Below are 57671 nucleotides of genomic sequence, written 5' to 3' on the forward strand. Positions count from 1 at the left end.
TCTACGGTGGCGGCCAGCCCTCCGGCGAGGCGCACGCACGCATGAAAGAAGCCCTTGTCCAGCGCGGCATTTTCTCTTCCGCTTTAATGCGCCGTCCGGTTCTGCCTTTGACCGACGAGGAAAAAGCTTGGGTCAAAGAGGGCGTTGAAAAATGCGGCTGCGGTAAAGTCAGTCTCTGAGCAATATTCTTAACCCAATATTTATAGCTTTTGCCAATCCCCTCCCGATGTTTCATTGTCGGAGGGGATTTTTGTTGAATATGATCCGAAAAGATGTTACAATAAATACAAACGATTGCAGAAAGCAGGGATTGAAATGGCCACTTTAAAAGATGTCGCAAGGTTGGCCTGTGTCGATGTCAGCACAGCTTCAAGAGCACTGAACAATACTTCCTATGTCCATCCGGATACCAAGGCGAGGGTCTATGCAGCCGTAAAGAAGCTAAGCTATCATCCGAATCTGCTTGCAAAGGGATTGCGGCAGGGAAAACGGCACACGATTGGAGTGGTGGTTCCTACCATCAGTCTTTCGGTTTTTGCGGAATTAACTCAGGGGATCGAAATCGAAGCGCGTAAGCTCGGATATGAAACGGTTATCTGCAACACGATGGACGATCCTATCGCGGAAAAAGAGTGCCTGGACCGATTAAGGAACGGGTTTGAGGACGGCCTAATCATCGCCTCTACCGGAGAGAACAACCATCTGCTCCGCGACATCCGGGGAAGTGGGATTTCCATTGTTCAAGTGGTTCGGGATCAGAATAAACACATGAGCAGTGTCGTTACGGATTACCATGAAAGTGCGTATAAAGGCATCAAATATCTAGTCTCCAAGGGTTGCCGGCACATTGGCCTGATCAACGGTTCTAAGAAAATCATCCCGTATCTGGAGCGCTACAATGGATATCACGATGCGCTCGCAGAATTAGGATATGAAGAAAATGTAGCAAAGCCATCAGCACAGAAAAATTATTATCAGGACGGATATGACGGCACCAACCGCCTGCTTGATCAAAACCCGAATCTGGATGGAATTATGACTGCAACCGACGTACAGGGAATCGGCGTAATCCGCGCATTAAAGGAAAGGGGTGTTGCGTTCCCGGAGCAAGTAAAAATTATGAGCCTTACAGGGCACTGCATCGGCGGAATGCTGGAAACATCCATGACTTCTATAGAAATGCCTTCTTTTGAAATGGGGCAAAAGGCGACTCAGATTCTCGTCGATGAAATGAATGCCGACCCTGAATCAATACAATCAGTTCAACATATCGTTTATCATGCTTCCCTTGTTGAACGGGAGACAACATAACTTTACCGACAGCCGCCCCCCCTCGGCTTAATTCCGGAAATTCGCAAGATCAGGCGAAGGGCTTCCCCGCGATACTGCTTTTTGCAAAGAACCGTTTAAGAAGAAAGCATTGTGCGATTTTACACCGATCTTACATTTTTTGCCTGTCCTTTTAATATTCTTTTCGTAGAATAGATAAGAAAAATTATTTTCTTATTGGTAGAGAGGACGGGAAGCGAATGCAAAAATTATGGCGCAAACCGGTGTCACTGTTTTTGTCCATGGCACTGGTGCTCAGCGCGATCTCGGTTTCACCTGGGGTTTCGGCAAAAGCGGAAACAGAGACTCTGGCCTCGTGGAATATTTCCAGCAACCCCGCCGAGGCACCGTCAGAAGCAAAAATTTATGCGACGGACGGAGCTTTCAAGGATTCCGGTTTTTTATCGACAAACGTTGGCGGGAGCTGGGGCACCAGCACACAATATTTCCTTGCGGCAAGCGGATTTGACGGTGAGCCCGGTGCAAAATACTGGCAGATCAGTCTTCCGGACAAAGCGAAAAACTCCACCGGAATAGCAGTCTCAGCCAGCTTTCGGCGGTCCAAAACCGTTACCGCGAATTGGAAAGTTCAAAGTTCCAAAGACGGCGATTTCTTTGCCGATGTAGCGAACGGCGATTTCACCATCAACGCTACTTCGGGCGGCGTAAAAGCCATTACTTTCGGCAGCGGAGACACCGCATTGAGTTTGCCGGCCGGCACCGCCGCAATCCGTTTCACTCCCGCGGATAACGGCACGACCTCAAGCGGCGGAGTCTGCTATATCAACGACATTATCGTCACCGGCCAAACAGGAGGCGGCGACGGCGGTGACAGTACGGAAACCGTTGTGTTCACGCCGAGCAGCGCGCCGGACTCCAACGGCTTCGTGCCGGAGGGAACCACGGTAAAGCTTACCGCAACGACCGACGCTGCGATTTACTACGAGCTCAATCCCGGCAACAATAAACCGGGAGACGGAACAAAGTATCAGAACCCGATTACGATTCACGACACCACAACGATCCGCGCCTGGGTGGACGGAGGCCAAGAGCATCCGCAGACGCAGACGTTCCAAGTGGATCATGCATCCGTCCATACGATCGGGGACGCCAGAAAAGCCGGAAAAGGCCATACCGTTACCGTGACCGGCGTTGCGGCACACCCGTATAACAGCTCATCGTTGGGGCTGTACATACAGGATGCGGCCGGCGGCATTGAGCTGTTCGGCGACAGCGTCTTAAAGGATGCCGGAATCAAGCCCGGCGATACCGTGGAGGCCACTGGCAGCACGGATGTATACAATAACAATCTCGAGCTGAAAGTCACCAGTGTTAAAATTACGAAAACACCGGGCGACGTGCCGGCTGCAAAAGAAGTAACCATTGACAAAATCGGAGAATCCGTTGGCGGTATGCTGGTTAAAATTCCGGGCGCCATCGTTTCCGATCTGTCAGAGGACAAATACCATAACGCGAATCTCACTTTAACTCAGGATGAAAAAACGCTTTCCGCTAAAATGGACAGCCGGCGCGGCGACGGCTATTCCGCCGTTGCGGCCAAGGTTTCCAAGAGACAAGCGGCGGATTTCACCGGAATCCTGGAAGGCTATAACGGCGCCTACACCCTGCAGCTGCTCAGCGCGAACGGCATCACCAATGTTAAAGACTCCACGCCGGAAACTCCGCAGGCCGCCTCCGTAACCGCGGACCCCGGCAGCAGTGTAAACGCCAAGGTCGGCGATACGGTCAAGCTTTCCTGCGCGACCGCAGACGCGAAAATCTATTATACGCTGGATCCGTCTGCAACAGATGACAAATATCAGCTTTACGACACAAACACACCGATTACGCTGACAGCTTTGCCGGCCACCCTGACGGTGTACGCGGCAAAGGACGGTCTCAAGAACAGTGAAAAGTCCGTCTTTACTTACCGGGAAAAATTCACAGGAACCTATCATATCTACTTCGGCCAGTTGCATTCCCACACGACGCTTTCCGACGGTGTGGGCAGTATTACACAGGCCTATGACCATGCTTCTAAAGCCAAAAACCTGGATTTTGAGGCTGTCACGGATCATTCGAACTATTTTGAAACAGCATCCGAAGCCCAGGCGCACAAAAATACGATTCTGGACGGCTCCGGCAGCGAGAACTGGAAAGAAGGCCATGCCGCCGCAAAGGCGATTACGGATGAAAAAATTCCAAACTCGGATAGCGCCGACGACCCCGGCTCCACCTTTCTCGGCGTTTACGGGTATGAAATGACCTGGAGCGACGGCTCCGGCCACATCAACACCTTTGACACGCCGGGCTTTGAAGACAGGCAGAACCCAACCTACTGCAATAAAAAGCAGTCGGCATCCAACCCGGCCGGCCTGGACGCGTACTATAAAACCCTGACCAGCGTACCCGATTCGATTTCTCAATTTAACCATCCGGGGACCACATTCGGTGATTTCTACGATTTTGCCGACTTCAGTCCTTCGTACGACAAGCAGATCAATATGATCGAGGTCGGCAACGGCGAGGGGCCGATTCGCGGAGTCGGGTATTTCCCCTCCTATGAATACTACACCCGAGCGTTGGATAAAGGCTGGCATGTGGCTCCGACCAACAATCAGGATAACCACAAGGGCAACTGGGGCGACTCCAATACGGCCCGCAGCGTGATCCTGGCCCAAAGCCTAACGGAGGAAAACCTGTACGACGCGCTGCGCAACCGCCGTGTGTACGCGACGGAGGACAATGACCTGAGCATTTATTACACGGTTGACAGCGCGGTCATGGGCAGCGAAATTTCGGTGAAAAAGGGTGAAAACCTGTCCATTCACGCCGATCTTTCCGACCCAACCGACAAGAGCATCGGCACGGTCGAAGTCATCGTGAACGGCGGCCGTGTCGCAGCGACAAAAAAGATAAGCTCCAGCAAAGCCTCGGTTGATTTTTCCATTCCGAACAGCTACTCCTACTACTATCTGCGCGTAACCGAAGCGGATAAAGACATCGCCGTCACCGCCCCCGTTTGGACCGGAGAAGTCGATAAGGCCGGCATCGCCTCCGTTTCGGCGGACACAGACCTGCCGATCAAGGGCGAACCGGTCAACATTACAGCATCTCTCTTCAACAACGAGACCTCCCCCCTGACGATTGATTCTCTGGAGTACAAGGTTGGCGACGAGGTAATTCGAACCGTGAGCGGCAACGACTTAAGCGGAGGAGGAACCCTCGATTCGCTTGGGACAAAGAACGATTCGTTCCGCTATACGCCAAACTCGGCGGGAAGCACAACCATTCACGTCACCTTAAAGGGAACGCTTGGCGGAGCCCCTAAAACCTACACGAACGCGTTACAGATGCAGGTGGCGGACCCGGGTGCCGTGACAAAAGTCATCATTGACGGCACTCATTTCAACGACTATGTCACCGGATATTACAGCCAGAGCATGGGAAATGTGACAAAAATTGCAGCGGACGACGGAACCCAGATCAAAGTTGTCGCCGACCGGATTACCCCGGAGATGCTGAAAGGCACGCAGCTGCTGGTCATTTCCGCTCCGGCCAAAAGCAGCGGTACCAGCAAGGCCGGCGACGCCTACAAGCCGCAAACCTTCAGCGACGATTTCATCCGGATGGTGAAAGAGTATGTACAAAACGGCGGAACCGCCGTGGTCTGCGGCCTGTCCGATTATTCCGACGGCCCAAACGATCCGTATACTTCCGCTTCGCAGATGAACACTCTGCTGAAAGGCATCGGGGCGACAAGCACCATTTCCAACGATGAAGTGGTCGATCAGGATCAAAACGGCGGTCAGGTTTATCGCCTTTATTTCCAAAATTTCAACACGGATTCCCCCTACATGAAAGACGTTTCTCCCGACCAGAAATACAGCTTTTACAGCGGTTGTTCGGTAAACGCGGGCAAAGACGCCACACAGCTGGTTGATGGATTTGACACGACCTATTCCATCAATTCGCGGGCATCGGACAGCACCTACGAATCCGGAATCCCCGTTTCCTCTCCCACAGCCGTCTATGAGGAAAGCAACGCGGTGAAAAAGAAGGGAAGCGTCTGCGCGCTGGCGGAAGAACCGGTTGGAAACGGCAAGGTCTTGATTGCCGGCACCGTATTTCTTTCTGATTTTGAAGTAAAAGTGGATAAGGACAATTACGAGGACCTTGATTATGCGAATAAAACCATCTTCCGTAACGTTCTGGATTCCGTCAAAACCGACATTCCAACCACTTCCATCGCGGACGTAAGGGCAGCCGGCGAGACTGGGGCCGTCTATGCTGTGGAGGGGACCGTGACGGCCGGCAGCGAAGCGCCGAACGCCTTTACGGACACCGTCTACCTTCAGGATTCGACCGGCGGAATCGATATTTACCCCATTGCCAACGGCAGCGGAATCAAAGTGGGCCAGAAGCTGCGTGTCGTCGGCCATGTCGATTCGTATCAGGGCGACAAGGAATTAAAAATCGGCAGCGGCGTCGAGGGTTATGGAGTGATCGACACAGCGGAAAAGCCCGTCTCTCCCGTTTCCCTCAGCGTGGCGGACGCCGCCGATTATAGCACCCGCGGAGGCAGCCTGGTGAAAGTGACCGGAACAGTTTCCGATATAAAAGAGCTCGGCGGAGTGGTTCAAAGCTTCACCCTGAATTCCGGTTCCGGCAAAATCCGTATTCTGATCAACGGCTACATCTCGCCGGACGTCGACCTCAGCGGTCTGGTCAAAGAAAATGCCGCCGTCAGCGCGGTCGGCCTGGTCTATATGGACCCGGACGGCGTCTGCCTGCGCGTTCGCGACCGTAATGAAATCACGCCGGCCGGCAGTACGGACGGCGGAGGCACCGACCATCATCACCATTCCGACGACGATTCCTCCCCGAAAAAGGATACCGTCGTTTCCTCCGCGACAAATTCGACGGTTGCCACTTCCACGGTTGGCGGAAAAACCGTCGCGACGGTTACCGGCAGACCGGATTCCGCCCCCGTCGTCAGCGGGAACCGCGCGGATATCACCATCACCGTACCGTCTTCCATAACATCGGAAATCTCCGGTGCTACGCCGCAGCATCCGGCGCTTATCAGGATCGTGCCGTCTTCGGCGGATCTCGTTCCCCAGTTCGACGGCAGTGCCGTAAAAACGGTCGGGATCAGCATCCGCATTCCCTCCGAAATACTGACGGGTAAAAACGCCGGCCTGTCTCTCTGCCTTCCCAAGGAGGTTTTGAGCAAAGCGAAATCCGCCCTGAAAAACATCGTCCTGTCTGTGGAGGACGCCGGCGGAAAGGAACTGTATCGCTGGGAGTTCACAGGGTCCGCTCTGAGCGCTTCTCCGGTTTCTCCCGCCGCGAACCTTGACCTTGCCGTAAACCTTGGGCCTGCGGAATCCGGTTCGGCAGAGGCAAAGATTATATCCGACAACGCACCCGGCGGGATCGGCGTCGTTCTGAAATTCGGCGAAAACGGCCTTCTCCCCGCCCCGGCCAATGTTCATCTCTACGTCGGCGGCCAGCAGGGAATCCGGCCGAATTCCACCGTCAACCTGTATTACTTCAATCCTCAGGCGAATGTCCTGGAAGCGCTGCCGGACGGGGAATACACGGTGGATGCGAACGGTTCTGTCACAATCCGGATCGTTCACTGCTCCGAATATATTCTGATGCCCGGCGCGGCCGCGAATTCTTATCCGGTTCAGACCGACACGACCTATCCGGTGGGCCTGAAGCAGGGCGAAAGCTATACATTCGCAGTAACCGCTTCGAACGGCACGTCGCCCGCCTTGAATGTGGGCGACGGCTCCGTGTTCACCGCATCGGTCAGACGGAAAAATGGCGTCTGTTATGTCACGGTAAAGGCCGTCGGCAAACCCGGTGAAGCCACCGCCCTGTACAGTACGCTGAACGGGAAAAATCCTGTCGCGCTGTGCTACCTTTTCGTGAAGGGTTAATTTGTAATTTTAAAAACAGTCCGGTCAAAGAACGACAGGAAGCCGTCCGCTGGGGCACAGCCGGGCGGTTTCCATTTTTCCGCACGGAAGAGTGAGAGAAAATATGAAAAAAAGCATCCGGTCTTTCCTTATAATCCGGGAACCAAAGAAAACGTTATGCCTGCGCGCTGTCGTCATTCTGGTGTTCCTCATCGCCGCTGCGGGGCTGATCGCCGCATTCGGCGGGTTCCATCCCCTGACACTGTACGGGCAGGGCGGCGATTCGGATTACGTCTCCGCCAAAGTGCTTGAAATTTCAGAAGACAGCACTTCGCCCGACCCCGCCTCCGGAGGCCGGAGGGTCGGCGAGCAACAGCTGAAAATTCAGATTCTTCAGGGGCCGCACAAGGGCGAAGTAATGAAAACGCCCAATTATCTGAGCGCGCTCCACAATGTTTACGCACACCAGGGCTCCCGCATCGTTGTGCGAATCGATACCCAGAAAAACGGCAGCTATACGGCTTCCGTATACAACTACGACCGCTCCGCCGTACTTCTGGGAGTCACGGCTTTTTTCCTCCTGCTGCTCTGCGTCGCCGGAGGAAAAAGGGGAGTCCGGTCCATGTTTGGGCTTCTCTTTACCATGGGCTGCGTCTTCTTTCTTCTGATTCCCATGATTTTGAATGCCGTTTCCCCCGTGCTGGCCGCAGTTGTGATTGCTTTGCTGACTTCTCCGGTCTGCTTTCTTCTGCTTGCCGGATGGAATGGGAAAACGGTCTCCGCCATGCTTGGTACGGTGGCCGGCGTCACGTTTTCCGGCCTGTTTTCGGCAGCCGCCGGGGTGGCCGCCGGCATGAACGGTTTCAATATGCAGGAAGCGGAATCACTCCTGCTGCAAACAGGGAAATCCCACATTCAGATTGACGGGCTTCTGGTTGCCGGAATCATCGTATCCTCGCTGGGCGCCGTGATGGATATAGCAATTTCCATCGCTTCGGCGGTTAGCGAGCTGCACGCGGCAAATCCTAAAATGGGGCCGGGGAAACTGTTCCGCTCCGGACTGAGCATCGGCCGCGATGCAATGGGAACCATGGCGAACACGCTGATCCTCGCATTCACCGGTTCCTCCCTGAATCTGCTGGTGTTGATCGGGTCCTACGGCATTCCGTTTTCACAGCTGATCAGCACCGATTTGATCGGGGTGGAACTGCTTCAAAGCATTGCCGGATGTATTGGAATTATTCTGACGGTCCCGCTGGTTGCTCTCATTAGTTCCCGCGTAGAGCTGCTTGCAAATCCCGGTTCTGTTTGAGTAGAAAACGCCGGCCGCCATTCATATGCTCTTCTTACGCGGCGCCCCGATGAATTTCTTGGGGCAAGATATTCCGCCGCACAGCCCGCGCTCTGAAACGGGCGCCTTACGGTAAACCGCTGAAAAGGATGAATTTCCAACAGCAAAATACAGAAGCGATCGTCCCGGAAAGAACAATGCGCTTTAAAAGGGCTTTAAAAGCCCTTTTAAAGCGCATTTATTGTGTACTGATTTCTTTCGGCGCGGCCGATCGCGAATCACAATTGTGCATCTGTCACAAAGCATTCCCTTGACAATCCGTAAAATATAACCTATGATACCAATAGATTTGTCCACTCGGATACGAAAAGGAAGGAAAGCTTTTGAAGTATTTGTCCATACGGCAGCCGTATGAAATTATAGTCGGCGAAGGATCTTTCCCCTCTTTTCGCCCGGAAGAGGGAGAAGTTCTCTTAAAGATGCTCTACGGCGGGATTTGCGGAAGCGATTTAAGTACATACCGCGGCATCATGGCCTATGCCTCCTATCCCCGCATCCCCGGGCATGAGTTCTCTGCGGAAATCGTGGAGATCGGCCCAAACGAAAGGGGGCTAAAGCCGGGAATGGTGGTAACGGCGAATCCCTACTTTAACTGCGGCCATTGCTATTCCTGCCGAAGAGGATTGGTAAACTGCTGTGAAACCAACGAAACGATGGGCGTGCAGAGAGACGGTTCCTTCAGGGAATATTTCACCATGCCTGCCGACCGGCTGTTCGACGGCGAGGGAATCCCTCCTCGGCAGCTGGCTCTGATCGAACCGTTCAGCATTGGGTATCACGGTGTCAAAAGAGCGGATGTGAAATCCGGTGATAAAGTTCTTGTTGTCGGCGCCGGGACAATCGGAGTTTTGGCGGCCGTGTCCGCCCTTTTGATGGGTGGAGAAGTGTATTTAAGCGATATTGATCCGGCTAAACTTGAGTATGTGAACACCAATTTCGATTTTGCGGGAACCTTGCTGAACGACAGCAGCGAACATTTTCAGGAGCAGGTTCGCTCCATTACAAATCATAACGGGTTCGACGTTACTGTGGAAGCGGTGGGACAGCCTTCTACCTTTCAAAACTGTGTCGACGCCGCCGCATATGGCGGAAGGGTCGTACAGATTGGGGTAGGCAAAAAGAGTCTGGAATTCAATTTTACTGTGATTCAGAAAAAAGAACTGAATATTTTCGGGTCACGAAACGCGCGAAACGATGATTTCCGGCACCTGATTCGCGCGGTCGGCGACGGAAAATTGAATATTGAACGGGTCATAACGAACGTTTACGACTTTACCAGAGCTGCCGACGCGTTTTCTGATTTTGACAGGAACACCGGGAAAATGATGAAGGTTTTACTGAAATTTTGCGATGAAAGCAGCCATTGAAACTTTAACATCAGACCCCATGTGCGGCAAACCGCCGCCCGGATAAAATCCCGGGCGGCGGTTTTGCATGCGTATTCCCTTTGCGGCTGCTCTGTGTTCAGACCAGCATATCCAGAATGTGGTTCGAAGGGGCACTTTCCTGCATGCTCTGAATCAGTGAAATTCCCTCCGTCTGTTCCATGTCAAGGGTTTTCCTGAGTACGGTGGTCCCGACTGCCTGTTGGGTATTCGCCATGCTCATTGCCATACTGGCGTCTGCGATGCTACCGACATCCATAACCGATTCTCCTTTCTAAGGGGCAATTTAAAAATTACCGCCGTTCCAGCCCCAGTGCTGAACTTCCTCGTATTTTACATAGATGCGTTTGGCGCTGACGCCGAGTTCCCTGCCCAGAATTTTTGTAATTTCAGCCGTCAGAGCATCATAAGCCGAATCCGGCGCCTTGCCGAAAATCTTTACTTCGACGAAAGCGGCTGGTTCCTGACTGTTCCCCTGAAACGCAATGCGGCAGTTGTCTTCAAAGGTCAGCATCAGCCAGCTTTCCGATTTTCCGGGAATCAGCGCAATCACATTTCCCAGTTCTTTTTTCAAGGTCTCTTCTTTTTCAGGTGAAATGCCCACGTTTACTTTTGTCTGGATGCAAGGCATGTTTGGATTCACTTCCCATCTTTTTCCTTCATTGTATCACACCGAAAAGGATACGGCAAGTTTTCAACAAGCAATCTTCCCGCCGCGTATCTGAAATTCCGTTTATTTTCCGGCATACGGATCTGGACAGAATCGAGTTCATCCGTCAGCCCGGTCAGCCTGCGGTCACACATGGAAGCTAGGAGCTAACCCCCGCATCCGCTGCAACCGGAGCAAGGCGAAAATCCCGCGACGTACGGGACACGCAGAATCGTAAAAGCACATTCCGTAAGAGAATACCGATGCACCTTTTCGCAGGTCAGCCGAACACACCCGTCCTGAAACTCGACCTGAACCGGCAGGGTCACGGTTGTCTCATCATCAAGCGGATTTGTCTTTTTTAAAGGCAGAATCGTTTCGAGCCGTGCATCCGGCAGTTGAACGATGATCTCATCCGTTACCGTCGAAAGTCTCGCAACGGTTCCGCCGGGTTCCAGACAAAGGGAATTGCGGTCGGCGGTTACAACAACCGGATTACTGTCGAAAGCGTGCAGGACACCGATCGGTGTGGTAACAGGCGTTGGTTCCGCCGGCTCCATTGATTGCAGCCTGCCGTCTTCATACAGAGAAAATCCGCCGCGTATTTTTACCTTTCCTAAAGGCGTCTGCAAGGTGATCCTTTCACAGGGAAACAGCGTAATGCTCTGTATACTGCCGCCCGGATAAAAGTGAATACTGATCATTTTTGCGGAAAATTCTCCGAAGTCAAAAGAAAAGTGAAGAGGCGCCGCTAGCTTTTCTTCATCCGCCTCCGACCAAAACCCGGAAATCTTCCCGTTCAACGGAAAAACGCGGCAGACGGAACCGTCCTCATAAAATGTGACCAGCTCGGCTGGAAATTCTCCGATTGGGGAAATGATTCCGGTCTGCTTCTCCAAAACGACCCTCTTGATCGCTCCGTCAGGGTAAAACCCGACCGCCTTTCCGTATTTTCTTCTGACATTTTCCGGACCAAAGCGCGGAACCAGAGTTCCGCAGCCGGTTTTCAGCTGGTTTTCGCACCCAAAACTGCAGCTTTTCAATGTTCCGTCGCCGTAAAACTCTTCCTCAAAGCAGCCGGCCAGACGGCCGTAACGAGTATCTATTTCCATATTCAGCTCCTCCTTCCCCACAGGTCGCCGGCTCCACCGTGCCCCGTTCCGTCCCGCGGACGGGCGGTTTCACGGAGACAGGATAGAGACTTTGCCGCGATTTCTCCCCTACGGTTCAAAACAATCGAAATTGAACTCATCTGATTCGCCTCCTAATTTGCAGTTTTTAGTATTAAATTATTCATACGGTCACTTTTTGATCAGATCATTTTCCGATATCGCGATATGATTAATTCATCTCAATCAATATAACAATAGTGCTTTCCCTTCTAATAGTCAAGGATTCCCGCATAATATTATGATCTTTAGAACTATTATCCAAATTATAGAAAAATTGTCAGGCATTCTCTATGATTTGATGTATTGCTGAAAAAAGAATAATTAGATATACTTTTATGCAACAAGTCACAGGATCAACTCCGAATTTTCGCCCCGGAACACTTTGCCGGCCGGAGTTCGGACGCGAACAGAAGCGTTAGGAGGCTGTCACTATGCGACAAGTTGCCATTTACGGAAAAGGCGGAATCGGAAAATCCACAACGACGCAGAACCTGAACGCGGGGTTGGCGGAAATGGGAAAGCACATCATGATCGTCGGCTGCGACCCGAAGGCAGATTCGACCCGGCTGATTCTCGGGGGGCTGGCGCAGCAGACCGTCCTCGACACGCTCCGGGAGGAGGGCGAGGACATCGACCTGGACTATGTGATGAAAACCGGATACGGCGGAATCAAGTGTGTCGAATCCGGCGGGCCGGAGCCGGGTGTCGGGTGCGCGGGAAGAGGGATTATCACCTCCATTGGATTGCTGGAACGGCTGGGGGCCTATACTCCGGACCTTGACTATGTGTTTTACGACGTTTTGGGCGACGTTGTGTGCGGCGGGTTTGCCATGCCGATCCGCGAAGGAAAGGCGCAGGAAATTTATATTGTGGCCAGCGGAGAAATGATGGCGCTTTACGCCGCGAACAACATTTCAAAAGGGATTCAAAAATATGCCTCCACCGGCGGCGTGCGGCTCGGGGGGATCATCTGCAACAGCCGCAAAGTGGACGGAGAAGCGGAACTGGTGGAGGCTTTCGCCAAAGAGCTGGGCACGCAGATGATTCATTTCGTACCGCGCGACAATATGGTTCAGCGGGCGGAAATTAATAAAAAGACGGTGATTGATTACGCGCCCGAGTCCGACCAGGCCGCCGTTTACCGGGAACTTGCCAGGAAAATCGACGGCAACGATATGTTTGTCATTCCGAAGCCGCTCAAGCAGGAACGCCTGGAACAGATCTTAATGGATCACGGAATGCTGGATATCGCATAAGACCGGCCGCGAGACGGAGAGGAGGATTTTAAAATGGTTTTAGTCAGGGCAATCATCCGACCGGAGAAAATGGGGACTGTACTGTCAGAATTGATGGCCGCGGGATTTCCGGCAATCACAAAAATGGATGTCTACGGCAGGGGCAAACAAAGAGGGATTACAGTGGAAGACGTGCATTATGACGAAATTCCGAAGGAGATGCTTCTGGCCGTCGTCCGTGACGAAGACAAAGACGATGTGGTCAAGGTCATTCTGCGAAACGCGCGTACCGGAACAAAAGGAACGTTCGGCGACGGAAGAATCTTTATTTCTCCCGTGGAAGAGGCTTTTACCATCAGTACCGGAAAGGCCGGTCTGTAAGGAGGGTGGTCAGAATGAAAGAGATTATGGCGCTGATCCGTCTTAACATGATCGGCCCCACAAAAGAGGCGCTTTCAAAAGCGGGTTTCCCTTCCTTTTTCTGCCGGAAATGTCTTGGCCGGGGAAAGCGGAGTCTCGACCTGAGCACGCTGAAACTGATGGTCGAAAGTGAAATGCAGATTCCCGCCACGCCTTACGGCGAAGCACTGACGGAAAGCGCGCGGCTGATTCCGAAACGTCTTTTTACGCTTGTGGTCGACGACGACGAGGTAAAAAAGGCGGTCGATACAATCATCCGCGCGAACCAGACGGGAAATCCCGGGGACGGAAAAATTTTCGTGCTTCCGGTTAAGGAAACATACAAGGTGCGTACGGCGGAATTTTCCGCGGACCGCCTGATTTAACGGGGCGCGGTGGAAAAAGCCGGCCGGGAAAGGACTGGTATCGTTGGAAGAACGAACTCGGATTTTGGATCAGTACGGGGCCAGAGTCTATAAAAACAGAAAAGAACATGTCATACAGGTGGAAAACGCTCCCAGCGATCAGAGCATCGCGGCAAATTCCCGCTCGGTCCCGGGAATCATGACAAACCGCGGATGCTGTTACGCAGGGTGCAAGGGCGTGGTGCTCGGCCCGCTCAAGGACGTGGCCATTATCACGCACGGCCCCATCGGCTGCGGTTTTTACAGCTGGGGAACCCGCCGCAACAAGGCTACGCCCGTTGACGGAAGAAATTTTTTGGAGTACTGCCTGTCAACCGACCTGCAGGAACCGGATATCGTGTTCGGCGGGGAAAAGAAGCTGAAGCAGGCAATCCGCGAGGCCGTCGGCATCTTTCACCCGAAATGCGTCATGATCTGCTCCACCTGCCCGGTCGGCCTGATCGGCGACGATATTCAGGCCGTGGCGGATTGGGCGCAGCAGGAATTTTCCATCAAATGCCTCGCGTTCAGCTGCGAAGGGTATAAAGGCGTCAGCCAGTCCGCCGGGCATCACATTGCAAACAACGGCCTGATGAAATACATCGTCGGGTCGGGCGACGCACCCCCTGCCAAGCGGTTCTCCGTCAATATTCTGGGCGAATACAATATCGGCGGGGACGAATGGGAAATCGCCCGCATTCTCAAGCGGATCGGTTACGACATCGTCGCGACGTTCACCGGCAACGGCAGCTACGAAACGATGAAAAACGCCCACACCGCCAGTTTGAATCTGGTTCAATGCCACCGGTCGATCAATTACATCGCGGAAATGATGAAGGATAAATACAATATCGACTGGATCAAGGTCAATTTCATCGGTCTTGGAGCCGTGTGCAAATCCCTGCGGGACATGGCAAAGTACTTCGGCGATCCGGACCTGACGGCCCGCACCGAGGCGGTGATTGCCGACGAGCTTTCCGAGATCCAGGACGACATCGATTATTACCGCGAAAAGCTGAAAGGAAAAACAGCCGGAATTTTTGTCGGCGGTTCGCGCTCGCATCATTACCAGAACCTGCTGGCCGATTTCGGCGTTCACACGGTGATTGCCGGGTATGAGTTCGCGCACCGCGACGATTATGAAGGGCGCGGTATCCTGCCCAACATTAAAGAGGACGCGGACAGCAAAAATATTGAACAGCTCCACATGCAGCCGGACGAAAAGCATTACCGGATGATTGTTTCCAAAGAGCGGTTCGAAGACCTGAAACAGGAAATTCCGCTCGCGGATTACGGCGGAATGATTCATGAGATGAACGACGGCAATATGGTAATCGACGATTTCAACCATTTCGAAACTCTGGAGCTGCTGCGCCTGTTTAAACCGGATTTCTTCTTTTCAGGAATCAAGGACAAATATATCCTGCAAAAGGCGGGCGTCGTTTCCCGCCAGATGCATTCCTACGATTACAGCGGGCCTTATGCGGGATTCCGCGGAGCCGTAAATTTCGCAAGAGATATTTCCATGGGCCTGTACGTCCCCGTGTGGGGCTACGTGACGCCCCCCTGGAAAACGGAACCGACCCTTACCGGAAGGCTGACGCATCCGGAGGAAGAGAGGCAGGGAAAGAAAAATGCTTAGCATGACGCCGAAAGAAATGAACGAACGGACCGCACTCCGGATCAATCCGTGCAAAGTCTGCCAGCCGGTCGGCGCCATGTACTGCGCGCTCGGCGTTCACGGCTGCATGCCGCACAGCCACGGTTCCCAGGGATGCTGCTCCTATCACCGGACTTATCTCTCCCGCCACTTCAAGGAACCGGCCATCGCCTCCAGCAGCTCGTTTACAGAGGGCGCCTGCGTATTCGGCGGCAACAGCAATTTGAAGACCGCCGTCAAAAACATCTTCGACATCTACGATCCGGACATTATCGCCGTACACACCACCTGTCTGAGCGAAACCATCGGCGACGACGTCAAATCCTATCTTCAGGAGATGGAGATTCCCGAAGGAAAATTCATCGTCCATGCCAACACGCCGAGCTACGTCGGTTCCCACGTCACCGGCTTTTCCAACATGATGAGCGGGTTTATCCGCTATCTGGCGCATTCAACGGGAAAATCAAACGGAAAAGCCGCAATCTTTCCGGGTTTTGTGAATCCCGGGGATATGCGTGAGCTGAAGCGGATCGCCGCTCTGATGCGGGCGGACTGCATTCTGTTCCCCGACACCAGCGGCGTTATGGATTCCCCGATGACCGGCTCCTACGAGATGTATCCTCGGGGCGGAACAAGAATCGAGGAGATCGCCGCTCTCGGGGACTGCGACAGAGTTTTCGCTCTGGGTGAACTGACAAGCGCCCAGCCCGCCGCCGACCTGGAGCGAAAATGCAAGGTTCCGCACACGCTGCTCCCCTACCCGATGGGCATCGGAGCAACCGACTCCTTCGTCATGGCGCTCTCCCGGTATGTTCGCGGGGAGGTTCCGTACGCGCTGGAGGAGGAACGCGGGCAGGCAATCGACCTGATGATGGACGCCCATCCGTATTATTACGGGAAATCCGCTGCGATTTACGGCGATCCGGATACCGTGCTCGGGCTGACAAGTCTGACCCTTGAAATGGGGATGATTCCCAAATATGTCATTACCGGTACTCCCGGCGAAGCGTTCGTCACAAAGGCAAACGCCCTGTTCTCCCAGTTCGGGATGGAGGACTGCACGGCAAAAGCCGCGGCCGACCTTTTCGAGCTGCACCAGTGGATCAAGAACGACCCGGTGGATCTTCTGATCGGCGGTTCACACGGAAAATATATCGCCCGTGCGGAGGATATTCCGATCGTGCGCGCCGGGTTCCCGATTCTGGACCGCTACGGGCACATCTACCAGCCTCTGGTGGGATACCGCGGCGTGATGCGGCTGGTGGAAAAAATCGCAAACGCAATGATGGACCGCAGGGACCGCGACTGCGCGGATGAAGATTTTGAAATGGTTATGTAGGAATCATCCTATTATTTTCTGTAAATACCGCAAAGGTGCGAGTGCCTTTGCGGTATTTCTGTATTTTTGGAGGTGGTTGATTGCAAACAACCGGAATTCTGGAGGAGCGCAAAAGCTCCATCCTGCTGAAAAACAGAAAGGGCAGCCGGGAGCCGATCACATGCGACCGTGCGAGCGTGGCCGGCGCGGTGAGCCAGCGCGCCTGCGTATACTGCGGCGCCCGCGTAGTGCTTAACCCAATCACGGACGCATTCCATATTGTTCACGGGCCGATCGGCTGCGCGAGCTACACCTGGGATATCCGAGGCAGTCTGACCAGCGGTTCGACCCTGTTCCGCAACAGCTTTTCCACCGACCTTCGGGAAAAGGATATCGTGTTCGGCGGCGCCGAAAAGTTAAAGGCCGCCATTGATGAAATCATGGAAAAATACGCGCCAAAGCTCATTTTTGTCTATGCCACCTGCATTGTCGGCGTCATCGGGGACGACGTGGAAGCGGTCTGCCGTCAGGCGGAAAAGACCTATCACAACCGCGTCATCCCCGTAAAGGCGCCGGGGTTTTCCGGAACCAAGTCACAGGGCTACAAACTGGCATGCAACGCCCTCTTGCAGTTGCTTGCGCCTCATGAAAACCAGCCGAAGCAAAACGGAATCAATATTCTTGGGGATTTCAATCTGGCGGGCGAGATTTGGATTATTCAAAATTATTTCAGGGAAATAGGCGTTCCGGTCATTTCCACCATGACGGGGGACGCAAGTTACGAAACGCTGATTCGCGCGCCTTCCGCCAGACTGAACATTGTGCAGTGTGCCGGGTCCTCTCTGTACCTTGCGCAAAGGATGGAGGAAAAGATGGGAATCCCGTATTTGAAAGTAAGCTTTTTCGGAATAGAGGACACCACGAACTCCCTGCTTCAGGTCGCGAACGCGCTGGGAGATGAAGAAACCACAAGACGCGCGGAGACGTTCACCAAAGAGCAGAGCGCAAAAGTCAGAACCGCCATTGCGCCGTACGGTGAAAAGCTGCGCGGAAAACGCGCCGCTATCTATGTGGGCGGCGGATTCAAAGCGATTTCGCTGATTCGTCAGTTCCGCGAGATGGGTGTTGAAACCGTGGTTGTCGGGACGCAGACCGGCAAGCCGGAGGATTATGAAACCATTCAAAGTCTGGTAAATCCGGGCACGGTGATTCTGGACGACACGAACCCGACAGAGCTGGAAGCCTTCATCCGCAAAACGCACGCGGACCTTCTGGTCGGCGGCGTAAAGGAACGGCCGCTCGCCTACAAGCTGGGAATCGCATTCTGCGACCATAACCATGAGCGCAAGCACGCGCTCGCGGGGTATGAGGGCGTTGTAAACTTTGCACAGGAAATCAATCTGTCCGTGAACAGTCCCGTGTGGCAGGCAGTTTCCTCCCGGACGATCTAATCATGGAAAACAGAAAGGAGTTGCGCTTATGGGGGCAAATCTGGTTCAGCTCAACGTAAACCCCTGCAAAATGTGCATGCCGATGGGCTCCCTCACCGCTTTTTTCGGCATTCGCGGCTGCATGACCATCCTGCACGGGTCGCAGGGATGCAGCACTTATATCCGCCGCCACATGGCGACGCATTACAATGAGCCGGTGGATATCGCCTCTTCTTCGCTGACCGAGCAGGGGACCGTATTCGGCGGGGCGGACAATCTGATTCGCGGGCTTGAAAATCTGATTCAGCTTTACCATCCGGAGGTCATCGGCATTGCGACCTCCTGTCTTGCGGAGACAATCGGCGAAGATGTACCCGCCATTGTTGAAACCTTTCGGCAGAAACACCCTGAGCTTGACGCAGCGCTGATCACGGTCCCGTCCGCCGGTTACTCCGGGACCCAGTACGAGGGCTTTTTCAGAACTCTGCGGGCCGTTGTCTCCCAAGTCGAGATGGACACTCGCCCGAACGGGAAAGTGAATATCATTACGGGAATGATCTCTCCGGCGGATACGCGCTGGCTGAAATCGCTTTTGAAAGAGATGGGCGCCGAGGCGATTCTTCTTCCCGACCTTTCTGAAAATCTTGACGGCGGTCACGGCGATTTCTACAACCGCCTTCCGATGGGCGGCACGCCGATTTCGGAAATTGGGCAAATGGGCGGCGCAAGGATCACTCTGGAGCTCTCGGCGTTTCAGAATGAGGACACTTCTCCGGCTCGGGTCCTGAATGAAAAATACGGAGTCCCGTTTCTCCGCCTTCCCCTGCCCTGCGGGCTTGCCGCCACGGATGCGCTCATCCTTGAACTGAAAAAGCTGGGCGGAACGGTTTCGGAAGAGCTGAGGAAAGAACGTGAACGATACCTTGACGCGATGATCGACTCCCATAAATACAACGCGCTCGCCCGCCCCGTCATCTGCGGGGAACCGGATTTCGTCCGGTCGGTCGTCGGCCTCTGCTGTGAAAACGGGGCGGTGCCGGTCGTTGCGGCAACGGGCTCGGACTGCAAGGGCTGGGAGGAAAGCCTGCGTCCGCAAATTGAAAAGGCCGCCTCCGTTCAGCTTGTGAAACGGTTCTCCGTTTTAAACGACGCGGATTTCGATGAAATTGAACACGCCGCGAGGGAAAACGGCGCCAATCTGGTCATCGGCAGCTCCGACGCGCGTCGGGCCGCCGCCAACCTGGGGCTTGACCTGGTGCGCCACAGTTTCCCGGTTCACGACCACATCGGCGGGCAGCGCCTGCGGATGCTGGGGTACGAAGGGTCGCTTCAGCTGCTGGACCGCATGACAAACACGCTGCTGTCCAAACGGAACTCACGTTTTCGCGGCGAACAGTATGAAAAATATTATCGGGGTATGAAAAAAACTTCGGCTCCCGATGAAACAGCCGCCGTCACGCCTCCCAATGAAACCGCCGAAAGTCTGGCTCTTCGAACGGCAAAACACCCATGCTTTACCTGCGCCGAGGGGAAATACGCCAGAATGCACCTTCCCGTCGCGCCGGAATGCAATATTCAGTGCAGCTACTGCGTGAGAAAATTCGACTGCCCCAACGAGAGCCGGCCCGGCGTCACATCGGGCATTCTGACTCCGGAGGAAGCACTGGAAAAATACAGGTGTGTCAAGGGAAAAATTCCGAATCTGACCGTGGCCGGCATCGCAGGGCCGGGAGACGCGCTCGCGAACTTTCCCGAAACATCGGAAACGCTTCGCCTGATCCGCGCGTATGACCCGAACGTCACCTTTTGCCTGTCGACAAACGGCCTGATGCTTCCGATTTACGCGCAGGAACTGGTTCGGCTCGGCGTGACGCATGTGACCGTCACCCTGAACACCGTAAGCCCTGAGACCGGGGCAAAGATTTACTCCCATATCGATTTTATGGGAAAGCGGTATTACGGCGAGGAGGGGGCTTCCATCCTTCTCGCGAACCAACTTTCCGGGCTGAAGCTTCTCTGCTCGCTTGGAGTCGTCTGCAAGGTAAACATCGTTCTGCTCAGCGGCATCAACGAAGACGAAATTGCAGAAGTCGTACGAACGGTAAAACAGCTTGGCGTCAAGCTGACCAACATCATGCAGCTTGTTCCGGTCAAAGGCAGCGCGTTTGAGCATCTTCCTCTCGTCCCAAACCGAAAGCTGACGGACCTCCGGCGGGAATGCGGAAAAATTCTGCCCCAAATGCTTCATTGCCGGCACTGCCGCGCCGACGCAATCGGGACGCTCGACAACGACCGTTCCATTGAATTCCGGGAAAAGCCGCAGCAAAAGTCAGGCGCTCCGCTCCAGCTTACCGCGGCGGCACGGGACAGCGCTCCGGAACCCATATGGAAGGAATCCTAAAAACCGTGGAAGACTGCGGCGGCTTTCCGGAGCAAAAGCCGAGCTGGCACGGCATCAGGACGTTCACGACTTACGACAAGATGGAACACGCGGTCAAAAACGCGGCAAAACAGATGACGGGAGGGATTGAAACATGAATCAGCCGAAGCATCATATTTTCGTCTGCACCAGCAGCCGGATCAACGGAACGCAGAAGGGCTTCTGCTGCACAAAGGACTCCGCCGCCGTCGCCCGGCGGTTTCAGGAGGAAATTGAGGAGCGCGAACTGGAGGGCGAAGTGACGGTGACAAACACAGGCTGCTTCGGGCTCTGTGAGAAAGGCCCGGTCGTCGTGGTGTATCCGGAGGGCGTTTGGTACGGCAACGTAACCCCGGACGACGTCGAGACCATTATGGAACAGCACATCGAGGGGGATGAACCCGTCCAGTCGCTGATGATTTGACGTGACGTTTCCCCCGTTTCGGAACAGGAGGGATTTGGGAATGATTCGAGTAACGGACAAAACCTTGAGCTGTCTGGATCAATATCAGGCGTCACCAGAGCAGCTCGGCGAGCTTTGTGAGCTTTTATTGGAATTGGGAACGGATTTTATCGAACTTTCAGAAAATGCATACCGAAAAATCGGGGTGCTGCCGCGCGGCGGAAAATACATTCTCAAATTAGACGACCTGTCGGAGGTTCCCAGAATTCCGGAAATCGGGTTCTACGTGTGCCGGATGAACGGCGGCGTCGTCAGACCGGATGTGATCCGCGAGGTGCATATTAACGGAATCAGCGAAATCTCTTTTCTCCGGCAGTGCCGTGTTCTGCCCTATGTGCGCGTAACCGGTCTGGACGATTTAATGTGCCACAACGTAGGCATGGCGTACCGGCAGATTGTAAAAAACCTTTCCGGAAAAATCGAATTCTGCCCGGAAAACGGCTATGCCTGTGCGACGGCCGCTGCGGTGGAATGGATTCTGTTCGGGGAACGGAACTTGGTCACCGGTTTTAACGGCATCGGCGGATTCGCCCCGACGGAGGAAGTTTTTCTTGCCCTTCGCCTGCTTGCCCGGTATAAGCCGACTCAGGATTATTCCGCGATGCCGCGCGTAAGCCGGCTGTTGGAAGAAATCACCGGAATTCCGATTCCAAGGCACAAGCCGGTAATCGGCGAAGAAATTTTTTATGTGGAAGCCGGGATTCATGCGGACGGAGTCGCGAAAAACCCAAGAATTTACGAGCCCTACAAACCGGAGCTGGTCGGCGCGGAACGAAGGCTTGTCATCGGCAAGCATTCGGGCAAAGCCTCCGTCGCGCTGAAAATGCGGGAAATGGGACTCGCGGCTTATTCGGATGAGGTTTCTCAAATTGTGCAGTTGGTTCGCCGGGTCAGCGTCGCCAAACGGAGAAGCCTGACGGACGGTGAATTTCTTGAACTGATAAAAACGAATACCCGGGAAGGGGGTGACCGCGGTGAAACCAAAAAAGAAGCTGGTTGACACCACCCTGCGCGACGGTGAGCAGAGCCCCGGCTTAGCCATGACAATGGAGCAGAAAGTCAGAATCGCGGCCATGCTCGACGACGCCGGAATCGACCAGATTGAAGCGGGGATCCCCGCGATGGGGCCCTATGAGCAGGATACCTTACGGGAGATCATCCATAGAAAGCGCAATTCCAGAATTTCCGTGTGGAGCCGCATGAATGCCGAAGAAATCAAAACCGCATCGTCGTGCGGACCGGATATCATCCATATCGGCGTGCCCGTTTCCTATGTTCAGATCTATTCCAAGCTGCGGCGCAACAAAAGCTGGCTTCTAAAAACGATGCTCTCCTGCGTTGAGCTCGCCCTTTCCGGGGGCGCCGAGGTGACGGTCGGCTTTGAGGACGCGTCCCGGGCGGACCCGACCTTCCTGATTACGCTGTCAAACGAGCTGCGGCAAAAAGGAATCAAGCGCGTTCGCTTCGCCGATACGGTCGGGGTACTGAGCCCCTCCCGTGCGTTTCAGGCTGTTGGGGAGCTGATTCAGTATACCGGTATGGAGGTTGAGATCCACGCTCACAACGATTTGGGCATGTCCGTTGCAAACTCCCTTGCCGCCGCAAAAGCGGGGGCTCTTTATATTGACACAACTATTTTCGGCATCGGCGAACGGGCCGGGAACTGCAACATGTCGCAGTTTGTCCGCGTCTGCGAACCTGCTTTTTCCATTCGGACCAACCGCGGCGAGGTGAGGGAGGTAGAGCGAAAAGCCAGCGAACTTCTGCTGAAAAAACAAAGGAGCGGTTCTTATGAAATGTGGAATTAGAAAATCACTGTTCGTTTTCGGCATAGCGACCCTGTTTGTTTTCAGCGGATGCAGCGGGAAAACGGTTTCTTCCGCGCAGCCTGCTGTTTCTTCAGAGGCTTTGTCCCCCTCTTCCCAGGCATCCCGCACGGAACTGGTAATCTCAGCCGCGGCAAGCCTTACGGACGTTATGAATGAACTCAAAAAGGTATACGAAAGCGAAAATGGAAGCGTAACCATCACGCCGACTTACGCCTCCTCCGGCACGCTTCAGACCCAGATTGAAGAAGGCGCGCCGTCCGACATCTTTTTCTCCGCCGCGCAAAAGCAGATGAAAGCGCTGGAGAGCAAGGGGCTGATCCAGTCGGATACTAAAAAAGACCTTCTGCTCAATAAGATTGTACTGATCGTGCCAAAAGGAAAAGCCAACGGCATCTCCGCTTTTACGGACGCGGCAACGGACCGGGTCGGCAAAATTGCGCTCGGCGAACCGAAATCCGTTCCCGCGGGCCAGTACGCGGAAAAAGTCTTTACCTCCCTGAAGATTCTGGATCAGGTCAAGAAAAAGGCGGTTTACGGCAGCGATGTCCGCCAGGTGCTTACCTGGGTGGAATCCGGAAGCGTTGACTGCGGCGTGGTTTACGCCACCGACGCGGCGACCTCCGACGAAGTCGATACCATCGCGGAGGCTCCGGAAGGCAGCACCGATCCGATCATCTATCCGGTTGCCGTACTGAAATCCAGCAAGAACACCGAGGCGGCAAAAGCTTTTATTGATTTTTTGTCCGGAGACACGGCAAAGACTGTTTTTGAAAAATACGGATTTACAAGGAACCAATAACAAAAGGCCTCAAAAAGGAGAGACGCCTATGGACTGGTCACCGTTTTTCATCTCTCTTAAAACAGCGTTTTTGGCGACGGCCATCACGTTTTTTCTGGGTCTGTTTGCCGCATGGGGACTTCTCAGAATCAAGCGGTTTCACGGATTAATCGACGGGCTGTTCACGCTGCCGATGGTTTTGCCGCCCACCGTGGCGGGATTTTTCCTGATTTTGATTCTCGGCCAAAACGGGCCCGTCGGCCGCGCGCTGTCTTCCTTCGGCATCAGCATTCTGTTCTCCTGGCCCGCCACTGTTTTGTCGGCTACGGTTGTTTCCTTTCCGCTGATGTACCGAACGGCTCTTGGGGCCATGGAGCAGGTGGATCAGAATCTGGTTTACGCGGCGAGGACGCTCGGCATGCCCGAAATCGGCATCTTTTTCCGGGTCATCGTGCCGATCGCCCGGCCCGGAATTTTAGCGGGCGGAGTGCTGGCATTTGCCAGAGCGCTCGGCGAATTCGGCGCCACCATGATGATCGCCGGCAATATTCCAGGCAGGACCCAAACGCTTTCCACCGCCATCTACACGGCGGTGCAGAGCGGAGACCGTACCACGGCCTACCGATGGTCCGCCGTTGTCGTAGCCCTGTCCTTTACCATGATGATTCTTCTGAATCTGCATCCGAAAACCAGACGCACAAAAAAGCCGCAAAAGACAAGGGGGACTGTGCATGCTGGAAGCAGCCATCGAAAAGTCGTTCGGCGAGTTTCACCTGAGTGTGCGGTTCCAGGCAAAAAATGAAATACTGGCCCTGCTGGGCGCTTCAGGCAGCGGAAAAAGCATGACGCTGAAATGCATCGCCGGAGTCGAGACTCCGGACGAAGGCCGCATTTTGCTGGACGGAACCGTGCTGTTCGACTCCATTCAAAAAATCAACCTGCCGCCGCAAAAACGCAACGTCGGCTATTTATTCCAGAATTACGCCCTGTTTCCCAATATGACTGTGGAGGAAAATATCGGCGTCGGCATTGCCGGTTCCAAAAAGGAACGCCGGGAAAACATTGCGCGCGCTCTTCTCACCTTCTGCCTCTCCGGCCTGGAAAAGCGGTATCCGTTCCAGCTGTCAGGCGGTCAGCAGCAGCGCGTTGCCATGGCAAGGATGCTTGCCTCCAGACCGAAAATACTGATGCTGGATGAACCATTTTCGGCGCTGGACAGCCATTTGCGGTGGAAAATGGAGCAGGAGCTTCAAAGCGTTCTGCGGGAGTTTCACGGCACGGCGCTGTATGTTTCGCATAACCGTGACGAGGTCTACAGGCTGTGCGACCGCATTGCCGTTTTTTCCGAAGGCCACCTGGATGTGGTGGATGAAAAGTGGAGCCTATTTCGAAATCCGAAAACTCTGGCTTCGGCGATGCTGACCGGCTGTAAAAATATTTCCAAATCGAAAAAGCTCTCCGACCACAAAATTCTGGCACTCGACTGGGGCGCCGTGCTGCGAACAGACGAGGTCGTTCCGGACGATCTGCGCTATGTCGGCGTCCGGGCGCACTACTGGATTCCGTCGAAGAGGACCGATGAACCCAACGTGATCCGGGGGAAAACAGAGGATGTCATTGAAGACACGTTTTCCTTTATCATCCTTTACCGGCCTCTGGCGGACGGCGGTTCCATCATCCGTTGGGAAATTCCCAAAACCAACAAGGAGGTTTTCCATTCAAAGCCCGATTTTTTGCGCGTTCAGCCGGAGGACATTCTTCTGCTAACAGGATAGACCGGCTCAAACAACTTTACGGCATACATAAACCCGGCCCTCCCGAATTGACGGGGGCCGGGTGACTCGCGCACCGGCCCGTTCCTAATCGGATGACTTATTTGCTGAATTTGTCCGCTATACTGCTTGCCGCAAAAGAGTCCGGCTTGACCTTGCATTCATAGCCGCAGGCCCTGACCCATGCGACAAGCTCCGGAATCAGCTTACCGGTCTTTCCATTGGACCCCGCGTCAACGTGAATGCAAATATTAATTTTACTCGAATCCAAATTCATTTTATTACAGAGGTCTTCAAATTTCGACAGCACTCTGTCCGCATACATCAGACTCATATTGGTTTCGTAAAGCAACTTTTGCCTGATATTGTCGATCTTATTGATTCTGAAAACATCGTAGAAAAAGATTCCGCCATGACCGATATTCTGAACGGCGATTACAACCACAATCTTGGTATCGGAAAAATTCTGGCTGTCGGTCCCGACAATCAGGTTAAAGCCCTCGGATGTTTTGCTGTTCGTCCGGATGTAATTTGCTATGATATTGATCATTTGCTCGTCGCTGCATTTCCCGTAGGTTGGACTGATCATCGCGCTATTCCTTTCTGTCATGAAATATAAAATCTGAATTCTGTCAAGTACATTCCGTCTGCCGGCACGGGCCTTTGTTGAGAACAGATCTCTTCTTTTACCCCAGATTATATCACGCAGGCGGAGATTGTTCCACCTTATCGGCGGATCAATTTTTGATATTTCCCACGAAGGTCGTTCAACTGATCGATTCTAGCCATGAAATCATGTGATTTCATGGCTATTTTAATAATCAGGCTGTCCACCACGGCCATCGCGCTTACCATGGAGTGGTACTCCGTCGGCTCTCCCCGATAGCAATAGAGAAAAGCCTCCGTGTTTTGAAGTCCGTCCGACAGCAGGTCGCTGAACACGACACAGGAATATCCCACGTTTTGCCTGTGCTGCATCAAAACAGTCGTTTCCGCCAGAATGCGGCTGAAACAGAAAAGAATTACCAGATCCTCCTTTCGGACATTGTTCAGGGATTCATACAGGGAAGAACCGCCCTCCAGAAAGATCGGCTCCATGCCGAACCGCCGCAGCCGGTACCTCATGACCAGAGCGATCCCATAGGAAGCATCCGGAGCAAAAATATAGATTTTCGGCGTTTGGGTAATCAGTCGGGCCGCTGTGTCCATTGCTTCCGGGGAAATCAGCCGCAGCGTTTTTTCCAGCGCCTCTATGTTTTTAAGAATCAGTTCGGACGTCGTGCGGTCGGAGTCCGGCAGCGCGGACAGCGTCTTTTTCACTTTGGAGACCGGAGTCGTGCTGTTTTGCGAAACCAGGTTTCGTTTAAACTCCTTTAAGTTCGCATAGCCAATCTTCGGCCAGAACCTGCCGATCGTTGCCGGACTGACGCCGATTTTGGCGGATATCTCGCTCGCCGTTTCAAAATACAGCGTGTTTTCGTGACTCATCAGATAATTCAGGATGATATGGTCAGCTTTGGTAAAATCAGCTTGATTCACATGGGACAAATCCATTCCGATTCCTCCTTTCCTCTATTATACTGTTCTTGATCAAAAATGAAAATTATATTTCATTTAAATTTATATGAAATATATTAAACAAATCATAATCATTCGATAACATTGCCTTAACGCGCCGGCTTTATGATGAGCTTGTCACCGAGGGGGAAACAACCGTGAATCAAATCTATTTTTCTTCAACGCTGATGTGGAACGCGCCGCTGCCGGAGCTGTTCCGCGCGGCGCGTGAATTCCAGGCGGAAGGCATCGAGCTTTGGGTGCAGCAGTTCGACAGCAGAGGATACAGGGAAGAGGAATGTCTCAGCCTGCTGGACCGCTGTCCGCTTCCAATTTTTGTACACAGCAAAACCTGGGATTTGAATTTTGCATCGATGAACCGGCGAATCCGCAGAGCCTCGCTGGACGAAATCAGGAATTCCATTGATCTGGCGGCAAAATTGCACGCCCGGGAACTGACGGTGCACCCTCCCCGGGAATCCCTTTGCGGAAACCGTCCGCTTTATCAGGAGCTAGCCTATCAGGGATTGGAAGAAATCTTCCGGTACGCGACTCGATCGGGCGTCTCGGTTTCTCTTGAGATGATGGAAAAAATTCCAAAGGAGATCATGACAACTCCGGACGACGTCCGGGAAATCACCCGCGGCCTCTACCGCGAATTTTCCTATACGGTCGATGTTGCTCACTGCGACAATGAAAAAGAGCTGTTCAATCATCTTCGGGACCTCCCCAAGGTCTCGAAAATCCACATCAGCAACCGCCGGGGCGCGACGTACCACACGCTTCTTTCAGACGGCGATTTTTCTTTTAAAAGATTGTGGCCGGCATTGGAACGCAGCGGCTGTCCCATGGTCATTGAGGGCTTTGACGCTTCCGGCCAATACACCATGCTTCGTGAAAATATGAAATATATTCAAAAGCTGAAGGAGAATCTGCAATGAAAACAAAAACCAAGCTGGCAGCCGGCATTCTCGCTCTTTGCATGGCGGCAAATTTTTCAGGCTGTGCCGGGAACGGCTCGGCTTCCTCCCAAACGAACACGGCGCCGTCATCAAGCAGTTCGGCAGCATCGTCGCAGAAGGATACTTTAAAAGGGAGCGTAACCATCTACACCTCGCAACCGGAGCAGGATATTCAGGCGCTGATTCAGGCTTTCAACAAAAAGCAGCCCGAGATCAAAGTCAACGTCTTCCGCAGCGGAACGGAAGAAGTCGTCAGTAAAATTCTCGCGGAAAAAAAGGCCGGGGCGGTAAAAGCCGATCTGCTTCTGGTGGCGGACGCGGCAACCTTTGAATCCCTGAAATCGGCCGACCTGCTGATGAGCTACGCTTCCCCGGAGCTGAAAGGAATCAGCAGCGATTACTATGACGCGGACCATACATACACCGGAACCAAAATTATTTCCACGGGAATCGTGATCAACACCGACCTGGTGAAAAACCCGCCGGCGGGGTACAAGGACCTAAAGTCCGCCGATTACAAGGACAAGCTGGTGATGCCGAGCCCGCTGTATTCCGGCGCGGCGGCATACAATCTCGGGGTTCTGACAAGAACGGACGGAATCGGCTGGGATTTTTATCAGTCTTTGAAAGCAAACGGCGTATCCGTTCAGCAGGGTAACGGGGCCGTGGAAAAAGCGGTGCTCGCCGGTCAGAAATCCTGCGGCATTGTAGTGGATTATCTTGCGCTTCGCGACAAGGCAAAGGGCGCGCCGGTCGATTTCATCTACCCCAGCGAGGGCTCTTTAAGCGTCACCGAACCGATTGGAATTGTCAAAGGTACTCCGAATGAACGCCAGGCCAAGGCCTTTGTGGATTTTCTTCTGTCCGACGACGGCCAGGCGGCAACCTCGCAAATCGGCTATACGCCCATTAAATCCGGAGTAAAGGCTCCCGACGGGTTTCAATCCGTCGATCAAATCAAAAATCTGACGTATGATCTTTCAAAACTTGTTCAGACACGAGACAGCGATAAAGAAAAATTCAGCAAACTGTTCGGTTAACGAACCGGGAAGATAAAAAGCCGGGCTGCGGAAAACCGCGGCCCTTTTTGGAGATTATCAGAAATGAAAAAAAGGAACCTGCTCTATCAGGCGCTCGGCTGTGCCGCCGTCGTTTTTCTGTTCCTTGTTCCCTTATTCCGACTGGTCCTGATGAGCCTGTCGCAGGGCGGCGGATATGGCTTTGGGAACTATGCCGCGCTGTTTGAAAATTCACGAACCATTCGCGCAATCGGAAACACGGTTGTAATCGCGCTGGTCTCAACGCTTTTGTCGACCGCTCTGGGCGTTTTGTTTGCTTTTCTGAACGCCTATTGGAATCTGAAAAGGAAAAAACTGCTCGAATTGCTCGTGCTCGCTCCTTTCATCATTCCATCCTACGTCATCACCATTTCCTGGACCAGCGTTTTAACGGGCAACGGCGAACTCAACCGCGTTCTGCGCCTGCTGCATCTTGGACCGGTCAATCTGTATTCGCTGGGCGGAATCATTTTTGTTCTCGGCATCTGCAACATTCCGCTCGTTTACCTGACGACCGTCAACACGCTTCGGAAAATTCCCAGAGAGCTGGAGTGGGCTGCCAGGGCAGCCGGCTGCGGCCGGTGGGAAACCCTGTTTCGAATCGATCTGGTTCAGGCCGCGCCGGCAATCCTCGGCGGAAGCGTACTGGCGTTCCTTTCGTGCATGGATAATTTTTCAGTGCCCGCTTTTCTGGGAATTCCCGCTTCCATCCCGGTACTCAGCACCTACATCTATGAAAAAGCGATCGGTTTCGGCCCCGATTCGTTTTCCCTCGCTTCCGCGTTGTCCGTGCTGCTTTCCGTCGTGGCGGTTGCCGGATCTCTTACCATGACCGCCTTTGCCGGAAAATCCAGGCAGACGGACAGCATCCGCCCCGATTTTTCCGCGCGCATCTTTCTGAATCAAACTGCGCGCAGACGCGTCGAGTGGATCAGCATCACGGTTTTTTCGCTGCTTGATCTGGTTCCCCTGCTGAATATGACAGCCGCGTCCTTTCAAAAAATTTACGGCCAGCGCTTTTCACCCGCGAACCTTTCCTTTCAAAACTACCGGTTCCTGTTTACCAACAGCGGCGTTTTGAATGCGGTCTGCAACAGCTTGTTCCTCTCGCTAACCACCTGCGCGGTGTGTATTCTCATCGGTACGGCGGCCGCCTACCAAAAATTGCGTGGCAAAGGCGCCGCGGTTCGCCTGCTGGAATTCTGCGCGTCGCTGACCTATGCGATTCCCGGCATTGTGCTTGCCCTCGCAATGATCTTCCACTGGTCGAAGATTCCGGGCGTCTACGGCAGCATTTGGATTCTGATCGCGGCCTACCTTACACGTTATCTGATTCTTCAGATCAAAGGCAGCACCGCGGCCATGCTTTCCATTCACCCGTCCCTGGAAGAGGCGGCCCATGTAGCCGGCGGCGGAAAAATCAGAATGTGGAAAAAAATTCTGACTCCTCTGCTTTTCAGGCAAACCTTATCCAGCTCCCTTTTAATTTTTGTCTCCTCCCTGACGGAAATGACGCTGTCCTCCATTTTGGCCTCCGCCGGAACCAAAACCATCGGGCTGACCGTTTTCAACTTTCAGCAGTCCGGCGACTACAACATTGCGTATGCGTTCTCCGTTCTGATCGTCATCCTGATTCTCTTCGGTTACGGCCTGATTCAGTATGTATGCCGGGAATCCGGCGGAAAGAAAGAACGATCGCCGGAGCACGATGCCGAAGGATCCCGTTCCAGTCATAAAGACGCCTTAAAAAGGATGGAGGGAAGCATTTTATGAGCCTGAAAATCACACATTTGTCAAAACTTTACGGAAAAAACATTGCTCTTCACGATGTATCAATAGAAATCAGCGACGGGGAATTTCTCTGTATTCTGGGGCCCTCCGGCTGCGGCAAAACCACGCTGCTCAGGTTGGCGGGCGGCTTTGAAACGCCATCCTCAGGCTCCATTCTTTTAAACGACACACATTACTCCTCCCCTGAGCAATGTCTCCCGGTCGACCGGCGAAATCTTGGAATGGTATTTCAGTCCTTCGCCCTCTGGCCGAATATGACGGTTCGCCAGCACGCGGAGTTTCCACTGCTCCGGAAAAAATACGCCCGGATGGACGCGGCGGAAAAGAACAGGCTGATCGATCAGGCGCTCGAAAGCGTTGGGCTGTCAACTCTGTCGGACCGTTACCCCGACGAACTGTCCGGCGGGCAGAAGCAGCGCGTCGCCCTTGCCAGGGCCATTATTACAAGGCCGAAAATTCTTTTGATGGACGAACCGCTCAGCGCCTTGGACGCGGAGCTGAAGATCAGCATGAGAAAAGAAATTCAGGACATCCACCGAATGACCGGGGCAACCATCCTCTACGTTACGCACGACCAGAACGAGGCGCTCGCGATGGCGGACCGTATGATGATTATGAAAAACGGCAGAGTGGAACAGATCGGTACCCCGGAAGAAATTTACCTTCATCCCCGCACGGCCTTTACGGCGGCCTTTGTGGGAAAATACAATCTGCTGCGCGGCATCTGGGACCGCGATAAATTTTATGAAGAAAGCTCCAACGCGTGTTTTCACGACCGCACGACCTGTTTGGAGTTAAAAGAGCAGAACCTGTTTCCCATTCGGCCGGATCAGCTCCGAATTGTAAAGCGGGGAGACGGAATAGAGGGAAGAATCACAAACCGGCAGTACTGCGGGCGTGAGATTCACTATTCTGTCGACTGTTCGGGCAGACCGGTCACGGTCTACGCCCCCGTGCGGGAACACTACGATCTGAACGACACGGTCATCCTGATCAAAAAGGAGGAAACGGATTGAAAGCGCTTTTTGATCTGCATACACACACGCTTGCAAGCGGACACGCGTTCAGCACCCTCAGGGAAAACATCGAATCGGCACGGCAGAAAGGGCTTTTGGCGGTCGGAACCAGCGACCACGCGGAAAAAATGCCGGGTGCAAGTCCCGCCCTTTTCACCAATTATAAAGTTGTGCGGGAGTTTTTCGAGGGCGTTCGGGTTTTCTGCGGAATTGAAGCAAACATCAGTGATTTTGACGGCACAATCGACGTTGACGACTCCCTGCTCCAAAAACTCGACTATGTGATCGCAAGCCTCCATTCCCCCTGTATTCAGAGCGGAAGCATCCGGCAAAACACGAATGCCCTGATTCGCGCGATGGAAAATCCATATGTAAAGATCATCGGCCACCCCGACGACAGCCGCTACCCATTGGATTACGAGGCGCTTGTTTCCGCCGCTAAAAAATGCGGAACCGTTCTGGAGCTCAACAATTCCTCCCTGATCCCCGGCTCGACCAGAATCGGTGCAAAAGCAAACGCCGAAAAGCTTTTGGAAGCCTGTAAAAGAAATCGAGTACCCGTCGTCATCGGGAGCGATGCTCACATCTGGTATGACGTGGGACGTTTTGAGGAGGCGTTTGCGCTCATCAACGAGGTTGGATTTCCCGGGGAATTGGTTCTGAATCTGAGTTTTGACGGCCTTAAAATGATTTTGAATTCAAAATCACACAGGATATCGCCGGCCTTCTAAAAACCGCCGACCGCAGCGCACCGTTTCATGGGAAGCTGCTCTTCGGGGATTTCCGGAAGCCGGGCTCCCCTCGATTCAATGACAATTTTATGACGATCTTCCCGGATAAAGTCCTTACAAGCAATTTTTTAAGAAATGTCAAGTCTTGAATAGACCCGGGAATCCGAGTAAAATGATTATTTGTGTCATAAGGAATCGAAAGGACAGATTGAATGGACGAAATTAAGCAAATCTATTGTGGTGACAGCTACACCGCGTTTCTAAGCTATTGCGATCTTCACGGTTTTAAACGAATGCGTGACCTGATGGGCTGCAGGTTTGAAGAGCTGCCGGAATTAATTCACCTTTCTCCCATGCTGCTCAGCAGGATCAAGGCCATCTGCGTTCTTTATTTTAAAAAGCATCCGGAATGTCTGGTTGGCGCTAAGACCAAAACAAAGGCCTCTTCCGCCAACACGGAAGATTTAGCGGACCGGCTGCTCGTCGTTTTCCAGCAAAACGCAAATAAACTCATCCATATCTCCGATATTTCAAAAGCGATTGGAAAGGGCGTCAGGCGAAACGACATCATTCATGTTCTGGAGCACCAGACATGGTGCAAAATCGTGGATAACACCACGTTTTTTTATGCCCCAAAAGGCTGAACGAGGCGGGAAGCAAAACAAAAAGGGATGCCGATCTGTTTTTTCAGACCGGCATCCCTTTGTTTTGCCCACCGTGACGACAGGCGAAAGTCCCGAATGCGGAATCGCCGGCCCGCGCCCGCGCAAGTTCAACCCGCATTGTCTTCCTCTTACCCGGCTTTCGCCGGATGTTTCAATAGCCTTCGGCTCCAGTGCGCCTCAATTCGCAGAACGGGGTTCATTCGATCACTTTGATCCAACCCTTCGGTCCTTCGACACGGCCCATCTGAATTCCGGTTAACGTGTCGTACAGCTTCTTTGTAATCGGCCCCATATTCTGCATTCCGCTCGGCATGCAGATTTCCTTCCCGTGGTCCACAATTTTGCCGACCGGCGAGATGACGGCCGCCGTGCCGCAAAGGCCGCATTCGGCAAAGTCCTTGACTTCCTCAAAGTAAACTTCTCTTTCTTCCACTTCAAGGCCAAGATAATCCCTGGCAATTTCCAAAAGGGAAAGTCTGGTAATCGACGGGAGGATGCTGCTGGACTTTGGCGTTACAATTTTATTGTCCTTTGTGACAAAGATAATATTTGCGCCGCCGGTTTCCTCAACCTTGGTATGAGTCGCCGCATCAAGGTACATATTTTCGTTGAATCCGTTTTTATGCGCCGAAACAATCGCGTGAAGGCTCATGGCATAATTCAGTCCCGCCTTGATATGCCCGGTACCGTTCGGCGCCGCCCGGTCAAAATCGCTGACGCAAAGGGTCAGCGGGCGCGCGCCGCCTTTGAAATAAGGCCCGACCGGCGTTGAGAAAATTCGGAACTGATATTCGTCGGACGGAGCAACGCCGATCACCGGGCCGCTTGCGAACATATACGGGCGCACATAGAGCGTCGCGCCGGAGCCGAACGGCGGAACATAGCCCGCGTTCGCCTTTACGGTCTGAACAACCGCGTCGATGAACCTTTCCGCCGGAAACGCCGGCATTTCCAGCCTTTTCGCGCTGTTTTCCATCCGTTTCGCATTCATGTCGGGACGAAACGCCACAATTCGCCCGTCCTCCGTCGTATACGCCTTCAGGCCTTCGAAACAGGACTGGGAATACTGCAGAACGCCGGCGCACTCGCTGATTGTCACGGTATCGTCATCAGTCAGCTTTCCCTCGTCCCATGCACCGTTACGGAAATTCGAAACGAATCTCTGGTCTGTCTTTTTATAGCTGAAATCAAGATTCGCCCAGTCGAGATTTTTCTTTTCCATCTTAAACGACCTTTCTGTATTTTATTAAAAGTACTGTAAATACTGCCAATTGAGCGGCCATCCGCGTAAACGAAAAGCCCTAAGCCAAAAAGCTTAGGGCGAATCTGAAATCCGTGGTACCACCTAATTCAGAGAAGATATGTTCTCTGCACTCATCAGCAGAGCAAAAGCACTGCTTTCCGCGCTAACGGTCGGAGTTCCGGTAAAACTTAGCGAATGGATTCGTTCGGTTCAACAGCTCGGAAACGACTTCCCTGTTTTTTTCACGAAGATTTACACCGGCCATCTTCTCTCTGCGCGTCCAAAAACGGGTACTGCTCTTCTTCTCAGCTTTTGATATTTTTTAATTGAAGCTATTATAGCTCGAACCCGTCAAAAAGTCAACGCTGCAAGCGAATTTGATTCTGACTTCATTTTGGCGGCCAATCCTTACTTTCGCCTTCATATGATTTCTCCATGATTTTTTACATCGCGGGAAGCTCGTCGCGTTGTCTGCACGGCCTGCTCTGGCGAGAGTCCCTAAAGCATCAGTTCTGCGGAAAACGCAATCACGGCATGACCGATTATTTTAACTTCCGCGGGTTTGCCTTTCTCGATTTTTACCTGGACCTCCATTGTGCCCGCCCGGCCGATCGCCTCGCCTTGTACCGCGTGAAAAGCAAGCAGAGCCCCGTCATGATCCGCCAACCCATAGTGAACCAAGTAAGCGCCGAGAGGCCCGTTCGCGTTCCCCGTTACAGGGTCCTCCTCAATTCCAATCGCAGGCGCAAACATTCTTCCGTGTATCATCGGCGTTTCGCTCCGATTCATGGTAAAAACATAATACCCATTGCAGCCGATCTCCTGACTCAGTTTTACAAGCCCGGCCATATCGGGCTGCAAACGATGCAGCAGGTTGATATCCCGAATGCCAACCATTACTTTGGAATGTCCCGTCGATGCGATTGCAACCGGGCAGTTGTCAAGAATATCACTGGAACGAATCCCCAACGCGTCGGTCAGTGCCTGTTTTGCCTTACCCGGCAGCTCATCATGCACCTCTATTCTCCCCTGCGTCATGACAATTTTGTAGTCATCGTTTTCCCTTATGATGTCAACCGGTAAAATTCCGGCGCCGGTTTTTTGCAATACCCGCGTCGTGCCGAAATGGTTTTCGACCGCTCTTGCATAATGTGCGGCGATGGTGGCATGGCCGCAAATCGGAACTTCTTTCATGGGGGTAAAAAAACGGACCTCGACATCGTAAACGTCGTCGTCCGATTGAAAAATGAAAGCCGTTTCGGAATTATTTAGCTCACGCGCTATTTTCTGCATCTGCCGGTCCGATAATCCGTCCGCGTTGGTAACCACCCCGGCGGGGTTTCCGGACAGCTTTTCTTGCGTGAATGAGTCGATTTGATAAACGCGATAAAGATTTTTCATCATTTCCTCCGTTTCCGGTATTTCCGTATGTACCAATCAAATATTATGGAGGCCGGCACCGGTTTTTTCAGCAGATTTCTTGCGGCTCTTATCTTCGTACATTAAAAGATCGATCTGCTTCATAAACTGCTGAACCGACATTCCGGATTCCCGGTTATAAACGTCGAACCCCACGCTGAAATTGATTGAATACGGAAATTCCGTCCGTTCATTGAATGTTTTCGTATTCATTTTCAGCCGTTTTACCGCGTCGGTTAAATCGCCGCCCTCTTTGATTTTTAACACGATGACAAACTCATCCCCTCCGAAGCGGCAGATCAGGTCTTCCCTTCTGAAGCTGTCTCTCAAAATTTTTCCCGCTTCCACAAGAGCCTGGTCCCCGGCATCATGGCCCCAGGAATCATTGATCCTCTTGAACGAGTCCAAATCCGTCATAATGACTCCGAGCGCGGCGCCCTCCCTGCCGTCTTTAATCCAGCCCCGCATATAGTTTTCCAACTGCCTGCGATTGTAAAGCCCGGTTAAAGGGTCCGTGTACATTTGGCTGTTTTGAATATTGAGAAAGATAATCATTATGGAAATCGCCGTACAGTCCCACACAATGGAAACCCCATAAAACAAGGCTTGGATGATTCCGCCGAGGAAGGGCGGCAGCGCAAATAACAGCAGGGAAATATAAACCTTTTTTTCAAGGGACTCTCTGTTGCGAACGATGGAAATGACGGAATACACAAAGTAGAAATAGCAAACGCCGGCCATGACGTAAAAAAGGCCGCCCCGGTGGTAGATGTTATTTTGGTCGATGACAAACAAAAATCCGTAGAAAACGCTCAGGAGCGTAAGAAGCAGATTGAGGATTAAAGGTATTGCCATCGGCACGAACCGTTTTTTGATGCGGTCTTCATCCTTGTAAATCTGATAGTCCGCATAGAGGCTCCAAAAAAAGCAGGGAAACGGAGTCATCGCGCAGTAAACCGTCGCAGTCAGCAGCGAAAGGATCCTCAGGACTGCGCCCGGCTTTCCGATCAGAATCCATTGCAGCGTGTCCAGGACAAGCAGAACCGCATTCAATGCCAGAATCGTTAAAAATATCCTTTGGTCATAAAAATATTTTTGACCTTTGTTGCGGATATTTAAAAAAATCACAAAAAGAAATGCGAACGCGAAACTATTAAGCTCTGAATAAGCGAGAATGTTCATCTTCCACCTATATCCTCCGAAAGCCCGGATCCGCCTCATTTCACGATTCTGTTCGGACAAGGACAGAAAGTCAGAATGTTTGCCGACCCGGGAACCGTCTGATACTTCGCTCCTTATGAGCTTGGTGAAAGCAGATAGCGGTCGACGGCTTCGGCGCAGCCGTCGTGGTCGTTGTCCGCGACCACCACATCGCATATTTTTTTGATCCGCGGCAGCGCATTGCCCATGGCAACGGACAAACCCGCGATGCGCAGTACCTCCGCATCGTTTTCCGCGTCTCCGACGACGATGGTTCGCTCCAGCGGAATCCGAAGATAACGGCACAGCCAAACCAGCCCGCTCGCTTTGCTGACATGAAGCGGCGACAGCTCCAGCGAAGTTTCTTCCGAGTAAGCGATGGAAACGGGCAGCTCCCGAATGCGTGCGTAAAGCCGTTCCCGAATCTCCGCGGAAGCCGAGAACAGGTTCAATTTCTCCACCGGAATCTGCGCTGACCGGTAATAGGCGGTGAGATCGTCTGTCTGATTCGCCGTGCGATTCATCATATCCTGATAGAGACCCATATGGAAATGGCTTGCATCGGCAACCTCTCTGCGGCTTGCAAAAGGAGCTCCGGCGCTCATCATATACGCCATGACGTCCTCCTCCGCCGCTATCTCAAGCACTCTTTCCACGGTATTCCGCGGAAAAACTTCCGAATGAAGGACGCTTTTTCCGGCGGTATCATAAACCAGTGCTCCGCTTTCACAGACATAGTAGCGGACATTTTGAAGCAGATCTTCAAACTCTTTTAGTTCGCTGATGCATCGGCCCGTCGAAAGGATCACGATCTTGCCCGAAGAGGCCGCGCGGTTCACCGAATCCAGCGTGCGGCCGGATATGGTCTTCTCGCTGTTTAGTATTGTCCCGTCCATATCGAAGCCAATCAAATCATATGTACTCATGTATTTTCTTCACACATTTCTGTTTCCCCCGGTTCTCTCACAATGGTATTAAGGAATGAAGCGCGCAAAAGCCCTTAAGCCCGGCTTCCGCTTCAAAAAGCCTTTGCGCCGTACGCTGAGTTTAATCCTGATTCTGCTCCGCGATTCGGTCCGCCAGCTCATTTAAATAGACCCATCGCTCCGTTTTCTCATTCAGCTCCGCTTCCAGCGCTTCTTTTTTCCCCGTCAATTCCGTCAGGAGAAGGTAGTCGCTGGAGGCTTGCTCGATTTCACTGTTGATTTGAGAAATCCGATGTTCGAGATCCGCGACTGCGCAGTCAATTCCCTCAAATTCACGCTGCTCTTTGTATGAGAATTTCAATTTACCGGGTTTCACACGCGGACTTGATTTTGGTCTGCCGACGGCGGCTTTGGGTTCATTCTGCCGTCTTTGTTCTTTCTGATCCAAATAATCCGAATAACCGCCGATGGTATCGTGAATCTCTCCATCCTGCTCAAAGGAAAACACATGTTCCGCGATTTTATCAAGAAAATAGCGGTCATGAGACACGGCAATGACCGCGCCTGCGAAATTTTGCAGATAATCCTCAAGAATCGTAAGCGTCTGAATATCCAAATCATTGGTAGGTTCGTCGAAAAGCAAAACATTCGGCGCCTGCATCAAGATTCCCAGCAGATACAGTCTGCGCCGTTCTCCGCCGGAAAGTTTTCGGATAGCTGTATACTGCAAGTCGGATGAAAACAGAAATTTTTCAAGCATCTGGGATGCTGTCAACGTCCCTTCCGGCGTTTCAATTTCCGACGAAATATCTTTGATATAATCCATCACGCGCAGCGCCGGATCCATTTCTTCGCATTCCTGCGAAAAATAACCGATCCGCACCGTCTGCCCGATATGGACTTCGCCATTGTCCGGGAGAACGGTTCCGAGGATAATTTTCAACAGAGTGGATTTTCCGCAGCCATTCGGGCCAATGATGCCGACACGGTCCCGGCGCAGCAGGTTGTAGGAAAAATCACTGATTAACTGCCTGTCACCGTAACGTTTGGAAATGCCGCAAATCTCAATTATTTTTTTCCCAAGCCTTGAACTCATGGAGTTCATTTGCAGGTTTTCCTGTTCCAGGTCAACCGACTCCGAGCTCATCTTCTCAAAGCGTTCCACCCGGAATTTCTGCTTGGTTCCCCGTGCGCGGGCTCCCCGGCTGATCCACGCGAGCTCCTTTTTGAGCAGACTCTGGCGTTTCCGCTCGCTTGCGGCAGCCATGCTTTCCCGTTCCGCTTTGAGTTCGAGATACTTCGTGTAGTTTGCCTGGTAGGAATACAAATTCCCGTTGTGTAATTCCATGATTTTATTTGTGACGCGGTCCAGAAAATAGCGGTCATGCGTTACCATAAGCAGAGCGCCGTTATAACCGGCAAGATAGTTTTCCAGCCAGTCCACCATATCGTTGTCCAGGTGATTCGTGGGTTCATCCAGGATCAGCACTTCCACCGGTGTTACCAGAGCGCTCGCAAGTGAAACACGTTTCTTCTGTCCGCCGGAAAGCCGGCTTAAAGGCGCGTCAAATTCATGGATTCCCAGCTTTGTGAGGATTGCCTTGCACTCGTATTCTTTCGATTCCCTCTGCTGCTCCGAGATTCCCCGAACGACCTGCCCGAGGACGGTGACGCCTTCTTCGAACAACGGATTCTGCGGCAGATAGCCCACACGAACCCCGCCGGATCTTGTGACGGTTCCGGCGTCGGAGAATTCCAATCCCGCAATGATCCTCAGCAAAGTGGATTTTCCCGCGCCGTTGATTCCAATCAAACCGATCTTATCCCCGCTGTTAATCCCAAAGGAAGCCTCTTTCAGCAGCGTTTTTTCATTGTAACTCTTATGAATCTTTTCCGCAGTTAATAGCAGCACATTATTATCCTCTTTTAGCATCATGATGGTCTGTACTAATTTCATTATACCTTTAGCGTCCAGCGTCCGTCAAATAAAGTAAACCAAAACGCGGTGAACATTTTAGATGAAAAGGGTTCATAAAAATTGATGCAACTAAGTTTTACTTCGTCGAGATAAAAATTCCATACTCTTTCGGAATGTGAATTTTGCCGTTTGTTTTTCGTTTTTCAAGGATTTGGCAAATTTCTTCTCTGGATATATTCTTGCAGTCGGACATTGACGTCAGTGACATCATATAATCCAGCAAATCATCAGTGTCAGTTACATCCAAAGCATCCTCATAACATCTCTTTTCAATCGTGCTAAAATGTTCGCTTAAAATAAGATCCCCGTTTTGCAGGGTAAAATTTCTGTTCATCTTATGCACCATGCCATACTCAGAAAGCAGTTTCTGTAAATATTGATTAAGTCCGTGTTCTCCGTATGTTGCACAGTAGAATTTTCCGTTGATTTTTAAAATTCGATGAACTTCAGATAAAGCTCTGTGCAAATCAGGTACATAATAAAGCATCATATTGGCAATGACAATATCCATGCTTTCATTTTGATACGGTATATTCTGGATGTCCGCTTGACTAAACGTGATGCCCTTCAAGTTTTCCAATGTTTTTTGAGCGGTTTTGAGCATACCCTCTGAAAAATCAGATAAAATCAGCCGGCAGTTTCCTGGGAGCGAATGATATTGGTGGAGCCACATGTCACCGGTTCCACATCCCAATTCCAGGATTTGAGCATTGGGAAACAAATCATATTGCTCAAATATCCAGTTCCCGAATCCTTTTTTATTCGTACTGTATTTCTCATGGAGGCTTATTCTTGTAAGCAGTTTATCCGCTGATGCATACTGAGCTTTTAATATTTGTTCATCCATAAGATTTCTTCCCCCTTATCGGAAGAATTTCTTCCTTTGCAAATGGTAATTGTTGGTGATATTACGAGAGACCTCCGCCGTAATCGTGAAATTGCTTATTTGTTATAAAAAATGTGTAAGTTCTTAATACCGCTGACCGGTTTTACTGAAGCAGATCGAGCCGGTCCACGTCCATCCGGTAGGTTACGTCCTTGCGCTCAACGATAATGCTGATCTTATCGCTGAGCGGTTTATCCTTCCGGATATTTGTAAGCAATTCCCTGGTTGGATTGATCACGAACGGATTGCCGACGAGCTTCAGCATGGCGAAATCACCGTTCGTATCTCCGTAAGCATAGCTGGTCGAAAGGTCGATGCGATATTTTTCGGCGATTTCAAGAACCGCCTTTCGTTTGCTTTCGGCATCCCACATAGGGGTTATTTTTCCGTTGTAGATTCCGTTGCCGTCCACTTGGTAGATAGTCCCTTTGTAGTCATCCATGCCGTATTTAGCAGACATCTCGCGCACCAATTCGATGGGAGAACCGGAAATGGCGATCACCAAATGTCCCTGCGCCTTATGCCACTTAATTCTTTCGCGCGTATAGGTATACACACGTTCCCCCTTCTGCTCAATCACCTTTTTAGCGATGTAGGCAACATGGAAAGAATCCGTATTCTTGACGGTCTCGGTATAAATATCTACCATTTTCTGCAGGTAGTCGTCGTAATCGCCGACACGCTTGTCCCATCTTGTAAAGGCCGGTTCCACCTCATTATACCATTTGCTGCTGCTGATCAGCTCGTATTTGATCATCTTTTTGAACATCTCACTGATTAAACCTTCACGGGAGATTGTCCCGTCAATATCAAAAAAAGCGGCGATGTTTCTCATTGCCGAATCCTCCTTTAAGCGTGACGGTATGTCTGATTTTCCATATTATGAGTGTCAAACGACAGGTTACTCCGCGGGCTCAGACCGCAAAAGTGTTCCACGATTCGGCCCGTTAACGCAGATGGCATACATCCACTCGTAGGAAAAGCCTCCTGCAAGAAGCGTAATCGGAGCGGTCACGACCGCTTCCGCCATTTGGGGCCAGAGGGCCATACTGAAACGAACAAGATATGGATACATAGAACTGTACCCATATCTTGAAAAAAGCCCATTTACTTTAAATCCGACAAGAGCAAGAGTTTCCAGAACACGGGAGCCGGAAGCATCTTATCATGCATGATTAAGAATCCATTGGACAGCATCCAGTAAATCCTCCGCTATATAGGCGGCTCTATCAGGATCCCATTGATTGGAATACAGGCCCATTGCTCCGTTACCCGCGCCGGTTCTTACCAGTATCACTTTTGTGCCTGCACTTATCCCGGAAGCCATATCGCTCCACCTGTCACCAATTACAAAGCACTCGGAAAGTTGCAAATGATACTTTATTCTCATTCGATTGATCATATATGCGCTAGGTTTGCGACATTTGCAATGGTCGGCCGGTCTATGAGGACAAATACAAAGATCATCGAATCCCAGAGAGTAGAGCTCTGTTTCAAAATCTTTATAGGCTACTTTTCCCTCTGAAAGATCCGGTTGATTTGTAAAGGCAAACAATTTATATCCTTTATTTTTCAGCAGATCAATCGCTTTTCTGGAAAATGGAAATAGTTTAAACTCATGTGGGAATGTAACTTCATCTCCGCCGCCGATGGTTCCGTCACGATCTATAAAAACCGCTTTCATTTTTTCTCCTGTGTCCTATCGGGTCAATGATTATGAAAATATTGAAACAAATTCAATTTCCTTCATTCTTCAAGACTCAAGAATCCCAAGTATTTCTCTCATGGATTGATTATATTCGTCGTCTGAGGAATTTTTAAAAACCAACAAATCATCCTTGCAGGACGGGTCGTCGAGTTCTTTGGGAATGTTGAAATTTACCCCCGCAATATATTGATCCCAGTTGGCAAGTTTCCATGAATCCCTGTCACTGTTCCGCTGAATCATTCTCTGCTTGACCACTTCAACGTCTGTCTGCACCCAGATCACGATCAATTTCGCATTCTTCCGCCAGAGTTTTTCTCTCAGGTGGTCCATATAGCTTTTGTCCCGAACTTCTTTTGTAAAAGGAGCGTTAATCAGGACAATATCATCGTATTCCAATGCCTCAAGCGCAAGATCAATAATAGCGGCGTATTCATAATCTCTGATATTCTTTTTAAAAAACTCAGAACTTCTGTTGTACTCTTCGTTCGCAACGGCAAAAATCTGTTTGGACAGCACAATGAGCGTATCCTTGTCCAGATAAACAACATGCTTCAGATTTGTCGCAAGCTTCCTCGAGATATAAGTTTTCCCGCAGGCCGGCGGAGACGTGACAAGGATCAGTTCTTTCATATTTTTTTACCTCTTCCTGTCTGTTTTTGCTCAAATTTAGTTCACTTCGATTGTTTGCACATTTTTAAGAAGCGCTGCATGGGCACGGTCAGAAACTTATCCGTGCGGTAAATGATGGAAAGCGCCCAGGGAAATTCCGGATTTTTCAGATGGAGCTGGCACAAACGGTTGGCATACAGCTTGTCAATCAAGGGCTTTGGCAAAATGCTGGCGCCCTGATTATTTGCAACCATTTCCAGGATCAAATCCCACTGAGAGCTTTCAAAAACGATGTTTGGCACAAAGCCTGCCGCTTTGCAGCGTTCCAGCATTACATCGTAATACATATAGTCCGGAGAAACCATTAGCAGACGCTCCGACCCTAAAGATCCAAAATTCACGCTGTGTTTCGCGGCAAGAGGATGCTGCTTGGGGACAACCAGCACGGCCTCCGAGGAAAAAACAGTTTGGCTGTAAAACTTACTGTCTGAAAACGGCTCGATGACTACGCCCAAGTCGAGCGTTCCGTCATCGACCAAATCCCTGATCAATTTGGATGTAATCTCCGTAATCTGTAAGTCGGTTTCCGGATAGGCCTGACGAAATTGATAAATCAGCGAAGAAAAATAGATGGTTCCGGCGGAGGGAGGAAGCCCAAGAGTCAGGGTGCCGCCTGCACACCGCAGTTTTTCCTCCAGCTGCTGCGTCTGTTCATTATAATAGTCCAGCAAATTTGTTGCGTATTCGTAAAATGCCAAACCGTCCTGCGTAATCAGAAGATCTTTCGAACGACGTCCGATGAATTCCGCCTGAAATTCATTCTCAAGCGCGCGAATGGCTTTGCTTAGGGTCGATTGGCTGACGAAAAGTTTCTCAGCCGCCTTTGTAAAACTGCGCCGTTTTACAACTTCCACATAGTAAGCGAGCTGAACCATTGTCATTGGAATTTCCTTCTCAATTTTTTATTTTCGTGATTACACCTGTTATTATACTTAAAATTCGATTAATTGCAAATTCTAAAATTACCGCATAAGGTTTTTTGTATGAATTTGATTCATACGGGTATGAATTTTTTGTATTTTTGTTCCGAAAAACACCGTGTTATAATAATGGCAGAGGGATGCTTGGCCAAAGCAGACAAAATTGAATGAACTGCTTGTGTGCGGCCGTATGCAAGCGAGAGGAGCGATCGTTGTGCAAGCGCAAGAGAAAAAAGTATCTTCCGCGAGAGCCATTTTAATTGAAATGGTGATGTTTTTTACATACGCTTTCTTTGCCGTAAACTGGGTCGCCGGCAGTACGCTTACCCCGCAGATTATGAAGTATTTTAATTTGCAGTCGTTTGCGTCGGCAACTTTTATTTCCAATGCCATTACCATTGCAAAAATCATTGGTAACTTTATGGCTGCCGGAATTCTAGTCAGGCTGCTGCCAAAAAAGGCGATCGGCTTAGGTTCCGGGCTTATTGTGGCCGGCAGCGCGATGGCTGTTCTGGCGCCGCAGTACTGGATGTTTATTTTAGGACGTTTTCTGATGGGCTTTGGCGGCGCGCTGTATGTGGTTTATTTCAACCCCGTTGTCATTCACTTTTTTGCCCCCGAAAAGCGCCCGACGGTCAATGCGTTTAATAACGTGGCCTACAATGTCGGAGGAATCATCGCAATGCTGATCGTCGGCCCGGTGATCCGCTGGCTGCAGACCTGGCAGTACAGCATGGCATTCTTTGCGGTGATCAGCGCCATACTGTTTCTGGCATGGCCGGCTTTGGGAGAGGATTTTGAGCTGAACCGTTCCGCTGCCGGGGACACGGAAAAATACACCTTAAGAGATGCGCTCAAAGAAAAAATCAACTGGTTATTGCCTCTTACCTATTCCGGACTGCTGACCTTTTACATTGTTCTGCTCAATATTTTCCCAATTTCCGGCGTAACGGCAATCAGCTCTAAAACACTCAGCACTTTGGTAGCCGTCGGCGGTGTTGTCGGCTCTTTACTGGCAATAGCCCTGTCGAAGGTATACTTTAAGCGTCTGCCTGTAATCCGTTGGAGCGGCCTTGCCATGACCTTGTTCGGCGCATTGATGTTTTACACGAAAAACGACGTTCTTTCGGTGATTGCCGCTTTCGCCATCGGCGTTGTCATGTTCCTGCCCGTCACCTCCCTTGTGTTGATTCCGCAGGAATTGCCGAATATGTCCCCTGCAAAGTTAACATCCATTATGGGCCTGTTCTGGGCATTGTCCTATGTGATTGAATCGGTTGCATTCTACCTGATTGGCATTGCAATCGACAAAGCCGGGTATTCGGTTGGACTGACCATCGCGCTGGTACTGAGTGCAACCTTCTTCGTAGGATCATTCTTTCTCACGGAAACAGGGCACTCAGCAAAGAAAAAAAATCAGTAAATTCAGAAAGGAAATCTTTTCATGAAAACGTTTGAAGAACTATACCGGGAGAAAAAAATGACCGCCGAACAGGCGCTGGAATTGATTCAGGATAACGATTATATGTTTTCCGCTCAAGCAACCGGGGAACCGGAAGCAATTCTTGAAAAATTACAGCACCTGAAAAAAACCGGCGTAAAAAACACGGTTCTGAACACCTGCCTGCCCCTGAAGTATTACGAAGCCTTCAAAGACCCGGAGATGAAGGGGATTATGGCGCATAACGGATGGTTTTTCAGCGCCGGTCTGCGTGATGCACAGACGAAAAAGCTGGTGAGCGATATGCCCCAAAGCTCCACCTCCATTCTGCGCAAAACCCTTGACCGCATCGCTTACGAAAAACGCCGTCCCGTGTTGCTGGCCACAGTGTCCCCCATGGATCGGCACGGCTATATGTCCCTTTCCGTCAGCGCGATTTATGAGCGCGACATCATCAACAAAGGGGCGTTGGTCCTTGTAGAGGTGAACCCCAATTACCCCCGTACTTTCGGTGACACACAGGTTCATATTTCAGAGGTTGCCGCGGTTGTGGAATCCGACCGCCCCATTTTCAAAAGCACAGTAGGTCAATACACCGAAACAGACGCGGCAATCGGCAAATATGTCGCTTCGCTGATTGAGGACGGCTCTACGATTCAGCTGGGAATCGGCAATATCCCGAACGCGGTGGCTACAGAGCTGAAAAGCAAGCACCATTTGGGAATCCACACGGAAATGTTTACCGAAACCATGGTGGATTTGATTGAATGCGGCGCAGTAGACAATTCTCAAAAAGGTCTGCTCAACGGTTATTCGGTATGCTCTTTCACAATGGGCAGTCAGAGGCTGTACGACTTCATTGACAACAATCCCTCTGTTTTGTTCAAATCCTGTACCTTTACCAACGACCCATTCACCATCAGGAAAAATAACAAATTTGTCTCGGTGAATGCCACGCTGGAAATCGATTTGACCGGACAGTGTGCTTCGGAAACGGTCGGCCACGTCCAGTGGTCCGGTACGGGTGGACAGTCGGAGACCGTGCAGGGCGCACAGATGTCTCCCGGCGGCAAGTCAATTATCGCCATGCACTCCACCTACACCACTAAAGACGAAAACGGCAAAGAGGTTCTTCACTCGAAGATTGTGCCGTTTTTGCAGAAAGGCTCCGTCGTTACCACGTCCCGCAACGACACGGATTACGTGGTAACGGAATACGGGATTGCCTGGCTGCGCGGGCTAAATGTGAGCCGTCGCGTCGAAGCTCTCATCAGCATTGCGCATCCGGACTTTCGCGAGGAGCTGCGCCGTCAAGCAGAAATAAATAAAATTTGGTAAAATCAGGCGTTTGCCCTTTCTATTGCCCCCCTGTTGTAGTTGTTCTTTCTACAGCAGGGGGCATCGTAATACACAGTATTTAGGTTCTGCCTGATATTCCGGGTTGATCAGCGGGAGACAAATTAATATGCCGCCATTTCTCCCTCATAAAGGCATTGAGAAGAGCTAAACTATAGGAAATAGATCTTCTGCAGGAGGGAAACGAATCACGAAAGATAAATTCACCCGGAAAGATTTTAAAATAGCCTTATCCATGTTTTTATGCGTGACAGCGGTTAATTTTCTCAATTTGGAATATGCCTTATTTGCAATCCTTGCCGCGATTTTCTCCATACAAAATACAATAGAGAATTCCCTTAAATCCGGTTTGCAAAGATTTCTCGGGACTGTTCTGGGGGCCGGTTTCGGATATCTATTTGCAATGATTCAGCCCCGGAATCCCTTTTTGGTCGGAATCGGAGCTGTGATTCTGGCAATCCTCTGTGAATTTTTACGATGGGAAAAGGGAATTTCAATCGCGGTTGTTGTTTTCGCGTCTATTATGCTGACAAACGATAAGGACCTTTTGCATTACAGCGTTAACTGGGTCATAGTTACCTTGGTCGGCATTTTAATCGCGATTGCTGTGAATGAGCTGATCTTCCCACCAAACAGTCTGGTACAAATACGAAGAGACATCGAAGACATTGCAGCAAATATTAAAAACACCGTGAGGGAATTATTATGTGAGGGCAATGACGTCGATCTCGACAATTTAAGAGACAGAATTATTAAATCAATCGATGCGCTTGAAACTTATGCGGATGAATATAAGCGCAAGGCAATAAAAAGCGCAGATTTCGCTTATGTCAAAAAGAAAATAGAATCGATGATGCGAGTGATGTCCAATTTGGACACCGTGGACAAAATCGGAAAAGAATGCACATTGAACTCCGATAATGTCGCAAAAACAAACGAGTTAAAACTCGGTCAAATCGAGCCGCAGCAATATGAAAATAAAGACAGAAACATTATTTACAATTACAATGTCGGTGAAATTCTTGATGCGCTTCCGGAACTGATCGAAATAAAACGAGCCCCCTGAAAAATTCCGGCAGGCCGGCAAGTGCCGTCCGTGGGACCGGCTTTTCCCGTAAGACGACAAAAGAACCTCTCAAAGCCAGGAGCATGACTCCGGTTTGGAGGGGTTCCGCCGCGGCGCGGCGCCCGAAAAGCATATCCGCTTCAGGCGGTCGCGAGCTTCTTCCTAATCAGCCCCGCCACCTGCTCCGCGCAAAGGCGGTAGCCCTCTTCCGTAAGGTGAAGCCCGTCGCCGCATTTGTAGTAGTGATTCCCTTTGAGCATCAGCGCATAGAGATCGTTTACCGCAATATTTTCCTGCGCCATCAGCTTTCTTGCGGCCTCATTATATGTTTCGACCCATGAATTGTCATAGCTGATCCCCGCGCCGGTGCCGTCAAGGGCAAACCCCTGCTCCGCCACAGGCGTCGTGGTGGCAAAAATGGCCTCGGCACCGTTGCGGCGAATTTCGCGGATAATCCGTTTCAGAAAATGCAGATACTCGTCCACAGGGTGCATCGCCTCCGTCATCGGAGCCTCCACGTTCATATCCCAATAGCCGTTGTTCCAATGCACGATGTCGAATTTTCCGTAATTTTTAAAAAACTGATTTGCCTGCCAAAGCGTGTAGGAAGAAAAGCGCCCGTTGTCCTCATCGTAATAAACCTCGCATTCGCCCTCAAGCAAATCCTTTACAATCCCGTCGTAGCCCATCCGGATCGAATCCCCCAGCAAAAGCACTTTTTTCACGGCGCATTTCTCCGCTCCACACTGCCGGGATATTTCTTCAGGACGGCGGAAAGCGCCGCATCGTCCGCCACAACCGTCACACAGGGGTGCATCTGCAGGATGGAAGCCGGAACCTCCGGCGTTACCGGGCCGAACAGAGAACGGCAGAGTACCTCGGCCTTTTCCTCGCCGCTTGCGATAAGGAGGATCTTTTTCGCCTGCATAATCGCCTTGATTCCCATGGTGACCGCAAACTTCGGAACGGCGTCCGCGCTTTCAAAGAATCTTGAGTTTGCGTCGATGGTCGCCTGCTTCAGTCTGACCTTGTGGGTCTTTTTGTCAAAGTCTTCATTCGGTTCGTTAAATCCGATATGGCCGGTGTTTCCGATGCCGAGAAGCTGGAGGTCAATGCCGCCGAGGCTCTCGATCAGCCGATCGTATCTTTCGCATTCCGCGTCAAGGTCCGCGGCCATGCCGTTCGGCACGTTGGTATTTTCCGGCCTGATGTTGACATGGCTGAAAAAATAATTCCGCATATAGTAAGAGTAGCTCCTGCTGTGGTCCGGAGCCAGCCCGACGTACTCGTCCAGATTCACGCTGTGCACGCTGGAAAAATCCAGGTCGCCCTTTCCGTACCAGTCAACCAGCTGCCGGTAAACGCCGAGCGGCGTGGAGCCTGTCGCAAGTCCTAAAACGGAATCCGGTTTTAAGATCACCTGCGCAGAAATAATATTGGCCGCTTTTCGGCTCATTGCCGGATAATCCGGCGCCCATAAAATATTCATTTGATCCGTCTCCTTTGTTTTTTGTACCGGAAATTCTGCCGCTTCAGCCGAACACCCGCATGGCATCGACAAACCGCCTGGTAATTTCACGGGGCCTTGTGATCGCCGTTCCGACGACCGCCATCCAGACGCCGAGGTCAAATGCGGCGCGCAGCTGTTCCGGAGTCCAGATGCCGCCTTCCGCCACGATCGGCAGCCCCAGTGTTTCCGCATACTTTTTCATCAGGTCGAAATTGGGAAGTTTTACGTCCCTGGTATACTCCGTGTAACCCGACAGGGTGGTTCCCACAAGGTCGAATCCGAGGGCTTTCGCCTCCACGCCCTCCTCATAGCAGGAGGTATCCGCCATAAAAATCCGGTCCGGGTACTTCTGTTTGACCGCCGTAAAAAATTCCCGAAGCGTCAGGCGTCCCGGCCGCATCCGCGCCGTGGCGTCGACCGCGATGATATCGGCTCCGACCTTCACAAGGCCGTCCACTTCTTTCATCGTCGGGGTCAGATAAACCTCGCTATCCGGATAGTCCACTTTATGAAGCCCGATGATCGGAAGATCGACGGCACGCCTGATTTCGGCAATATCGTCCGGCGAGTTCGCGCGGATACCGACCGCGCCGCCTTCCTGAGCCGCGAAAGCCATCCGCGCCATGATTTTCGGGCTGTGCAGCGGTTCTGTCTCAAGGGCCTGGCAGGACACGACCAGCCCGCCCTTCAGACGATTCAGCACCTCGTTTTTCTTCATTGAGCATCTCTTCTTTACTCTAGAATGGGTTTGATCGTTTCAAGCTGGACATGAAGATTGATATAAAACACGCCGTCCCATTGGAAAAACAAATCGTCGATCACGATATCGGCTCCCCGATAGCTGCCTCCGAACTTTTCGCGGATCAATTTGTTCAGGCGGTCCCTGAAATATTTTTCCACTGAGCCGCGGTTCCCGCCCAGCGCAAACGGATCGATCTGCCCCTTGGTTTCCGCCAGAAAGCTGCGCAGCACATTCGCCTGATAAAGCCAGTCGCAGACAATGCTGCGCATTTTGAATTCTTCCGACAGGCGGAATTTTTCCGCGTTCCCGAGGAAGCGGTTGTAATAGCTCGCGATCACCGTCTGGGCAAGAACCACGCCGATGGTGTTCTGCGAAGTGTTCCAGCCGCCCACGGCCTGAACCTTTTGCAAAACGCCCGAGAGTGCCGCATAGTCCATAAACTCATTTTCACAGCCGTTGCAGACGGATACCTCCGCCAAGCCGACGGCCTTGCGATCGCTACGCGCGTAGTAGTCGATGTACCGAAGAAATTCATGCATATTGCTGTGGCTTGTGAAGGTGAGGTCTTTCTCATCCTGATCCATCGACTCAATCATGTATTTCCCGGGAGAATTAACCGCCAGCATACAATCGGAGCGGTCCGGGCAGTCTTCCACGATTCCGCCTGCCGAAGTGATCTGCGACTTGATGCTTTCGTGGAGCGGACGGTCCTCATACAGCGGCACGACGGTCGGCCCCCACGTGGAAGAGTAGCGCACGTAGACCCGCGGAACATATTCCTTGATCAGGTTAAACACCCTCGCAAAGATCACGCAGCCGACCTCGTCGGCGCCCGGGTAAACAAACACCCGGTCCATGACCCTCCCGGCCCGCACCCTTTTCGCAATAGCGGCCTGGTCCATCGCGGCATATCCATATTCCGCCGTGTCGTCTTTCGGGATGGTCAGAACATCAAAAACGCCCTCTTTTACAAGATCGACGCAGCGGAGGTTGGTAAAGCGGTCTACTTCCCGGCGGGCGAGAAAATCGTTCAGATACTCTTCCGGAACAGTGCCGTCCAGCCGCCGCAGCTCCGCTTTTTCCTCGTCGCTTGCGTGGCCCCGGCCAATCTTGTCGGTAAGGTAGGCAATCCGCCAGATGCCTCTGCCGTATTTCGCCCAGTAGTCCGGGTCTTCATGCGAGTCGTTGCAGGCGGCGACCCTTGCCACCAGGTTAAACGCGTGGATTTTAAGACCCGGATTATTTTTTTTCAGCCTTCTGAAATTTTCAAGGGTCTTTTCACACTCCTCGCGGGTCCGGTGATGCGTTCTGGAATTGACGATGTTTCCGTAAATCAGGGTATCCACGGAAAGAATCGCGTATTCGCATGCCGGAGCGTTTTGAAACACCCACTGCCAGATTCGCCCGTAATCCGCCGGAATCTTCAGCTTCCCCATCATTTCGCACGGCGGCACAAGGAGCTCGATCCCATCGGTCATCTCCGCCAATAGCCGGGGAAACGCGTAGTTGCACGCTCTTTCATCCAGCGGAACGTAAAGCACTTTACTCATATTCGCAAATCCCTTTCCAAAATCATTTCAGCTTTCGGCACTGCTGTTTGATTGCTCCGCGGAACCGCGGAAGCCGCGTCAATTTCTTTTTACAGTATAGCACAATAAAATATTTTTTCAATTATTACCGGAATATTTTTTTATTTTTCTGTTTTTTATCTTGTATTTTGCATTATAAAAGAATATTATTTAAAATATCTTTTACATTAAAAAATATTTCTTTTATTTTATATCTTTTGTTTTGCTTTTGTAAGAAATAACAAATTTCTTCTCGTGATTTTTATCAATTTCGGGATTATTTTTCTCAAATACAATTTAAAAAAATTTTTCAATCCCTTATAATGAAGTCAGCATTGCTATGCTGAAGGACGGAAGGTGTTTTCTTGAGAATCGCAGCTCTCGATATCGGCGGAACCGCCGTCAAATTCTGCCTGTATGACAGCCGGTGCGGCTTTGTAAAAGAGGACGTCCGCGAGACGCCGACAAACGCGGAACTCGGCGGGAAGGCCGTGCTGGAACAGGCGATGAACCTCGCCGCCGGGCTGAAGTGCTTTGACGCGATCGCAGTCAGCACCGCTGGCCAGGTAAATCCGGAGACCGGAGCTATCATTTACGCGACCGACAACATTCCGGGTTACACCGGAATACAGCTGAAAAGGGAGCTTGAAACGCGCTTTTGCGTTCCCGCTTTCGTGGAAAACGACGTAAACGCCGCGGCTCTCGGCGAAGCGGCCGCGGGGGCCGGACGCGAATACGCCTCTTTTCTGTGCCTTACCTACGGGACCGGAATCGGCGGCGCCATTATTCTGAACCGCGAGGTTTACCGCGGCAATTCCTTTTCCGCCGGTGAAATGGGGCACATGATCACCCACGCCGGCGGGCTGCCGTGTACCTGCGGGAACCGCGGATGCTATGAGCAATATGCCTCCTCCTCCGCACTGATTCGTTCGGTTCGGGAACAAACCGGCAGGAGCCTAAACGGCAGGGAGATTTTCAAACTGCTGAAAAGCGATTCCCGCATCGAGCGCGCGGTCTCCGCCTGGATCGACGAAATTCTCTACGGGCTTGTTTCCCTGATCTATATTTTCAATCCGCCGGCCGTCATTTTAGGCGGCGGAATCATGAACGAGGACTTTCTCTGCGACAGCGTCCGGCAGCGGATCGGCGGTCTTCTCATGCCAAGCTTCCGCGGAGTCGAAATTTTAAAAGCTTCACTTGGAAACACCGCCGGATTGCAGGGCGCGATTTGGCTGGCGGAAAGAAGCCTGAAGGAGAGAGGTTGCGCCGATCATGCTGTATGACATATTCGCCAAAATCAAGTCATGTGACAAAGTGTTTACCAAGGCCGAACGCAAGGTGGCCAATTTTGTGCTGGAGTTCCCGCGGGAAGCCCTTTATATGTCGATTACGGACCTGGCGTCCCGCTGCGGCGTCGGCGACACCTCGGTTTTCCGTTTCTGCAAAACCCTGAAGCTCAACGGATACCAGGATTTCAAGATGACGCTCGCGCAGTCGCTGAGCAGCAGCGAAGGCGCATACAGCATGACTCTCTCCGACGAAATCAATCTCGGAGACTCCACGGACGAGGTCTGCCGAAAGCTGCTGCGCACCGATATCGACGCTCTGAACCAAACGCTGGACAGGATGGACCCGAACGATATCCGGCGGGCGGTAGATATGATTAAAGACGCGCGCATGATTCACTTTTTCGGCGTTGGTTCTTCCGGCATCACGGCGCTTGAGGCGAAAAATAAATTCGCGCGGATTCTGCCCAACGTCGCCTCCACTCAGGATTCCCACATGCAGGCCATGTCCTCCGCCCTGCTGAACGAGCGCGACCTTGCGATCGCCTTCTCCTATTCCGGCTCCACGAAAGACGTCATCGAGATTTTAAAGCGCGCAAAGCAGAATAAAGCCAAAACGATCTGCGTCACCCATTACGCGGAATCCCCCATGACCGCTTACGCCGACATCGTCCTGCTGTGCAGCGCGAACGAAGGGCCGTTCCAGGGCGGATCCCTCTCCGCGAAAGTCGCCCAGCTTTACCTGCTTGACGTGTTGTATACGGAATATTTCAAGCAGAATTTTGCCATATGCGACTACAATAAAAAGCTTACGACCCAATCCATTGCTTCTAAGCTTCTGTAGCCGCGGCCCCTTTCGCGGGCCGGACACCCCCGACGCGCGGGCGGAATACGCCGGTTTTCCGCCCGCGCTTCGTCTTTGCTACAGGTGCGCAAGGGTATTCTGCGAAACAATTTTACGGTATGAATTGCAGCAAACGTATACCTCGTCGGAGAAGTCGCCCTCCGTAAACGGAAGCGGATCCTCCTCCAGCTCTTCCACGGCAGAGATTCTGTGACCAAGGTAATCGGCAAGCCGCGCCGTCGCCGTATCGATGCGGCCGGCAAGCCCGCCGAGACGAATATCCATGATCTCGAACCCCTGCCCTTTGTTTTCGTAAAACCAGACCCGCGCGAACTGCTTTTGAAACGTCAGCACATCCTCTTTCAGACGCGGCAGAGTCGTTTGAACGATTTCTCTCAGTTTTTCGTCGTCCCTTCCCCGGTACGCACTGCGAATCTCGGAACCCAGCGCAGCCTTTTGGCCCAGAACGCGCGCAAGGGAGGCATACATGCGAAACAGGAGGGAATAGCGGCCCGCCCTCCCCGCAATTTCCAGCAGGCGCTTTTCGCACGCGGTATAGTGGGATGCAATTTCCGGCTTGTCGAAATACCGGTCAAGAGCTCCGAGCAAAAGATCCTGATAAAGAATCTGCTTGGACGGATTGCGAGTTTTCAGGTTCGGATTTTCACAGCCGGGGAGAATGTCAAGCTGTTCTATCTCACAAAAATCGTCGAGGGAAAGCCCCGTCAGGAATTCGCACCGGCGGCTGACGGCGGCTTTGTCGGAAGGTTCGCCGAAGCAGCGCTCGCCAAACAGGATGATGCCGGGCAGAATTGTCTCAACCGGCGTCTCCGCACCGTCGTCGGCCCACGCCGTCGCCATGATTTCGCTGACCCTGTGCCGTTCGCACGCGGCAAGCGCGGCGTTTGAGGAGACAAAAGTTTTGGAATAGCCCGGCACAAATCCCATCCAGCGCCACACCCCGCCGGCAAAAATAATCCGGTTGGGAAAGCCGTCCCGCATGGCCAGCAGCTCATCATATTCCTTTTCCCTGTCGTGGTAGTAATCCCAGAAGACAAGGCTCATGTTTTCCGGCACCCGCGCGAGATCCTCCCGGCTCAGCCGAATATCCGTGTTGTAATACTCGTGATTGGCGTCATGCGTGCGGTAAAACATGTCGTCGCACATGATCGGAGACATCCCGTATTTACTGACAATCCCGTTCACGCGGTTCAGGTGCCGCAGCATCAGCTGAAACTGGTTTTCAAACCCGTGCTTTCTCAGGTAGGCCCCGGTCCCGAGCGCCATTGCTTCATCCATGCCGATATTGATCTTCTTTGTGCGGAACGTGCGCTTCATTGTCGCAATCATCGCTTCGATCAGTCGGTAGGTTTCCTCTTCCCCGACAAGCAAAATGTCGTCGGTATCCCTCATCGATGCGGCATATCCCCACTGAAGCGCGTTTTTCAGGTGCGCGAGCGTCTGAATCCAGGGAACGGCCTCAATGCCGAGGGAGTGCGCAAAGCCGTCGATCTCCCTGAGTTCGTTCAGGGAATACCGGCCGCGCAGATAACCGAAATACGGGTAACCCGGCAGCTCGTAGGTGTCTTCCATGTACAGGTAGCAGCGATTGTGCCCCGCCAAAGCCATGAAACACAGCAGGCGTTTCAACTCGTCTACCGTGCACACGGCGTTTCTGGAAAGGTCGATCATTGTGGAGCATCCTTCAAACCGCGCGGTCTCCTGCTTTTGAAAGTCCCGTTGAGTCCTGTGCTGCAGCAGGATGGAAAGCGCGCGAAAAAACGCGGCCGTTTCCCGGTACGCGATGCGCAGTCCGTTTTTCGTGCCGACCCTGAGGGAAACCGGAGCGTTTTCCCCAAGGCGCTCCACAGCGATGCTGATTTTCTCCTCCTCCGGCACGCCGGGAAAAGAATAATACTCCAGAAGGTTTTTCAGGCCCGGTTCCACCTCTCCGGTAACGCCTGACAGCTGAATGTTCGTCATGCCGCTCGCCCTTTCTCATTGTTGGATTCCATCCGGGTCGGAAACGGGGCAAATAAAGATTCCGCCCGCCGCGGACCGGTCAGCGATTCATATTCAGGTCGATTTTCGTTTCGGAGTCCTTTTTGACCTGTGTCACCGTCGTGGTCACATATGGAATAGAGCTCGTCTTGTCGGGCCACATATACCGGTCCGCCGTGCGGTCCGCCGTCCACGGATGGCTTCCGGAATCGTTGTAGAGACAGAGATCCGAGCCGACGATGTTTTTCATATATAGATCTTCATCCGTGTTGTAAAGGGTGATCTGCTCCCAGTCGGTCGACGGCACTTTTTTTGTGTCCAGACGGACATCCTCGGGAAAATCCATTGCGTAGTCCTGGTAAACCGCCAGGTTGCCGCCGTCTTTTTTCGCATAGTACAGTGTAAAGGTCTTGGAATCGACCTGCCTGTTTTTCTCCGTCACGTCGAAAATCGTGAGCGTGACCTGTTCGTCCTTTTGGGAGGCATCCAGCACAAGCTTATAATCGTGGGTCATATCGAGTTCTGCCGAAGACTCCCACCACTGGTCCTCATCCGGCGGGACGGAGTAGCGGTTGACACAGGCGTGACATTTGCCGGTGCTCCCGATGAAGCCGAGACCGGCGTCGATGCAGTTGACCCACTGGTTTTCCTTGCCGTTGTAGACATCCATGCCGAGGAAAGCATACCCGTTCAGGCTTTTTCCGTCGCTTTTGCGCACAAGGTTTACTTTCATCCGGCTGACCTTGATCACCTGAGAAGCTTTGTTGTAACCTTCTTTTGAATAGACAACGTAAGCCGGCCCGTCGTTGTCCCCCATCTTATCGCCGTTGTTCTCCCAGGTCAGATTCGTCCATAAGCCGTTCGTTTCGCTGTTGACGCCGGAAGAAACCGATTTGGATGCCGCCGCGGGACTCTCCGTCGCCGCAGAGTTCCCCGAGCAGGAGGACAAAAAGAGAAGGCAGGCCGCCCCAAGTATCAGTGTTTTCAGCTTTACTTTCTGTCGCATACAAACGCTCCCCTTCACCGGTTCATATCCAGCTCAATGATCAGTTCGCGGTCCTTTTGCACGTTATAAACCGTTGTGCAGACATAATTGATTTTTCTTGTCCGATCCGGCCACAGAAAGCGCTCTTCGGTGCATTCCTCCGTCCACGGGCGGCTTCCGCACGGGCCGTAAAGCGTCGCTTCCGAAATTCGGATATTTTTCAGGTAAAGATTCTCGTTCTCATTGTATGCCATCACATGATCCCAGTCCCTGAAATCATGCTCCCGCTTATCGTCGCAGACGTCATCCGGGAAATCAATCGCGTAATCCTGATAATAAGCCGTGTTGCTTCCATCCGGAAGAGTTCCCTTCATAGGAAAGCTTTTGCTGTCTACGGTTTTGTTTCCCGCGGTAATGTCAATAATTGTGAGTTTCAGCCAATTCGCTTTTTCAGAGGTATCCAGAACGATTTCGAAATCGTGCGTCCGGTCAAGCTCTTCCTGCGATTCCCACCAGGATTTTTCACCGTCCTCCACCATAAAACGGTTTACAAACGCGTGAAATCCGCCGTCCGACCCTCGAAAGGCAAGGCCGGCGTCCGCGCAGTTCATCCATTCGCC

General features: G+C 51.9%; 53 protein-coding genes (1 of these 53 running past the window's edge). 29 read left to right on the top strand and 24 right to left on the bottom strand.

Features of this window, described 5'->3' with window-relative positions; translation table 11 throughout:
* Positions 1–315 precede the first annotated feature (315 nt).
* From ACLQ3M_RS13950 to ACLQ3M_RS13965, 4 genes are all read left to right on the top strand, one after another.
* A complete protein-coding gene (locus ACLQ3M_RS13950; protein ID WP_411678300.1) occupies positions 316–1311 on the top strand; it encodes a LacI family DNA-binding transcriptional regulator in 996 nt (331 codons plus the stop codon).
* Between the two features lie 218 nt (positions 1312–1529).
* Positions 1530–7280 (top strand): CehA/McbA family metallohydrolase, encoded by a 5751-nt coding sequence (locus ACLQ3M_RS13955; RefSeq protein ID WP_411678301.1) that lies wholly within the window; start codon positions 1530–1532, stop codon positions 7278–7280.
* 103 nt (positions 7281–7383) lie between these two features.
* Positions 7384–8571 carry a YibE/F family protein gene (locus ACLQ3M_RS13960; protein WP_411678302.1) on the top strand — a complete coding sequence of 396 codons (1188 nt, stop codon included), beginning with the start codon at positions 7384–7386 and terminating at the stop codon, positions 8569–8571.
* A 362-nt stretch (positions 8572–8933) separates the two neighbouring features.
* Positions 8934–9977: a zinc-binding alcohol dehydrogenase family protein gene (locus ACLQ3M_RS13965; protein WP_411678303.1), complete on the top strand. Its 1044-nt coding sequence runs from the start codon at positions 8934–8936 to the stop codon at positions 9975–9977.
* Between the two features lie 97 nt (positions 9978–10074).
* On the opposite strand, the gene ACLQ3M_RS13970 is transcribed toward ACLQ3M_RS13965, so the two are convergent.
* The 4 genes from ACLQ3M_RS13970 to ACLQ3M_RS13985 form a co-directional block, all read right to left on the bottom strand.
* The gene (locus tag ACLQ3M_RS13970) at positions 10075–10254 is read right to left on the bottom strand and encodes a YjfB family protein (RefSeq protein ID WP_066649737.1); all 180 of its coding nucleotides are present in this window, start codon (positions 10252–10254) and stop codon (positions 10075–10077) included.
* Between the two features lie 27 nt (positions 10255–10281).
* A complete protein-coding gene (locus ACLQ3M_RS13975) occupies positions 10282–10626 on the bottom strand; it encodes a phenylpyruvate tautomerase MIF-related protein (protein ID WP_411678304.1) in 345 nt (114 codons plus the stop codon).
* A 185-nt stretch (positions 10627–10811) separates the two neighbouring features.
* A complete protein-coding gene (locus ACLQ3M_RS13980) occupies positions 10812–11756 on the bottom strand; it encodes a hypothetical protein (RefSeq protein ID WP_411678305.1) in 945 nt (314 codons plus the stop codon).
* Positions 11757–11758: 2 nt separating this feature from the next.
* Entirely contained in the window at positions 11759–11896 is a 138-nt protein-coding gene (locus tag ACLQ3M_RS13985) for a hypothetical protein (protein WP_411678306.1), read from the bottom strand.
* A 351-nt stretch (positions 11897–12247) separates the two neighbouring features.
* On the opposite strand from ACLQ3M_RS13985, the gene nifH reads away from it, so the two are divergent.
* The 14 genes from nifH (at position 12248) to ACLQ3M_RS14055 (ending at position 25526) form a co-directional block, all read left to right on the top strand.
* Entirely contained in the window at positions 12248–13072 is an 825-nt protein-coding gene (nifH, locus tag ACLQ3M_RS13990; RefSeq protein ID WP_411678307.1) for a nitrogenase iron protein, read from the top strand.
* A 33-nt stretch (positions 13073–13105) separates the two neighbouring features.
* Positions 13106–13432 (top strand): P-II family nitrogen regulator, encoded by a 327-nt coding sequence (locus ACLQ3M_RS13995; protein WP_411678308.1) that lies wholly within the window; start codon positions 13106–13108, stop codon positions 13430–13432.
* Between the two features lie 14 nt (positions 13433–13446).
* Positions 13447–13836 carry a P-II family nitrogen regulator gene (locus ACLQ3M_RS14000; RefSeq protein ID WP_411678309.1) on the top strand — a complete coding sequence of 130 codons (390 nt, stop codon included), beginning with the start codon at positions 13447–13449 and terminating at the stop codon, positions 13834–13836.
* A gap of 43 nt (positions 13837–13879) precedes the next feature.
* On the top strand, positions 13880–15496 hold the full coding sequence (locus tag ACLQ3M_RS14005; protein WP_411678310.1) for a nitrogenase component I subunit alpha: 1617 nt from the start codon (positions 13880–13882) through the stop codon (positions 15494–15496).
* Complete coding sequence (locus ACLQ3M_RS14010) at positions 15489–16853, top strand: nitrogenase component 1 (RefSeq protein WP_411678311.1); 1365 nt, start codon at positions 15489–15491, stop codon at positions 16851–16853. The genes ACLQ3M_RS14005 and ACLQ3M_RS14010 overlap by 8 nt, the downstream gene beginning before the upstream one ends.
* 80 nt (positions 16854–16933) lie before the next feature.
* Complete coding sequence (gene nifE, locus ACLQ3M_RS14015) at positions 16934–18283, top strand: nitrogenase iron-molybdenum cofactor biosynthesis protein NifE (protein ID WP_411678312.1); 1350 nt, start codon at positions 16934–16936, stop codon at positions 18281–18283.
* A 28-nt stretch (positions 18284–18311) separates the two neighbouring features.
* Positions 18312–20663: a nitrogenase component 1 gene (locus ACLQ3M_RS14020; protein WP_411678313.1), complete on the top strand. Its 2352-nt coding sequence runs from the start codon at positions 18312–18314 to the stop codon at positions 20661–20663.
* Entirely contained in the window at positions 20648–20800 is a 153-nt protein-coding gene (locus ACLQ3M_RS14025; protein ID WP_411678314.1) for a hypothetical protein, read from the top strand. The genes ACLQ3M_RS14020 and ACLQ3M_RS14025 overlap by 16 nt, the downstream gene beginning before the upstream one ends.
* A complete protein-coding gene (locus tag ACLQ3M_RS14030; RefSeq protein ID WP_066649713.1) occupies positions 20797–21105 on the top strand; it encodes a 2Fe-2S ferredoxin in 309 nt (102 codons plus the stop codon). The genes ACLQ3M_RS14025 and ACLQ3M_RS14030 overlap by 4 nt, the downstream gene beginning before the upstream one ends.
* Positions 21106–21145: 40 nt before the next feature.
* Positions 21146–22144, top strand: a complete 999-nt coding sequence (locus ACLQ3M_RS14035; RefSeq protein WP_411678315.1) for a hypothetical protein — start codon at positions 21146–21148, stop codon at positions 22142–22144.
* Positions 22119–22952 carry a homocitrate synthase gene (locus ACLQ3M_RS14040; protein WP_411678316.1) on the top strand — a complete coding sequence of 278 codons (834 nt, stop codon included), beginning with the start codon at positions 22119–22121 and terminating at the stop codon, positions 22950–22952. Before ACLQ3M_RS14035 ends, ACLQ3M_RS14040 begins: the two co-directional genes overlap by 26 nt.
* A complete protein-coding gene (gene modA / locus ACLQ3M_RS14045; protein WP_411678317.1) occupies positions 22936–23772 on the top strand; it encodes a molybdate ABC transporter substrate-binding protein in 837 nt (278 codons plus the stop codon). Before ACLQ3M_RS14040 ends, modA begins: the two co-directional genes overlap by 17 nt.
* 28 nt (positions 23773–23800) lie before the next feature.
* A complete protein-coding gene (modB, locus tag ACLQ3M_RS14050) occupies positions 23801–24553 on the top strand; it encodes a molybdate ABC transporter permease subunit (protein WP_411678318.1) in 753 nt (250 codons plus the stop codon).
* Complete coding sequence (locus tag ACLQ3M_RS14055; RefSeq protein WP_411678319.1) at positions 24483–25526, top strand: sulfate/molybdate ABC transporter ATP-binding protein; 1044 nt, start codon at positions 24483–24485, stop codon at positions 25524–25526. Before modB ends, ACLQ3M_RS14055 begins: the two co-directional genes overlap by 71 nt.
* Positions 25527–25623: 97 nt before the next feature.
* Here ACLQ3M_RS14055 and ACLQ3M_RS14060 read toward each other — a convergent pair whose 3' ends face one another.
* Together ACLQ3M_RS14060 and ACLQ3M_RS14065 are read right to left on the bottom strand one after the other, a co-directional pair.
* Positions 25624–26133: a ribonuclease H-like YkuK family protein gene (locus ACLQ3M_RS14060; RefSeq protein WP_411678320.1), complete on the bottom strand. Its 510-nt coding sequence runs from the start codon at positions 26131–26133 to the stop codon at positions 25624–25626.
* A 116-nt stretch (positions 26134–26249) separates the two neighbouring features.
* Positions 26250–27077, bottom strand: a complete 828-nt coding sequence (locus ACLQ3M_RS14065; RefSeq protein ID WP_411678321.1) for a MurR/RpiR family transcriptional regulator — start codon at positions 27075–27077, stop codon at positions 26250–26252.
* Between the two features lie 161 nt (positions 27078–27238).
* Between ACLQ3M_RS14065 and ACLQ3M_RS14070 the strand changes: the two genes are divergently transcribed.
* The 6 genes from ACLQ3M_RS14070 to ACLQ3M_RS14095 all read left to right on the top strand — a co-directional run bounded on the left by ACLQ3M_RS14070 (position 27239) and on the right by ACLQ3M_RS14095 (position 33282).
* Positions 27239–28021 carry a sugar phosphate isomerase/epimerase family protein gene (locus ACLQ3M_RS14070; protein ID WP_411678322.1) on the top strand — a complete coding sequence of 261 codons (783 nt, stop codon included), beginning with the start codon at positions 27239–27241 and terminating at the stop codon, positions 28019–28021.
* Positions 28018–29082 (top strand): ABC transporter substrate-binding protein, encoded by a 1065-nt coding sequence (locus ACLQ3M_RS14075; protein ID WP_411678323.1) that lies wholly within the window; start codon positions 28018–28020, stop codon positions 29080–29082. Before ACLQ3M_RS14070 ends, ACLQ3M_RS14075 begins: the two co-directional genes overlap by 4 nt.
* Before the next feature lie 63 nt (positions 29083–29145).
* A complete protein-coding gene (locus ACLQ3M_RS14080; protein ID WP_411678324.1) occupies positions 29146–30873 on the top strand; it encodes an ABC transporter permease in 1728 nt (575 codons plus the stop codon).
* Positions 30870–31907: an ABC transporter ATP-binding protein gene (locus ACLQ3M_RS14085; RefSeq protein ID WP_411678325.1), complete on the top strand. Its 1038-nt coding sequence runs from the start codon at positions 30870–30872 to the stop codon at positions 31905–31907. The genes ACLQ3M_RS14080 and ACLQ3M_RS14085 overlap by 4 nt, the downstream gene beginning before the upstream one ends.
* Positions 31904–32638: a phosphatase gene (locus ACLQ3M_RS14090; protein WP_411678326.1), complete on the top strand. Its 735-nt coding sequence runs from the start codon at positions 31904–31906 to the stop codon at positions 32636–32638. The genes ACLQ3M_RS14085 and ACLQ3M_RS14090 overlap by 4 nt, the downstream gene beginning before the upstream one ends.
* Positions 32639–32850: 212 nt before the next feature.
* Positions 32851–33282 carry a hypothetical protein gene (locus ACLQ3M_RS14095; RefSeq protein WP_411678327.1) on the top strand — a complete coding sequence of 144 codons (432 nt, stop codon included), beginning with the start codon at positions 32851–32853 and terminating at the stop codon, positions 33280–33282.
* Between the two features lie 217 nt (positions 33283–33499).
* Here the strand turns inward: ACLQ3M_RS14095 and ACLQ3M_RS14100 are convergent, their stop codons facing one another.
* From ACLQ3M_RS14100 to ACLQ3M_RS14150, 11 genes are all read right to left on the bottom strand, one after another.
* A complete protein-coding gene (locus ACLQ3M_RS14100; RefSeq protein WP_411678328.1) occupies positions 33500–34525 on the bottom strand; it encodes a branched-chain amino acid aminotransferase in 1026 nt (341 codons plus the stop codon).
* Between the two features lie 519 nt (positions 34526–35044).
* Complete coding sequence (locus tag ACLQ3M_RS14105) at positions 35045–35947, bottom strand: PhzF family isomerase (protein WP_411678329.1); 903 nt, start codon at positions 35945–35947, stop codon at positions 35045–35047.
* Positions 35948–35983: 36 nt separating this feature from the next.
* Entirely contained in the window at positions 35984–37147 is a 1164-nt protein-coding gene (locus ACLQ3M_RS14110) for a GGDEF domain-containing protein (protein ID WP_411678330.1), read from the bottom strand.
* A 113-nt stretch (positions 37148–37260) separates the two neighbouring features.
* Positions 37261–38091, bottom strand: coding sequence for a Cof-type HAD-IIB family hydrolase (locus tag ACLQ3M_RS14115; RefSeq protein WP_411678331.1), 831 nt, complete (start codon positions 38089–38091; stop codon positions 37261–37263).
* A 121-nt stretch (positions 38092–38212) separates the two neighbouring features.
* A complete protein-coding gene (locus tag ACLQ3M_RS14120; protein ID WP_411678332.1) occupies positions 38213–40048 on the bottom strand; it encodes an ABC-F family ATP-binding cassette domain-containing protein in 1836 nt (611 codons plus the stop codon).
* Positions 40049–40145: 97 nt separating this feature from the next.
* Positions 40146–40916, bottom strand: coding sequence for a class I SAM-dependent methyltransferase (locus ACLQ3M_RS14125; RefSeq protein ID WP_411678333.1), 771 nt, complete (start codon positions 40914–40916; stop codon positions 40146–40148).
* A gap of 142 nt (positions 40917–41058) precedes the next feature.
* A complete protein-coding gene (locus ACLQ3M_RS14130) occupies positions 41059–41790 on the bottom strand; it encodes an HAD-IB family hydrolase (protein WP_411678334.1) in 732 nt (243 codons plus the stop codon).
* A 66-nt stretch (positions 41791–41856) separates the two neighbouring features.
* Positions 41857–42030: a hypothetical protein gene (locus ACLQ3M_RS14135; RefSeq protein WP_411678335.1), complete on the bottom strand. Its 174-nt coding sequence runs from the start codon at positions 42028–42030 to the stop codon at positions 41857–41859.
* A gap of 90 nt (positions 42031–42120) precedes the next feature.
* Complete coding sequence (locus ACLQ3M_RS14140) at positions 42121–42639, bottom strand: HAD-IIIA family hydrolase (protein WP_411678336.1); 519 nt, start codon at positions 42637–42639, stop codon at positions 42121–42123.
* 69 nt (positions 42640–42708) lie between these two features.
* Entirely contained in the window at positions 42709–43293 is a 585-nt protein-coding gene (locus tag ACLQ3M_RS14145) for an AAA family ATPase (protein ID WP_411678337.1), read from the bottom strand.
* Positions 43294–43334: 41 nt separating this feature from the next.
* Positions 43335–44213, bottom strand: coding sequence for a LysR substrate-binding domain-containing protein (locus ACLQ3M_RS14150; RefSeq protein ID WP_411678338.1), 879 nt, complete (start codon positions 44211–44213; stop codon positions 43335–43337).
* 253 nt (positions 44214–44466) lie between these two features.
* Between ACLQ3M_RS14150 and ACLQ3M_RS14155 the strand changes: the two genes are divergently transcribed.
* The 3 genes from ACLQ3M_RS14155 (at position 44467) to ACLQ3M_RS14165 (ending at position 48115) form a co-directional block, all read left to right on the top strand.
* Positions 44467–45675 carry a CynX/NimT family MFS transporter gene (locus ACLQ3M_RS14155; protein ID WP_411678339.1) on the top strand — a complete coding sequence of 403 codons (1209 nt, stop codon included), beginning with the start codon at positions 44467–44469 and terminating at the stop codon, positions 45673–45675.
* Between the two features lie 21 nt (positions 45676–45696).
* Entirely contained in the window at positions 45697–47031 is a 1335-nt protein-coding gene (locus tag ACLQ3M_RS14160) for an acetyl-CoA hydrolase/transferase family protein (RefSeq protein WP_411678340.1), read from the top strand.
* Positions 47032–47272: 241 nt separating this feature from the next.
* The gene (locus ACLQ3M_RS14165) at positions 47273–48115 is read left to right on the top strand and encodes an FUSC family protein (protein WP_411678419.1); all 843 of its coding nucleotides are present in this window, start codon (positions 47273–47275) and stop codon (positions 48113–48115) included.
* A gap of 140 nt (positions 48116–48255) precedes the next feature.
* Here ACLQ3M_RS14165 and ACLQ3M_RS14170 read toward each other — a convergent pair whose 3' ends face one another.
* The 4 genes from ACLQ3M_RS14170 to ACLQ3M_RS14185 are packed head-to-tail and all read right to left on the bottom strand — an operon-like array spanning position 48256 to position 51917.
* Positions 48256–48840: an SGNH/GDSL hydrolase family protein gene (locus ACLQ3M_RS14170; RefSeq protein WP_411678341.1), complete on the bottom strand. Its 585-nt coding sequence runs from the start codon at positions 48838–48840 to the stop codon at positions 48256–48258.
* Entirely contained in the window at positions 48837–49604 is a 768-nt protein-coding gene (nagB, locus tag ACLQ3M_RS14175; RefSeq protein ID WP_411678342.1) for a glucosamine-6-phosphate deaminase, read from the bottom strand. Before nagB ends, ACLQ3M_RS14170 begins: the two co-directional genes overlap by 4 nt.
* Before the next feature lie 43 nt (positions 49605–49647).
* Positions 49648–50343: an N-acetylmannosamine-6-phosphate 2-epimerase gene (locus tag ACLQ3M_RS14180; RefSeq protein WP_411678343.1), complete on the bottom strand. Its 696-nt coding sequence runs from the start codon at positions 50341–50343 to the stop codon at positions 49648–49650.
* A gap of 14 nt (positions 50344–50357) precedes the next feature.
* Positions 50358–51917: a DUF4127 family protein gene (locus ACLQ3M_RS14185; RefSeq protein ID WP_411678344.1), complete on the bottom strand. Its 1560-nt coding sequence runs from the start codon at positions 51915–51917 to the stop codon at positions 50358–50360.
* Positions 51918–52300: 383 nt separating this feature from the next.
* Between ACLQ3M_RS14185 and ACLQ3M_RS14190 the strand changes: the two genes are divergently transcribed.
* Together ACLQ3M_RS14190 and ACLQ3M_RS14195 are read left to right on the top strand one after the other, a co-directional pair.
* Positions 52301–53218: an ROK family protein gene (locus ACLQ3M_RS14190; protein WP_411678345.1), complete on the top strand. Its 918-nt coding sequence runs from the start codon at positions 52301–52303 to the stop codon at positions 53216–53218.
* Entirely contained in the window at positions 53208–54065 is an 858-nt protein-coding gene (locus ACLQ3M_RS14195; protein WP_411678346.1) for a MurR/RpiR family transcriptional regulator, read from the top strand. Before ACLQ3M_RS14190 ends, ACLQ3M_RS14195 begins: the two co-directional genes overlap by 11 nt.
* Positions 54066–54143: 78 nt before the next feature.
* Here the strand turns inward: ACLQ3M_RS14195 and ACLQ3M_RS14200 are convergent, their stop codons facing one another.
* From ACLQ3M_RS14200 to ACLQ3M_RS14210, 3 genes are all read right to left on the bottom strand, one after another.
* The gene (locus ACLQ3M_RS14200) at positions 54144–56048 is read right to left on the bottom strand and encodes a beta-N-acetylhexosaminidase (protein ID WP_411678347.1); all 1905 of its coding nucleotides are present in this window, start codon (positions 56046–56048) and stop codon (positions 54144–54146) included.
* 79 nt (positions 56049–56127) lie between these two features.
* Complete coding sequence (locus ACLQ3M_RS14205; protein ID WP_411678348.1) at positions 56128–57072, bottom strand: hypothetical protein; 945 nt, start codon at positions 57070–57072, stop codon at positions 56128–56130.
* A 14-nt stretch (positions 57073–57086) separates the two neighbouring features.
* Positions 57087–57671, bottom strand: partial view of a hypothetical protein gene (locus ACLQ3M_RS14210; RefSeq protein ID WP_411678349.1) — the 3' portion only. Its footprint extends 219 nt past the window's final position; 585 of the gene's 804 nt are visible here — the last part of the coding sequence; its start codon lies beyond the right edge, outside the window; its stop codon occupies positions 57087–57089.

It is taken from the genome of Caproicibacter sp., assembly GCF_046707225.1.
GTDB lineage: Bacteria > Bacillota > Clostridia > Oscillospirales > Acutalibacteraceae > Caproicibacter.

Bases quoted from the DNA above. Each gene is read 5' to 3' on its own strand.
- modA (WP_411678317.1), top strand. From the start codon at position 22,936: ATGAAATGTGGAATTAGAAAATCACTGTTCGTTTTCGGCATAGCGACC.
- ACLQ3M_RS14010 (WP_411678311.1), top strand. From the start codon at position 15,489: ATGCTTAGCATGACGCCGAAAGAAATGAACGAACGGACCGCACTCCGG.
- ACLQ3M_RS13950 (WP_411678300.1), top strand. From the start codon at position 316: ATGGCCACTTTAAAAGATGTCGCAAGGTTGGCCTGTGTCGATGTCAGC.
- ACLQ3M_RS14030 (WP_066649713.1), top strand. From the start codon at position 20,797: ATGAATCAGCCGAAGCATCATATTTTCGTCTGCACCAGCAGCCGGATC.
- ACLQ3M_RS14105 (WP_411678329.1), bottom strand. From the start codon at position 35,947: ATGAAAAATCTTTATCGCGTTTATCAAATCGACTCATTCACGCAAGAA.
- ACLQ3M_RS14135 (WP_411678335.1), bottom strand. From the start codon at position 42,030: ATGTATCCATATCTTGTTCGTTTCAGTATGGCCCTCTGGCCCCAAATG.
- ACLQ3M_RS14130 (WP_411678334.1), bottom strand. From the start codon at position 41,790: ATGAGAAACATCGCCGCTTTTTTTGATATTGACGGGACAATCTCCCGT.
- ACLQ3M_RS14085 (WP_411678325.1), top strand. From the start codon at position 30,870: ATGAGCCTGAAAATCACACATTTGTCAAAACTTTACGGAAAAAACATT.
- ACLQ3M_RS14065 (WP_411678321.1), bottom strand. From the start codon at position 27,077: ATGGATTTGTCCCATGTGAATCAAGCTGATTTTACCAAAGCTGACCAT.
- ACLQ3M_RS14115 (WP_411678331.1), bottom strand. From the start codon at position 38,091: ATGAGTACATATGATTTGATTGGCTTCGATATGGACGGGACAATACTA.
- ACLQ3M_RS14000 (WP_411678309.1), top strand. From the start codon at position 13,447: ATGAAAGAGATTATGGCGCTGATCCGTCTTAACATGATCGGCCCCACA.
- ACLQ3M_RS14110 (WP_411678330.1), bottom strand. From the start codon at position 37,147: ATGAACATTCTCGCTTATTCAGAGCTTAATAGTTTCGCGTTCGCATTT.
- ACLQ3M_RS14100 (WP_411678328.1), bottom strand. From the start codon at position 34,525: ATGGAAAAGAAAAATCTCGACTGGGCGAATCTTGATTTCAGCTATAAA.
- nifH (WP_411678307.1), top strand. From the start codon at position 12,248: ATGCGACAAGTTGCCATTTACGGAAAAGGCGGAATCGGAAAATCCACA.
- ACLQ3M_RS14180 (WP_411678343.1), bottom strand. From the start codon at position 50,343: ATGAAGAAAAACGAGGTGCTGAATCGTCTGAAGGGCGGGCTGGTCGTG.
- ACLQ3M_RS14140 (WP_411678336.1), bottom strand. From the start codon at position 42,639: ATGAAAGCGGTTTTTATAGATCGTGACGGAACCATCGGCGGCGGAGAT.
- ACLQ3M_RS14020 (WP_411678313.1), top strand. From the start codon at position 18,312: ATGGGGGCAAATCTGGTTCAGCTCAACGTAAACCCCTGCAAAATGTGC.
- ACLQ3M_RS14035 (WP_411678315.1), top strand. From the start codon at position 21,146: ATGATTCGAGTAACGGACAAAACCTTGAGCTGTCTGGATCAATATCAG.
- ACLQ3M_RS14160 (WP_411678340.1), top strand. From the start codon at position 45,697: ATGAAAACGTTTGAAGAACTATACCGGGAGAAAAAAATGACCGCCGAA.
- ACLQ3M_RS14055 (WP_411678319.1), top strand. From the start codon at position 24,483: ATGCTGGAAGCAGCCATCGAAAAGTCGTTCGGCGAGTTTCACCTGAGT.
- ACLQ3M_RS14150 (WP_411678338.1), bottom strand. From the start codon at position 44,213: ATGACAATGGTTCAGCTCGCTTACTATGTGGAAGTTGTAAAACGGCGC.
- ACLQ3M_RS14205 (WP_411678348.1), bottom strand. From the start codon at position 57,072: ATGCGACAGAAAGTAAAGCTGAAAACACTGATACTTGGGGCGGCCTGC.
- ACLQ3M_RS14080 (WP_411678324.1), top strand. From the start codon at position 29,146: ATGAAAAAAAGGAACCTGCTCTATCAGGCGCTCGGCTGTGCCGCCGTC.
- ACLQ3M_RS14095 (WP_411678327.1), top strand. From the start codon at position 32,851: ATGGACGAAATTAAGCAAATCTATTGTGGTGACAGCTACACCGCGTTT.
- ACLQ3M_RS14075 (WP_411678323.1), top strand. From the start codon at position 28,018: ATGAAAACAAAAACCAAGCTGGCAGCCGGCATTCTCGCTCTTTGCATG.
- ACLQ3M_RS14060 (WP_411678320.1), bottom strand. From the start codon at position 26,133: ATGACAGAAAGGAATAGCGCGATGATCAGTCCAACCTACGGGAAATGC.
- ACLQ3M_RS14125 (WP_411678333.1), bottom strand. From the start codon at position 40,916: ATGGATGAACAAATATTAAAAGCTCAGTATGCATCAGCGGATAAACTG.
- ACLQ3M_RS13980 (WP_411678305.1), bottom strand. From the start codon at position 11,756: ATGGAAATAGATACTCGTTACGGCCGTCTGGCCGGCTGCTTTGAGGAA.
- ACLQ3M_RS14025 (WP_411678314.1), top strand. From the start codon at position 20,648: ATGGAAGGAATCCTAAAAACCGTGGAAGACTGCGGCGGCTTTCCGGAG.
- modB (WP_411678318.1), top strand. From the start codon at position 23,801: ATGGACTGGTCACCGTTTTTCATCTCTCTTAAAACAGCGTTTTTGGCG.
- ACLQ3M_RS13970 (WP_066649737.1), bottom strand. From the start codon at position 10,254: ATGGATGTCGGTAGCATCGCAGACGCCAGTATGGCAATGAGCATGGCG.
- nagB (WP_411678342.1), bottom strand. From the start codon at position 49,604: ATGAATATTTTATGGGCGCCGGATTATCCGGCAATGAGCCGAAAAGCG.
- ACLQ3M_RS13985 (WP_411678306.1), bottom strand. From the start codon at position 11,896: ATGAGTTCAATTTCGATTGTTTTGAACCGTAGGGGAGAAATCGCGGCA.
- ACLQ3M_RS13975 (WP_411678304.1), bottom strand. From the start codon at position 10,626: ATGCCTTGCATCCAGACAAAAGTAAACGTGGGCATTTCACCTGAAAAA.
- ACLQ3M_RS13955 (WP_411678301.1), top strand. From the start codon at position 1,530: ATGCAAAAATTATGGCGCAAACCGGTGTCACTGTTTTTGTCCATGGCA.
- ACLQ3M_RS14120 (WP_411678332.1), bottom strand. From the start codon at position 40,048: ATGAAATTAGTACAGACCATCATGATGCTAAAAGAGGATAATAATGTG.
- ACLQ3M_RS14185 (WP_411678344.1), bottom strand. From the start codon at position 51,917: ATGAGTAAAGTGCTTTACGTTCCGCTGGATGAAAGAGCGTGCAACTAC.
- ACLQ3M_RS13960 (WP_411678302.1), top strand. From the start codon at position 7,384: ATGAAAAAAAGCATCCGGTCTTTCCTTATAATCCGGGAACCAAAGAAA.
- ACLQ3M_RS14200 (WP_411678347.1), bottom strand. From the start codon at position 56,048: ATGACGAACATTCAGCTGTCAGGCGTTACCGGAGAGGTGGAACCGGGC.
- ACLQ3M_RS14195 (WP_411678346.1), top strand. From the start codon at position 53,208: ATGCTGTATGACATATTCGCCAAAATCAAGTCATGTGACAAAGTGTTT.
- ACLQ3M_RS13995 (WP_411678308.1), top strand. From the start codon at position 13,106: ATGGTTTTAGTCAGGGCAATCATCCGACCGGAGAAAATGGGGACTGTA.
- ACLQ3M_RS14145 (WP_411678337.1), bottom strand. From the start codon at position 43,293: ATGAAAGAACTGATCCTTGTCACGTCTCCGCCGGCCTGCGGGAAAACT.